This window comes from Cyclobacterium roseum (assembly GCF_010119225.1).
GTDB lineage: Bacteria > Bacteroidota > Bacteroidia > Cytophagales > Cyclobacteriaceae > Cyclobacterium > Cyclobacterium roseum.
The window spans coordinates 57,672-115,342 of sequence record NZ_WNKF01000012.1; the positions used below are offsets into that span (position 1 = coordinate 57,672).

Annotated in this window: 48 protein-coding genes and 1 tRNA gene (2 of these 49 cut by a window edge); 40 read left to right on the plus strand and 9 right to left on the minus strand. The window is 45.7% G+C overall.

The genetic code is table 11. The annotated features are described in order from the left end of the window. From GJQ68_RS16470 to GJQ68_RS16490, 5 genes are all read right to left on the minus strand, one after another. On the minus strand, positions 1-722 hold the 5' end (the start) of the coding sequence (locus tag GJQ68_RS16470; RefSeq protein ID WP_162418402.1) for a peptidylprolyl isomerase. Its footprint begins 1,282 nt before the window's first position; the window shows 722 of its 2,004 coding nt (coding positions 1-722); it begins with the start codon at positions 720-722; its stop codon lies beyond the left edge, outside the window. Positions 723-811: 89 nt separating this feature from the next. Continuing rightward, positions 812-1,228 (minus strand): ATP-binding protein, encoded by a 417-nt coding sequence (locus GJQ68_RS16475; RefSeq protein ID WP_162418403.1) that lies wholly within the window; start codon positions 1,226-1,228, stop codon positions 812-814. Further along, the gene (locus GJQ68_RS16480) at positions 1,218-1,562 is read right to left on the minus strand and encodes an STAS domain-containing protein (protein ID WP_162418404.1); all 345 of its coding nucleotides are present in this window, start codon (positions 1,560-1,562) and stop codon (positions 1,218-1,220) included. The genes GJQ68_RS16475 and GJQ68_RS16480 overlap by 11 nt, the downstream gene beginning before the upstream one ends. 31 nt (positions 1,563-1,593) lie before the next feature. Next, positions 1,594-3,666 carry a GAF domain-containing SpoIIE family protein phosphatase gene (locus GJQ68_RS16485; protein ID WP_162418405.1) on the minus strand — a complete coding sequence of 691 codons (2,073 nt, stop codon included), beginning with the start codon at positions 3,664-3,666 and terminating at the stop codon, positions 1,594-1,596. Between the two features lie 224 nt (positions 3,667-3,890). Then, on the minus strand, positions 3,891-4,685 hold the full coding sequence (locus tag GJQ68_RS16490) for a hypothetical protein (protein ID WP_162418406.1): 795 nt from the start codon (positions 4,683-4,685) through the stop codon (positions 3,891-3,893). 71 nt (positions 4,686-4,756) lie between these two features. Between GJQ68_RS16490 and GJQ68_RS16495 the strand changes: the two genes are divergently transcribed. Next, the gene (locus GJQ68_RS16495; protein ID WP_162418407.1) at positions 4,757-5,425 is read left to right on the plus strand and encodes a YdcF family protein; all 669 of its coding nucleotides are present in this window, start codon (positions 4,757-4,759) and stop codon (positions 5,423-5,425) included. Positions 5,426-5,534: 109 nt separating this feature from the next. On the opposite strand, the gene GJQ68_RS16500 is transcribed toward GJQ68_RS16495, so the two are convergent. Continuing rightward, on the minus strand, positions 5,535-6,836 hold the full coding sequence (locus tag GJQ68_RS16500) for a cryptochrome/photolyase family protein (RefSeq protein WP_162418408.1): 1,302 nt from the start codon (positions 6,834-6,836) through the stop codon (positions 5,535-5,537). A gap of 30 nt (positions 6,837-6,866) precedes the next feature. Further along, the gene (locus GJQ68_RS16505) at positions 6,867-11,441 is read right to left on the minus strand and encodes a translocation/assembly module TamB domain-containing protein (protein ID WP_235941646.1); all 4,575 of its coding nucleotides are present in this window, start codon (positions 11,439-11,441) and stop codon (positions 6,867-6,869) included. Positions 11,442-11,484: 43 nt separating this feature from the next. On the opposite strand from GJQ68_RS16505, the gene tsaD reads away from it, so the two are divergent. The 5 genes from tsaD (at position 11,485) to rpsA (ending at position 16,221) form a co-directional block, all read left to right on the plus strand. Continuing rightward, positions 11,485-12,501 carry a tRNA (adenosine(37)-N6)-threonylcarbamoyltransferase complex transferase subunit TsaD gene (gene tsaD, locus GJQ68_RS16510; RefSeq protein WP_162418410.1) on the plus strand — a complete coding sequence of 339 codons (1,017 nt, stop codon included), beginning with the start codon at positions 11,485-11,487 and terminating at the stop codon, positions 12,499-12,501. Next, positions 12,494-12,958, plus strand: a complete 465-nt coding sequence (smpB, locus tag GJQ68_RS16515) for an SsrA-binding protein SmpB (RefSeq protein ID WP_162341268.1) — start codon at positions 12,494-12,496, stop codon at positions 12,956-12,958. The genes tsaD and smpB overlap by 8 nt, the downstream gene beginning before the upstream one ends. Beyond that, positions 12,924-13,736 carry an NlpC/P60 family protein gene (locus GJQ68_RS16520; protein WP_162418411.1) on the plus strand — a complete coding sequence of 271 codons (813 nt, stop codon included), beginning with the start codon at positions 12,924-12,926 and terminating at the stop codon, positions 13,734-13,736. Before smpB ends, GJQ68_RS16520 begins: the two co-directional genes overlap by 35 nt. Positions 13,737-13,747: 11 nt before the next feature. Next, positions 13,748-14,257 carry an HNH endonuclease gene (locus GJQ68_RS16525; protein ID WP_162418412.1) on the plus strand — a complete coding sequence of 170 codons (510 nt, stop codon included), beginning with the start codon at positions 13,748-13,750 and terminating at the stop codon, positions 14,255-14,257. Between the two features lie 179 nt (positions 14,258-14,436). Then, positions 14,437-16,221: a 30S ribosomal protein S1 gene (gene rpsA, locus GJQ68_RS16530; protein WP_162341272.1), complete on the plus strand. Its 1,785-nt coding sequence runs from the start codon at positions 14,437-14,439 to the stop codon at positions 16,219-16,221. 243 nt (positions 16,222-16,464) lie between these two features. Here rpsA and GJQ68_RS16535 read toward each other — a convergent pair. Next, positions 16,465-16,538: transfer RNA gene (locus GJQ68_RS16535), tRNA-Cys, on the minus strand. Positions 16,539-16,908: 370 nt separating this feature from the next. Here GJQ68_RS16535 and GJQ68_RS16540 point away from each other — a divergent pair. The 23 genes from GJQ68_RS16540 to GJQ68_RS16650 all read left to right on the plus strand — a co-directional run bounded on the left by GJQ68_RS16540 (position 16,909) and on the right by GJQ68_RS16650 (position 45,111). After that, a complete protein-coding gene (locus tag GJQ68_RS16540) occupies positions 16,909-18,177 on the plus strand; it encodes a c-type cytochrome (RefSeq protein WP_162418413.1) in 1,269 nt (422 codons plus the stop codon). A 32-nt stretch (positions 18,178-18,209) separates the two neighbouring features. Further along, positions 18,210-21,314 carry a TAT-variant-translocated molybdopterin oxidoreductase gene (locus GJQ68_RS16545; protein ID WP_162418414.1) on the plus strand — a complete coding sequence of 1,035 codons (3,105 nt, stop codon included), beginning with the start codon at positions 18,210-18,212 and terminating at the stop codon, positions 21,312-21,314. A 19-nt stretch (positions 21,315-21,333) separates the two neighbouring features. Then, positions 21,334-22,698: an NrfD/PsrC family molybdoenzyme membrane anchor subunit gene (gene nrfD / locus GJQ68_RS16550; protein ID WP_162418415.1), complete on the plus strand. Its 1,365-nt coding sequence runs from the start codon at positions 21,334-21,336 to the stop codon at positions 22,696-22,698. 2 nt (positions 22,699-22,700) lie between these two features. After that, the gene (locus GJQ68_RS16555) at positions 22,701-23,231 is read left to right on the plus strand and encodes a DUF3341 domain-containing protein (RefSeq protein ID WP_162341279.1); all 531 of its coding nucleotides are present in this window, start codon (positions 22,701-22,703) and stop codon (positions 23,229-23,231) included. Positions 23,232-23,245: 14 nt separating this feature from the next. After that, on the plus strand, positions 23,246-23,872 hold the full coding sequence (locus GJQ68_RS16560) for a c-type cytochrome (protein ID WP_162418416.1): 627 nt from the start codon (positions 23,246-23,248) through the stop codon (positions 23,870-23,872). After that, positions 23,872-25,152, plus strand: coding sequence for a quinol:cytochrome C oxidoreductase (locus tag GJQ68_RS16565; protein WP_162418417.1), 1,281 nt, complete (start codon positions 23,872-23,874; stop codon positions 25,150-25,152). The genes GJQ68_RS16560 and GJQ68_RS16565 overlap by 1 nt, the downstream gene beginning before the upstream one ends. Before the next feature lie 25 nt (positions 25,153-25,177). Then, positions 25,178-26,209, plus strand: coding sequence for a cytochrome c oxidase subunit II (locus GJQ68_RS16570; RefSeq protein ID WP_162418418.1), 1,032 nt, complete (start codon positions 25,178-25,180; stop codon positions 26,207-26,209). A 25-nt stretch (positions 26,210-26,234) separates the two neighbouring features. Next, entirely contained in the window at positions 26,235-28,124 is a 1,890-nt protein-coding gene (locus GJQ68_RS16575) for a cytochrome c oxidase subunit I (RefSeq protein WP_162418419.1), read from the plus strand. Then, positions 28,105-29,205: a COX15/CtaA family protein gene (locus GJQ68_RS16580; RefSeq protein WP_162418420.1), complete on the plus strand. Its 1,101-nt coding sequence runs from the start codon at positions 28,105-28,107 to the stop codon at positions 29,203-29,205. The genes GJQ68_RS16575 and GJQ68_RS16580 overlap by 20 nt, the downstream gene beginning before the upstream one ends. After that, the gene (gene cyoE / locus GJQ68_RS16585; protein ID WP_162418421.1) at positions 29,202-30,104 is read left to right on the plus strand and encodes a heme o synthase; all 903 of its coding nucleotides are present in this window, start codon (positions 29,202-29,204) and stop codon (positions 30,102-30,104) included. The genes GJQ68_RS16580 and cyoE overlap by 4 nt, the downstream gene beginning before the upstream one ends. 5 nt (positions 30,105-30,109) lie before the next feature. Then, on the plus strand, positions 30,110-30,691 hold the full coding sequence (locus GJQ68_RS16590; RefSeq protein WP_162418422.1) for a cytochrome c oxidase subunit 3: 582 nt from the start codon (positions 30,110-30,112) through the stop codon (positions 30,689-30,691). A 22-nt stretch (positions 30,692-30,713) separates the two neighbouring features. Next, on the plus strand, positions 30,714-31,484 hold the full coding sequence (locus GJQ68_RS16595; RefSeq protein ID WP_162418423.1) for a cytochrome c oxidase subunit 3: 771 nt from the start codon (positions 30,714-30,716) through the stop codon (positions 31,482-31,484). Between the two features lie 23 nt (positions 31,485-31,507). Next, positions 31,508-31,834: a cytochrome C oxidase subunit IV family protein gene (locus GJQ68_RS16600; protein WP_162418424.1), complete on the plus strand. Its 327-nt coding sequence runs from the start codon at positions 31,508-31,510 to the stop codon at positions 31,832-31,834. Between the two features lie 74 nt (positions 31,835-31,908). Beyond that, the gene (locus tag GJQ68_RS16605) at positions 31,909-32,586 is read left to right on the plus strand and encodes an SCO family protein (protein WP_162418425.1); all 678 of its coding nucleotides are present in this window, start codon (positions 31,909-31,911) and stop codon (positions 32,584-32,586) included. Next, the gene (locus GJQ68_RS16610; RefSeq protein ID WP_162418426.1) at positions 32,570-33,121 is read left to right on the plus strand and encodes a DUF420 domain-containing protein; all 552 of its coding nucleotides are present in this window, start codon (positions 32,570-32,572) and stop codon (positions 33,119-33,121) included. The genes GJQ68_RS16605 and GJQ68_RS16610 overlap by 17 nt, the downstream gene beginning before the upstream one ends. A 53-nt stretch (positions 33,122-33,174) precedes the next feature. Then, a complete protein-coding gene (locus GJQ68_RS16615; RefSeq protein ID WP_235941665.1) occupies positions 33,175-33,423 on the plus strand; it encodes a hypothetical protein in 249 nt (82 codons plus the stop codon). Positions 33,424-33,563: 140 nt separating this feature from the next. Then, complete coding sequence (locus GJQ68_RS16620; RefSeq protein ID WP_162418427.1) at positions 33,564-37,274, plus strand: sensor histidine kinase; 3,711 nt, start codon at positions 33,564-33,566, stop codon at positions 37,272-37,274. Between the two features lie 89 nt (positions 37,275-37,363). Next, entirely contained in the window at positions 37,364-40,807 is a 3,444-nt protein-coding gene (locus GJQ68_RS16625; RefSeq protein WP_235941648.1) for a hypothetical protein, read from the plus strand. A 76-nt stretch (positions 40,808-40,883) separates the two neighbouring features. Next, positions 40,884-41,588 (plus strand): SDR family oxidoreductase, encoded by a 705-nt coding sequence (locus GJQ68_RS16630; protein WP_162418429.1) that lies wholly within the window; start codon positions 40,884-40,886, stop codon positions 41,586-41,588. Between the two features lie 2 nt (positions 41,589-41,590). Continuing rightward, the gene (gene ispG, locus GJQ68_RS16635; protein WP_162418430.1) at positions 41,591-43,585 is read left to right on the plus strand and encodes a (E)-4-hydroxy-3-methylbut-2-enyl-diphosphate synthase; all 1,995 of its coding nucleotides are present in this window, start codon (positions 41,591-41,593) and stop codon (positions 43,583-43,585) included. 19 nt (positions 43,586-43,604) lie between these two features. Continuing rightward, positions 43,605-43,796, plus strand: a complete 192-nt coding sequence (locus GJQ68_RS16640; protein WP_394351321.1) for a DUF6728 family protein — start codon at positions 43,605-43,607, stop codon at positions 43,794-43,796. After that, entirely contained in the window at positions 43,796-44,146 is a 351-nt protein-coding gene (locus GJQ68_RS16645; RefSeq protein ID WP_162418431.1) for an MmcQ/YjbR family DNA-binding protein, read from the plus strand. Before GJQ68_RS16640 ends, GJQ68_RS16645 begins: the two co-directional genes overlap by 1 nt. Further along, a complete protein-coding gene (locus GJQ68_RS16650) occupies positions 44,143-45,111 on the plus strand; it encodes an ABC transporter ATP-binding protein (protein WP_162418432.1) in 969 nt (322 codons plus the stop codon). The genes GJQ68_RS16645 and GJQ68_RS16650 overlap by 4 nt, the downstream gene beginning before the upstream one ends. A 1-nt stretch (position 45,112) precedes the next feature. Here the strand turns inward: GJQ68_RS16650 and GJQ68_RS16655 are convergent, their stop codons facing one another. Then, positions 45,113-45,610 carry an FKBP-type peptidyl-prolyl cis-trans isomerase gene (locus GJQ68_RS16655; RefSeq protein WP_162418433.1) on the minus strand — a complete coding sequence of 166 codons (498 nt, stop codon included), beginning with the start codon at positions 45,608-45,610 and terminating at the stop codon, positions 45,113-45,115. Positions 45,611-45,770: 160 nt separating this feature from the next. Here GJQ68_RS16655 and GJQ68_RS16660 point away from each other — a divergent pair, with 160 nt between their 5' ends. From GJQ68_RS16660 to GJQ68_RS16710, 11 genes are all read left to right on the plus strand, one after another. Then, positions 45,771-46,313 (plus strand): RNA polymerase sigma factor, encoded by a 543-nt coding sequence (locus GJQ68_RS16660; RefSeq protein ID WP_235941650.1) that lies wholly within the window; start codon positions 45,771-45,773, stop codon positions 46,311-46,313. Positions 46,314-46,317: 4 nt separating this feature from the next. Beyond that, positions 46,318-47,100, plus strand: a complete 783-nt coding sequence (locus GJQ68_RS16665) for a tetratricopeptide repeat protein (RefSeq protein ID WP_162418435.1) — start codon at positions 46,318-46,320, stop codon at positions 47,098-47,100. Between the two features lie 171 nt (positions 47,101-47,271). Next, positions 47,272-48,294, plus strand: a complete 1,023-nt coding sequence (locus GJQ68_RS16670; protein ID WP_162418436.1) for a PKD domain-containing protein — start codon at positions 47,272-47,274, stop codon at positions 48,292-48,294. 15 nt (positions 48,295-48,309) lie between these two features. Next, positions 48,310-50,832: an ATP-dependent Clp protease ATP-binding subunit gene (locus GJQ68_RS16675; RefSeq protein WP_162418437.1), complete on the plus strand. Its 2,523-nt coding sequence runs from the start codon at positions 48,310-48,312 to the stop codon at positions 50,830-50,832. Between the two features lie 88 nt (positions 50,833-50,920). Next, the gene (locus GJQ68_RS16680) at positions 50,921-51,373 is read left to right on the plus strand and encodes a hypothetical protein (RefSeq protein WP_162418438.1); all 453 of its coding nucleotides are present in this window, start codon (positions 50,921-50,923) and stop codon (positions 51,371-51,373) included. 37 nt (positions 51,374-51,410) lie between these two features. Further along, complete coding sequence (locus tag GJQ68_RS16685; RefSeq protein WP_162418439.1) at positions 51,411-52,769, plus strand: DUF5458 family protein; 1,359 nt, start codon at positions 51,411-51,413, stop codon at positions 52,767-52,769. A 117-nt stretch (positions 52,770-52,886) separates the two neighbouring features. Next, the gene (gene tssD, locus GJQ68_RS16690) at positions 52,887-53,276 is read left to right on the plus strand and encodes a type VI secretion system tube protein TssD (protein ID WP_162418440.1); all 390 of its coding nucleotides are present in this window, start codon (positions 52,887-52,889) and stop codon (positions 53,274-53,276) included. 94 nt (positions 53,277-53,370) lie between these two features. Continuing rightward, entirely contained in the window at positions 53,371-53,760 is a 390-nt protein-coding gene (tssD, locus tag GJQ68_RS16695; RefSeq protein WP_162418441.1) for a type VI secretion system tube protein TssD, read from the plus strand. A 248-nt stretch (positions 53,761-54,008) separates the two neighbouring features. After that, positions 54,009-55,802 (plus strand): type VI secretion system Vgr family protein, encoded by a 1,794-nt coding sequence (locus GJQ68_RS16700; RefSeq protein WP_162418442.1) that lies wholly within the window; start codon positions 54,009-54,011, stop codon positions 55,800-55,802. A gap of 2 nt (positions 55,803-55,804) precedes the next feature. Further along, complete coding sequence (locus GJQ68_RS16705; RefSeq protein WP_162418443.1) at positions 55,805-57,151, plus strand: hypothetical protein; 1,347 nt, start codon at positions 55,805-55,807, stop codon at positions 57,149-57,151. 3 nt (positions 57,152-57,154) lie between these two features. Beyond that, positions 57,155-57,671, plus strand: partial view of a DUF6531 domain-containing protein gene (locus GJQ68_RS16710; RefSeq protein ID WP_162418444.1) — the 5' end (the start) only. 3,566 nt of this gene lie beyond the right edge of the window; only the first 517 of its 4,083 coding nucleotides appear in the window; its start codon is at positions 57,155-57,157; its stop codon lies off the right edge, out of view.

The window sequence follows — 57,671 nt, forward strand, 5'->3', positions numbered from 1 at the left end:
CGCACCTGCCCGGGATTTGGCCGGCGGTCTTCCAGCCGGATAATATGGTAGCCGAAATCGGAAAGGACCGGCTCTGAAATCGCTCCAACGGACAGCGAATAGGCGGCTTCTTCAAAAGGCAGTACCATTTGAAGGGCGGTAAAGTACCCCAGGTTGCCTTTATTGGTTTGGGCGGAAGGGTCTTCTGAATGAAGGGATGCCAGTTCGGCAAAGTCTTCCCCATTCTCCGCCGCTGCCTTGAGTTTCTCTGCCATTCTGAAAACAGCGATGGAGTCTTCGCTGCTGGCATTGGGAGGGAACTGAAGTAAAATATGACTTGCCTTTACCATTTCCTGCATCCGGTGGTAAACCCGTCTTAGTTCACCTTCCTGCAAGTCGTTTTCCAACAGGTAGGGTTTGATGAGTTGTTTCTGAAAGGATTCAAATTCGGTCCGGAACTCCTCCGATTGGTCCAGTCCCAGATCAATGGCATGTTTTACCTTTAGTTTATAGTCAATAAACAGGTCGAAGTTTTCTTCAAATTCCGCTCGACTTAGGGCTCCCTCCTGATTTTGCCGGTTTTTAGTTAGGATATAGACAAACTCCTCCTTGTCAGAGGGAGTATCGGCAATTTTGATCAGATAGTCCGATGAGCCCGGATCATCCCTGAATTTTTCAGGAACCTGGACCGCACTGGCAGATAAAATTCCCCAAAAAAGGAAACATACATGCGTTAAATTCATAGGACAAATGATGCTTTCTAATCCGCAATGTTACGAATTTTACCCCACAATACGGGAGGATGGCAGGGATATGTGAGCGGATTTAACATTTATTTGGATTTCAATTTTTTGATCAACCGACAGGTATTGAATGCGTGGTCGGTTTCAAATTCGATTTTATCCATGATTTTGCGGACCAAAAGCAGCCCGAGCCCCCCTTTTCTTTTCTCCCTGATTACCGCATTGATTTCTGGTGATTTATATTCGATGATGTTGAATGCTTTTCCAGAATCTTTGATTTCAAAAATGATGCGCTCAGGATTTAAATGAATCGTTAGCCAGATATGACTTAGTGGATTGCAATCGTGAGAATGGATAATAAGGTTGGCACAGACCTCTTCTACTGCTAAAATCAATTGATTTTGACTGATGGCGCTGAGTTGGGTAGCCGACAGGGCTTCCGCAATGAAGGAGCGGAGCTCAGCCAACCGGCTCTTTTCGCAATATAGCTTTAGTTCATGCGTCATAAAGCGATTCTTCGGCTTCCTCCTGTGTGTTTTTAATATGGATGAGTTGGTCCAGTCCAAGGATATGAAATACGTTCATCACTTTCTCGTTCAAACCAAAAATGACGAAGGCTACGTTCTTCTCCCGAAAGTCTTCCAGGTAGGACATAAATACCCCTAGCCCCGCAGAGGAGATGTATTCCAGATTTCTGCCATCGACCAGAATTTTCTGGACGCTTCCGGAAAGTGCCTCCTGTATCACCTCATCCAGTTCGACCGAATTACTCGCATCGACCTCCCCATTCAAGGCAATGACCAGGTGTTCCCGGGCAGCCGTCATATTGATTGATAACATACTCGATTATACGCTTTACAAATGATTAAGTTTATGCTTTAAATTTGATCGCCAATAGGGAATAATCATCATCGGGAAGGATTTCCTTGCCCACAAATGCGAAGACAGACTCAATTATTTTCGTTCTGATTTCCCGGGCACTCAAATGGTAATTCCTGTCCAGTATATTTCGCAAATTATCGTACCCGAACTCCTGCCCATTCTCATTTTTGGCCTCCACGATTCCGTCCGTGTACATTACCATGACATCCCCGGGCAGGTAATTCATTTTGCCTTCCTCGATATATTGTTCAAAGCTGAGGTTCCGTACGATGCCCAGGCCCATTCCCTTGATGTCAAGGAAGCGGGAGGCTCCTCGCTCTTCGGAATAAAACAGCGTGGGACAGTGTCCCGCTCGTGCAAAACGGATCTCCTTTTCACGGGTATTGACCGTGTAGTACGTAGTGGTAATGAAATTGTTTTTTTCCAGGCAGCGGCTCAGGGCACTGTTGGCTTTTGTCAGAAAATCTTTAGGGCCCAGGTTTAGTTGTACCAGGCTGTGAAACACGCCCTTCATTTGGGACATGTTGAAGGCGGCAGAAGTTCCTTTTCCGGATACGTCTCCAATAATAAGTGCAAAATGATCCCGGTCAAAGCGATACGTTTCATAATAATCGCCGCCCACCTCGTCCGCAGCGGCAGAAAACCCATCTATTTCAAAGCATTCATTGTGGTGCAGTTCCGAAGGTAAAAGACTCCGCTGAACGCGTTGGGCAATTTCCAGTTCTTCACGGTAACGCTCATTTTTGATGGCCTCGTTCAGGAGGCGGTAATTTTCTATGGAAATCGAGGTTTGGCCCACGAAAGTAGAAATGATATTGATCATTTCTTTGTTGAACCCGTCTTTTACCTCTTTGAGCAAAAACAGGTCACCCAATATCTTTTTGTTTGCCCGGATGGGAATAATCAATACGGATTGAAAGGTTTCGTGAGGTATCTTACCGTAAATATACTCCAACTTGCCTCCTTCCTGCTCGTTTAGATAACTGGCAAAAGGTTCTGTTTTTTTCAATATTGCCATGAGATCTTGTCTTTCGCCATTGCTAATGAACTTTTGATGAAGGATTTTGCCAGGCTGATCTTCCTCCACCTGGGCATGGAGCTCCAGCCAGGCGGCATCTACATAGGCGGCACTCATGCTACTGTCCATCAATATATCCAACACCTGTTCCTCATTTTCTCCGGGCTGGATCGATTGGCTCAATTTCTGAAAACTAATGGCCTCCGTTAGTTTCTGTTCAAAAACGGAGGAGGTGGGTAAGTTGAATAAGGTGACCAGAAAACTGAACACCGCATAAATCAACACAAAAGCAAAGAGGCCGAGAAGAAAGAGGTTTTCGCTTAGATTGACAAAATCAATGTTTTTTTGATTATACGACACCAATTGTACCAGCAGGTAGGCGGTACTGGCTATGATAATGGCAAGAAATAGGATGGACTTCCATTTTTCCCTAAACGTCAGGTAGGGGATCCATTTTAAGTTGACCGATAATATGATGCCGTAGATGATCAGGAATATCAGGCCAAACATAAAGCCATAATCATAGCTTTCCTGATTGATGAGTACGAAAAACATGCTAATAAGCAGGATGACTTCGTATGCCTGCCATTGTTGCACCACGGCCTTGCTTTTTTGGTACAGGATCAGGTGCTTCCAAAGCAGCGCAGAGGAGATCAAAAACAAAGAGGTCAGGGCAAAATTAACGTGGTAGAAAAAATTTCTGAGTAGCGGGTCTTCTGATAAGCGACTTCCATCCAGTAGGTAATAAAAATAAATAATTAAAAAAGAAGTAATGGTAGCCATCAATCCGGTGGAAGCTGCCCTCCAGATCAGGTTTAGGAAATTGCTGTTTTCATTTTTACTAATAGAATCGCCGAAATAGAGGTAGAGGACGATAAAAAAGATTATTTCCAGAATCCAGGTTATTTCGCGCGAAATTCCCCCTTCCATTTGGTTGATTTCACCGAACAATCGCACCAGATCCACAAATAGCAGCGCAAACCATGTCAGGATGGCCAGCATGATATAAATTTTGCCCCGCTGTATGTTGGGTAGTTTCGCCATAGAAAAACATACAATAATATAAATAGAATGTCAAAATTCATTGGTCCCGGCAATAAAAGGTTGTCGGAAGGCAAGGATTAAAACCGAAACGGAAGCCGCCAATAAAATTTTAGGACGTGTAAACTGTCTGGAAGCTGGATTTAAGATCAAAATTAACAAAATTCGGATCATGAATAAACAATGCTTGCCTATCTTGCCGTGGATCCGTGTCTGGTGTTAAAGCATCAGGAGTTCAAATGTATGGCCTGCCGCATAAAGGCAAGCTGCGCATGGATTTCCTTCCAGGAAAAGGGAAGGCTGGGCTGAGAGTGGGCCAGCGCGTCCCGCAGTTTGCCAATGTTCCGGACCATGGCATCGTATTGATCTCTGCTGGCCCCGGGCATCAGGCTTTTGAATCGTTTTTGCTTGGAAAAAATACTCCCCAGGTCCGCCAATTGCAAGCACTGAATCAGGTCAATTTCTTCGTTTCTTCGCAATTTGAGTTGATATAGCGCCTGGGCAGAAGCCAAGCGTTCCTCTGACAGGCTGGCTTGCCATTCCGGGATTGTATGTTTGATAAGCTCCCTGAGAAAGGTTTCCCAGGTACTTATATACCCAAATACCACCAGCCTCATAGGAATTTTGTCCAGATCGCTTTGGGTGACAATATGGGAAATCGTCCCTTCCGTCTCGATAAAGAACCGCCTGTTGGAGAGCAGTTTTTCGAAGGCCCGGACCAGAGGAGTATTGCCATTCATCAGATCAGCCTTGCTGACGGGAGATAGGTCCGAATCTCCGTTGTCAAATTTCTGAAGGCCATCATCGGATTGCACCAGCACGGTTTGAAAATTATTTTTCACCATTGCTTCCCGATAGGTATTGGGCTGAAAAGGAAAGGTCGGCTCGGCAATACTTAGGACCGGAACATAGCGGTCAAAAAGATTGAATAAGGACTGGTGTTGGGCTTGGTTCATGGGCTTGTTTGAACTTCTTTGAGTCTGGAAGGCATGTTTTTCTACTGGGATTTTGAATTTAACCATTCCCGACGGTATATTGAATTTTTAACAAGAAAGGATATACCTTATAAGGTTTACGACAGCCGATAGGAAGAATGTTAACAGATAAGCAACCACCAGTCACCCAGGAAGTAAAGGAATTAGCCAGGCGATTATGGGATTACCATCAGCTTCGCCATACCATTCAGAAAAGCGATGCGATCCTGGTGTTGGGTAGTCATGATCCACGGGTGGCCGAACGAGGCGCCGCACTTTGGCTGGAAGAAATGGCTCCCCTTCTGATTTTTTCGGGGGGGTTGGGTAATTTTACCGCAGGTGTTTGGGAAGATCCGGAAGCGGTTATTTTTGGTCGGATTGCCCGGCGGATGGGCGTGCCGGATGAAGCCATGCTGCTGGAGAGCCGTTCTACCAATTCCGGGGAAAACATCCGGTTTACCCAGGAACTATTGAAAAGCAAGGGATTGGATCCCCACTCCTTTATTATCGTTCAGAAACCGTATATGGAGCGGCGTGCCTATGCCACCTTTAAAAAATACTGGCCCGATAAATCCGTGCTCGTGACCAGTCCGCGCATTTCCCTTGAAGATTATCCCTCCGATTCCATTTCCCTGGAAATAATTATTCAATCCATGGTGGGGGACCTACAGCGCATTAGGGAATACCCGAAAAAAGGCTTTCAAATTCATCAGGACATTCCGGAAGAAGTGTGGACCGCATTTGAGCGATTGGTAGCACTGGGCTTTGACCAGCACCTGATCTCCTGAGGCTCCGGCAGGAAACCCACTACCTTGACTTTAAAATCATATAGGTGTCCAAAATCAAAACGTCGCAGCCAAGTGCGGAATTTTAAATCTTTAAATTGATTTTCCGATCCTATTTATTAAGCGCTTCCTTAAACACTGCCAGTGCGCGCTCCCGGGCTGCTTTGTGATCCACGATAGGCTCCGGGTACTTATCCGTTCCAAATTCAGGCAGCCAGTGTTTGACATATTTCCTGTCCTTATCAAATTTCTCTAATTGCGAAGCGGGATTGAAAATCCGGAAATAGGGCTGAGCATCGGTGCCCGTGCCTGCTGCCCATTGCCAGCCACCGTTGTTGGAGGACAATTCATAATCCAGTAGCTTTTTAGCAAAATAGGCCTCTCCCCAGCGCCAATCTATAAGCAGGTGTTTGGTCAGGAAACTGGCCGTGACCATGCGTACCCGGTTGTGCATGTAGCCCGTAGTATTCAATTCCCGCATGCCCGCATCCACCATGGGGTAACCGGTTTTTCCTTCGCACCAGCTGGAAAATTCTTTTTCATCATTTCTCCAGGGAATGCGGTCGTAGGCAGGTTTAAAAGCCTTTTCCACCACTTCAGGGTTATGGTAAAGAATCATCATGTAAAATTCCCTCCAGATCAATTCGTTAAGGTAGGTTTCGTTTAACGCTGCTGCTTCCAGTGCCAGTTTACGAATGCTGATGGTGCCAAACCGAAGGTGGATGCCCAACCGGCTGGTACCCCCTTTCGCAGGAAAATTCCGGGTTTGGTCGTATTTACGGATCAGGTTTTTGTTTACCTCTGCCGGCGGTATGGTGGTTTCCGAAGCCTCAAAGCCGATGGCTCTCAAACTGGGCAATGACATTGGTTTTGTTTGGTAAAAGGATTTTTTCCTTCCATCCAGACTTACAGGAGTAATTCGGGCCGCTTCGAATTTTTGCAGCCAGCGTTTGCTGTAGGGAGTAAAGACCTTGTAAAAATCACCTTTGTCCGTAGTGATTTCATCCGTTTCAAAAATCACCTGATCTTTAAAATCGTAAAAATCAATGCCTTCTTCCTGCAAAAACGCCGCTACCTCCTTATCCCTTTTTTTAGCATAGGGCTCGTAATCCCTGTTGGTATACACGTTCTGAATCGCGTATTCCCGGGTCAATGAGCGAAAGATATCCAATGGCTTGCCATGACGGACCAGCAGGGAACTTTGATAGGAGGCTAGTTCGTCCCTTAGCCTTTGTACCTGTTCGTGAATGAATTGCACGCGGGCATCTTTTTTCTCCTCCAGTTTGTCCAGTATTTCGGTGTCAAAAATAAAAAGCGGCAAAACCTGCGCTTCGTTTTGATGGGCATAATAGAGTCCCAGATTGTCTTCCAGCCTCAGGTCTCTTCGGAACCAAAACAGTGTTATTTTATCCATAAATTAATAAGTCAGGTATTCGAAAAATGTTTAAGGTTTTTCAGGCAGTTCCTTTTCCAGGATGCGGATTCCTGAGGGATCGATTGGCGGATCAGGTTGAAATAATTCGGGGGCCACTTCGTCCAGATGGATGGTGAAATCGCCGCGCAGGTATTCATCCGAATCGCTGATGGGCAGGTCTCTGTTTCTACTAAAGTTCTGGAATAGCTCTTTTAATGAACTAAAGAGCAGGTTTTGGGATACTGACACGCCGTAGGTGTTGGGTGCCCGGTTATTGATGCCAAGGGCCGTTAGCGTATTGAAATTGTTGCGGTTGTACACCCGTACGCGGTACCTGCCATCTTCGGTGAGCAGGTATTCAGCCTGCCAGTCCCCGGCAATGGTGTTAAAATCGGCATTTCCCTGCAGATCGGTAAAACCACCGTCACGGGTCACCCGCAGGCGGCCATCGAAAAAGGTGTAGGCAACCCGCAGCTGAAACGTTTCCAGTGCCGTTTCGTCCAATCCTACCAGGTCAAAATCAATTTCCAGATTTTCATCTACCTGAGCGATGAGGTTGTTTAGTTGGGAAGAAATTAGCTGGCTGAGGTTGGAAAAGCCAATGCCGGACCCGCTAAACTGCCCCTCGGGCGAAAACCTACGTAGCATTATGAGTGAAAATACCTGGCGGTTTTTTTCCTGCTCATCATTCGCGATGCGGTTTCGGAAAGCCGATATGGTAGTTTGCAATTCGCTATCTTCCGGAAACTCTGAAAAATCAAAATCAAAGCCAATATCCGGGGATAATAAGGGGCCGTCCAGGTCCATGATCACTTTTACCGGAAATCGCCGCTTCAACTGATTGCTTTCAAATTGATTCTGGCTGGCAGTGGTTTGCAGGGAAGTCAGGGAAACATTTTCCTCATAAACCGCAGAAATGTCCATCACCCCTTCATAAGGATCCCCATACCAATTAATGACACCCCCTGGCTCTATTAGGAATTTTTTGTTGATGACGTTATACAGCGAAAAATTATACAAAGCATCTACGATTTCGAAATTTCCTACCATGTTGAAATTCCCCTGGGTATCGATATTCAGATTCAAGACTCCCCTTCCTCTGCCTTGTATGTTTTCATCTGTTTTGGGGTCAATTTGAATTTCCACATAGGCATCGGGGGTAAGGTCCAGGTTGAGGTTCATGCGAAGGTTATTGATGGTCAGCTTGTCTACGCTTTCCTCAAAACTAACCGATTGCGTGGTATCCCGAACATTGATGATATTGATGAAGTCTTCCTGAGATTGTCCGTTGGTGTCCCCTATGGGAATGTACACCCTGGTATTGGGCTGGGAAGTAGCATTTGCGGTCAGGTCCAGGTTATTGGCAGCTCCGAAGACATTAATGTCTCCCGTAGCGTAGGCCACTCCGAAAAACAGGTCGTTATCGGCTGCACTGGTATTCATTACCTGAAAATTGGTGATGGAGGCGTCCAGATCCAGAATGAAATTGTCAAAGTTATCGTGCGTGATCCCGCCTCTCAGCCGGGCGGTATTATTATTGATGTCCTTTAGCTCCAGCCCCCTGAAGCTAATGTCATTGGGCTCGAAAATTACATTTCCGTCTATCAGATAGGTAGTATTCAGGTAATTGAACCGAAACGTAGCTCCTTCGAGTCTTCCCAAACCCTCGACGATCGGCCGGGTGATGCTGCCGCTTACCGATAGGTTTCCGCTAAGGTTACCATCGATCTGGCTAATATAATCGGAAATGAAGGGCTCGATAACCGATAAATTCGCATTTTCAAACGCAGCATTCAGGGCCATTTCCTGTGTATCAGAACCCAGGTTGCCGGAAAGTTCGATTACTTTCTTTCCTTCCCGGTAGTTTTGAAGTGATAAGTTGACCGCTTGATCAGCGAAGAGGGCTTCCGCTTCAATTTCGCCAACCAGGAAATCATTGATCCGGATGCCTATTACCGACAGGCTGCCCTGCATGCCTTCTTTATTCCAGCCTTCGGCAAGGCTGACCCGGCCATTTGCGGTACCCTCGTAATCCCGCATACCGAATGAATTCAGGAAATTCAAGTTCAATTCGTTTACGGTTATTTCCATCTGATCCCCGGGATCCAAATTGATTTTCCCTTCGGCAGAAATGTATTGGTTTTCGTGAAAGATCTTGAGATTTTGGAAATGGGTTTCTGCCGCACCGATGGTAATGCTGTTGCCGGGTTCAAATTGCCAGAAATCTTCCAGAAGCTTGATTTCCGACGGGGCGAATTCTATCCGGGTCTGGTCCCGGGAAAGGTTTACCCCTGCCGAAATATTCGCATAGCTTTCCGTCTCCAATTGGTCCAGGTAAAAAGAGAGGTTTAGTTGGGACTGATCCCAGATTGTTTCCATGGAAAGATTGTGAAAGTTAAACCCGGAATTTAGCTGAATCTCCTTGGAAAGCACGTAGAACGAAGCCAATACTTCGTCACTGTCCTTGTATTTAGAGGTGTTGAGGTCAATGTCAGTATTTATAAAATAGTTGTTATTGTAATAAATGGTATCGATACCTGTATAAAAGTTGAATACTGTATTGCGCTCCGTTTTGTAAAAAGCCCCTTCCATTTGGGTGTTGCTGGAGATAAACAATCTGGGATCGATCAGGTTCAAGATGGGATTCGGATCTTGCAGGTCCAGGGTCAGGTCAATGTGGTAGGGGTCTCCGTTCAGGGCTTGTTTCCTGGCGGCTGGATTATAATCATTCGTGAGAATGTCATAATAATCCTCCCAGAGTCGTTGGATGTCCTGCCCTAGTTGTTGTACTTTAAAATCCCCGCTGATTCCCGCAACCAATAAGTCCGAATTGAGAGAAATGACACGGGAATCTTCGGTAAACAAGGATTGAAATAAAAAATAGTCGAGAAAAAGATCCCTGCCATCGTAGCTGATCAGCACATCTCTGAATCGGGTGACTCCTTCTATGGTATCCCAATGTATCCCTTTCGTATCCAGTTCGAAATTCCCGCTCAGGAAAATATCCTTTTCGGTTAGGCGAATGCGGTTGAGAAATGCAGTGTCCAGCCGTAGCATCAGGTTTGCGGAGTCTTTGTTGTTTCGTAAATCCAGCGTGCCGTCCACGCTCATCACCAGATTGGAATCATTAACACTCAATGTTCCCTGAAACAAGTCCTTTCCGTAGGTGGCCTTGGTTTCTATCTGGGTAAAATCGTATTGGTTTATGCCGATTTTGCTAATGCTTGCATCCAGTTCGATGAGTGCTGTGTTTACCGTGAGTCCGGTACCTTTTACATCACCTTTAAAACTGACTTTCTGAAAATTTTCCGGCTCCTCGGTCAGTACACCCAGGTCGAATTCCACCGCTTCCAATTGGCCTTCATAGGTCGGAGGGCCTCCATTATCACGGTAATTCACTTGGCCTTTTAGCAGACCAATTTCCGTTCTGAAATCACCCTTGGCAGTAAAATCGCGCAGGTATCCTTCAAAGTCGGAATCAAAGCGTACCGTCCCAAACTTATCCAGTTCCCTTCGGGCCTCATTACTGACGTAGGGATACAAATCTTCCGGTAGCATCACGGAATTTGTCAGGGAGAGGCTAAAAAAGGTGTTATCGACCTGCGGAAGTCCTTCAATATTGAATTTTCCGAAAAGCGCACTTCTTTCCCCAAAACGCAACAGCAATTCTTCCGAAAAAATAGAATTTATCTTACCGATTATTTCTCCACTGAGGGAAATTCGATCGTTTATAGGAGGAATATTGTCCGAAAAATACCTCAGATCCCGAATATCGAGTACCGTTTCATCCAGTTGGGCGATCAGGTCTACCTTCCGGTTAAAATCTCGTAAATCGGCCACCGTTTCATAATCCATCCGGAGGTAGTTCTTGATCACTGTTTCGTTGGATTTCAGGTACAGGTATTTAAATTCCATCCCGGTACCGGAGTAGGTGAAATCGGTTCGCAATTGCTGGAATACCATGCCCGAATTAGACTCGACACCTTTCATGTAGCGCAGATTAAAAGCCACGGTATCTCTACGCACGTAAAAGTTTTCCGCCCTGGCCACCAGGTCCCGAAATAGCAAATTGGCATAGTCGAATTTAATGTCCATCTCCGGCTGGGTGTAGTCAATGATGTCCAACGAAGTTTGGTCAAAGGAAATGGAAGCAATCCCAAAAGTAGGGGCAGGCGCTTTTTGTTTGTTGGGAGACACAAAAAATGTCTCCCGCAGTCTTTCCAGGAAAACGGAAATATTGAGTCCCTCCCCACCAGGGTGGGTCAGTAGTCTGACATTTCCGTTTCGCAGGTTTACCTCGTCCAGGCCTGGCCGATCCTTGTCCAGGAGGCCACGAACTGAAAAATCGATATAGACCTCATCCAAGTCGGCCATCAGGCTGTCCTGAAGATCGTAGACCCGGACCTCGCGAAGACTTACAGCATCCCACCAGCGGATGTTTACCCGGCCAATATCGGTGAGGTAACCGGTACCTGTGGAGATGCGGTTGGTAATAAACCCGGCCAGGTAGGTCTGAATGGAGGGGATTTGCAACAATATGGTCAGGAATATAAGAAAGAACAGCAGGTACCGCAGGAACAGAAATACTCTCCTGAGGGCTTTCATCAAAATTTCCTTAACTTTCGGTTTATTTTCCAACAGACGCTAAATGAGTTGTACTATATTGGCTATCGAATCCTCCTGTGATGAAACGTCGGCAGCGGTGATTTCTGATGGCAAAATACTTAATAATATTGTCGCGACGCAATCTGTCCACGAGAAATATGGTGGTGTGGTGCCGGAGCTGGCTTCAAGAGCCCACCAGCAACACCTGATTCCAGTGGTAGCGGAAGCACTCCGAACCTCGGGGATTTCCAAAAAAGACCTGACAGCAGTGGCTTTTACCCGGGGACCCGGGTTGATGGGAGCCCTGTTGGTAGGCGGGTCGTTTGCCAAGGCATTTGCCTATGCGCTGAATATTCCTTTGATCGAAGTGAACCATATGGAAGCGCATGTGCTGGCACATTTTATCGAAAAACCATCGCCGAATTTTCCTTTTATATGTCTGACCGTTAGTGGGGGACATACCCAATTGGTCCTGGTAAAGAGTCACCTGGACATGGAGGTGCTTGGTGAAACCTCCGACGATGCGGTGGGAGAAGCATTTGACAAAATCGCCAAAATCCTGGGTCTACCCTATCCGGGAGGCCCTCACCTGGACAGACTGGCCAGCAAGGGCAATCCAAAGGCTTATTCTTTTCCCGTATCGGATATGAAAGGATTGGCTTTTTCCTTTAGTGGAATTAAGACCGCTGTTTTGTATTTCCTGAAAGAGAACATCAAAAACGAACCGGACTTTATTGCGACTCATCTGGAAGATATTTGTGCCTCGGTGCAATATACCCTTGTAAAAATGTTGATGCAAAAGCTCGTGAAGGCAAGCCGGGAGCAACAAATCCGAGAGGTGGCCATTGCAGGAGGGGTGTCGGCAAACTCCGGACTGCGGAATGCGTTAAAAGAAGCAGCCCTCGAAAACGACTGGCAAATTTACCTTCCCAAACTTGAATATTGTACCGATAATGCCGCTATGGTGGCAATGGCAGCACACTACAAGTATCGGGCGGGAATATTTTGCGACCTGGACATCAGTCCGTTGGCAAGAATGAAAATTGGAAACCATGGCTAAAAAAAATACATTTGATAAGATTATCAATATTAAAAACAAAAAGGCAAGTTTTGAATTTGAATTTTTAGATAAATTCAAGGCAGGCTTGGTTTTACGAGGTTCCGAAATCAAATCCATCCGGGAAGGAAGGGTTTCCCTCACGGAGGCCTACTGTTATTTCAAAGGGGAAGAATTGTTTATCAAGCAAATGCACATCGCTCCCTACACCCTGGCCACCCATTATAACCACGATCCTGTAAGGGAGCGCAAACTATTGCTACAGAAACAAGAGCTCCGAAAACTTCAAAATAAGTTTTCGGAAAAGGGGCTTTCCATCGTTCCGGTTCGTATATTTATCAACGACAGGGGCCTCGCCAAAATGGAAATAGCACTGGCAAAAGGCAAAAAAATCCACGATAAACGGCAATCTATAAAAGAAAAAGATGCAAAACGGGACCTCCAACGAATGGCTTTCTGAGCGTGCCTATGGAATTTGCCGGGTAACGCTCCTACCCATGTACCGGGAACCGGTGCCTGGCTCCGGGATGAGTTCACAGTTGCTTTTTGGGGAGCTGTACCAGATCTCCCGCCGGACGAAAGACGGCGATTGGCTCTTTGCCGAAGGCGAAAACCAGGCCGGATCCGGATGGATACTCACCTCCCAACACCAGCAGTTGGAAGAAAGAGAGTTTGTATTTTTTGGCCAGGCAGCGTTCCACGTTACCACCAGTACCATTGGCAAACTTATCTGGGACAAAACCCCCGTTTATTTACTTCCCGGAAGCCAACTACATGCCGACCAAAATGAGCTTTTCGATTGGGCAGCATCCTTTTCATTCGACGGAGAGAGCCGACCTTTTTCTGAAAAAGTAACCCGACAACAGCTCGTCTCTATTGCAACCGGCTTCCTCAATGCCCCCTACCTGTCGGGAGGGAGAAGTATTTTTGGCCTGTTCGGAGGGAGTTGGCTACAGCTGGTTTTCAAAATCGGGGGCTATCGGGTTCCAAATTACCTTTCTGCCTTTTTAACGGCAGGAGAGGAGGTGGGTTTAGCTGGAATGCAGGCAGCGGACATGCTGATTTTCGGCAATGAACACGGAATTCCCTCCGGAGTCGGCCTGTATATGGGAGAAGGGCAACTACTCCTGGTAGACGGGAAGGTCCGAATCCTGAAATTTGATCCGGAAAATTGGTCGGCATCCAAAAACAAATCCCACAATGCTCAGGTTCTTCATGTTAAAAATCTTTTAAAATAATGAAGGAGCGGATGGAAAAAAAGGTACTGGTGCTGAATTTGGATCATACACCCATCGGCATTGTCAACGCTCAAAAGGCGTTTGTACTGACTTTTCTGGAAAAAGCGACTCCTTTGGTCCATTTCGATTACCTGGAAATCCGAACCGTAGATCGGGTATTTCCCTACCCCGCCGTAATCCGGCTTTACGAATATAAAAACATCCCCTATAAGGGGGTGATGCTAAACCGGAACAATCTTTTTAAGCGGGATCAACACAGCTGCCAGTATTGTGGAGGGGAAAAAAGCCTGACGCTGGATCACGTAATTCCCCGCTCTAAGGGAGGAAAGAGCAGTTGGAAGAACCTGGTCACGGCCTGCCACCGCTGTAACACGCTCAAAGGTGACAAAACACCCGAGCAGGCAGGCATGCAGCTACGTAGCTTGCCCTTTCGTCCTACCCTGTCTTATTTCCTGGCTGAATATGCCGAACGGCATGCAGCGGAGTGGTTGCCCTTTCTGGAGGTCAAGCCGGTGGGATAGTTACGATGCCGGAATGGAAAGAACTTGATTTTTTGTGGGTTACCCATTTCTATTGGCAAAAATATTCGTAAATTTGCAATCCGTTCGGGTGAACGGTTCACTCTAAGGAGGGAAATCCGAAATAAAACCTCAGCCAGATGACCCTAAGGCTGTTGAAAATCAGGGTTGTACTATATTATATGTCAAATCAAGAAGATTTTAACTGGGAAAAATTCGAAACCAAGGGATTTGGAGAAGGCTATACCAAGGCTGAAAGGGCCGAGATGGAAAAGCTGTACGACAAGACCCTTACCGAGATCACTGAAAAGGAAGTTATTACCGGCACCGTAGTCGGCATTAACGACAAGGACGTGATCATCAATATTGGTTTCAAATCAGACGGGCTGGTGCCTTTGAACGAATTCCGTGACCTTGAAGACCTTAAAATCGGAGACGAGGTGGAGTTGTTTATTGAGGAGCAGGAAAATTCATTGGGACAACTGGTCCTTTCCCGCAAGAAAGCGAAAATGGTGAAAGCCTGGCAGACCATCGAGGAAGCATTGGAAGAAGACAATGTGATCGAAGGACTGGTAAAGCGCAGAACAAAAGGCGGATTAATCGTGGATATTTACGGAGTAGAGGCCTTCCTGCCGGGATCCCAAATTGACGTGAAGCCTATCCGGGATTTTGATATCTACGTGGGCAAAAAGATGGAAGTGAAAGTGGTGAAAATCAACCATGCCAACGACAACGTGGTGGTTTCACACAAAGTGTTGATAGAAAAAGATCTGGAGAAGCAAAAAGCCGAGATCCTGAACAACCTGGAAAAAGGCCAGGTACTCGAAGGGGTAATCAAAAACATGACCAATTTCGGTGTATTCATCGATTTGGGAGGTGTCGACGGATTATTGCACATCACCGATATTTCCTGGGGCCGAATCAACCATCCCGAAGAAGTACTTAATCTGGACGACAAAGTACAGATCGTGGTACTGGACTTCGATGATGATAAAAAGAGAATCTCCCTGGGCATGAAGCAACTGACCCCACATCCATGGGATTCCCTTTCAGCCAGTCTGGAAGTTGGTTCCAAGGTCAAGGGCAAAATTGTTAATGTGGCCGATTATGGTGCCTTCCTGGAACTGGCACCTGGCGTAGAGGGGCTAATTCACGTTTCGGAAATGTCCTGGTCACAGCACCTGAGAAATCCAGCCGACTTTGTAAAGGTGGGTGACGAAATCGATGCGGTTGTATTGACCATGGATAAGGACGAGCGAAAAATGTCTTTGGGCATTAAGCAGCTTACCGAGGATCCATGGACCAAAGCAGAGATGGGTGAGAAATACGCCATCGGCACCAAACACAAAGGGATTGTTCGTAACCTGACCAATTTTGGATTGTTCCTCGAATTGGAAGAGGGAATCGACGGCCTGGTACACGTTTCCGACCTGTCCTGGACCAAAAAAATCAAGCACCCTTCCGAGTTTGTGAAAGTAGGAGACGAATTGGACGTAATTGTGCTCGAGTTGGATCTGGACAGCAGAAGACTGGCATTGGGTCACAAGCAACTCGAAGAGAATCCCTGGGATACCTTTGAGAGTGTGTTCCCGATCGGTTCTTCTCACAAATGCTCTATCATCTCCAAGAATGACAAAGGAGCCGTGTTGGAGCTTCCTTATGGACTGGAAGGTTTTGCGACAGCCAAAAATCTGGAGAAAGAAGACGGAACGCAGGCAGAAGCTGGCGAAAGTCTGGACTTCCGGGTAACGGAATTCTCTAAAGATGATAAGCGTATCGTGCTTTCGCATACGGCTACCTTTAAAGAAGAGGCCATGCCTAAAGCGAGTGCTAAGAAACCGACTACAGGAGCCAAGAAAAAGGCTACCGGCGGGACCGACAGCGGTGCTGGAGGAGAAAAATCCACCTTGGGAGATTTGGACGCACTGTCTGCTTTGAAGGAAAAAATGGATCAGACGAAAAAATAAGATTGTTAATTAAATTTAAAAAGCGCTTTCCGGTTACGGTTGGCGCTTTTTTTATGTTCTTGAGGGTTTTATTTCACCACTGATGTCCACGGATTTATTTTTAAGGGTTAATCTGAGAAACCTGTGATGCATCCGTTTGGATTACCACAGAAACGTTTCTGAACGATGCTCAGTTAGCTACGCCGATACCTACTGGAAGTTTCTGAAGGGGGAACAAAAAAAGCATCCCCAGGGGATGCTTTTTGGAGGTCGAGAGCGGATTCGAACCGCTGTACAAGGTTTTGCAGACCTCTGCCTAGCCACTCGGCCACTCGACCTTTTGCTTAATTGAAGCGCAAATTTAGGAATTAAAAGCTACCCATTCAAATCAACTGGGCAAAAAATATTATTTTCATACCTGGCCTGGATTTTTAACTAAAATTTCACACCCATCCAATATGACCGCCCGGCCGGGTAATTTTATTTCGTAAATTATAAAGAAACGGAGTTATTTATAACGGTTCTAAATTAATTAAAATGCAAACACTTGTTTTATAATACTTTGGAATACAAAAGGTTACAATCATTTTACAATTTTTAACCAATCAGATACCCACCTCTTCTGCAAGTTTGAAAAATAGAACTTGGGTAGTACATTTGTGGGGAATTTGAATTGCACTGAGATAATCTGAAAAAGTATATATAACTATGTCGATCAAACGCTCATTATTAGGGGTTTCCTTTCGCGTTATCCACCTGATGGTCCTGTTTTTCCTCGTTTTGGGGTTTCAGGCGTATGCGGTGGACCCTGAAGTACCGGATAGCGAAGATGCTATCTCCGCGGGTCAGTCTATTTTCAACGCCAACTGTAAAACCTGTCACCGGCTGGACCAGAAATTAATTGGACCTGCCCTGCGAGGTGTTACCGAGCGTAGGGAGCTGGAATGGACCAAACAATTCATTCTCAATTCTCAGGTCTTAATTCAAAGCGGGGATCCCATTGCCGTGGAGTTGTTTGCAGAATACAACAACACCGTCATGCCGCCGATGGACTTTTTAGGCGATGGTGAACTGATGAACCTATTGGCCTACATTGAATACGGCGACAAGGCAGAACCTGAAGCGGCTGCTTCTGCTGCCGATGCGGGTGCGGAATCAGGTGGAGGATCCGGAGGAGGCATTCCCAGCGAATACCTGACCATTATTCTGGTAGTGTTGGTAATCGTTTTGATTTTGGTGCTGGTGGTTTTGGGGTTGATCGTATCGGTCCTGACCAAGTACATGAACAACAGCGATAAGCTGGATGCAGACGATAAAGAATTTATCAACCAGAAGACCGACTACCTGTCCATCTTGAAAAGTGATGGCTTTATAGTGATTGTAACCACCATTGTGTTGGCCTTTGTAGTCAAGACGGCCGTTGATGGCTTATACACCATTGGTGTTCAGGAAGGATATGCGCCTTCGCAACCGATCGCTTATTCGCATGAGCTTCACGCCGGGGAGTACGAAATCCCTTGTCAGTATTGCCATACGGGCGTCGAGATCGGAAAGTCAGCCAATATTCCTTCCGCTAATATTTGTATGAATTGCCACATGCACATACAAAATGTAGGCGGCCAGGAGGGCATTTCTCCGGAAATTGCTAAAATATATGCCGCCGTGGACAACGATCAGCCCATAGAATGGGTTCGGGTGCACAACCTGCCAGACCTGGCGTATTTTAATCATTCCCAGCACGTAGCGGTAGGAGGTGTGGAATGTCAGACCTGCCACGGACCGATCGAAGAAATGGAAGTGGTATACCAACACAGTTCACTGACCATGGGCTGGTGTATTGATTGTCACCGTAATACGGAGATCACCACCCGGGGCAATGAATATTACGATAAACTCGTGCAGTTGCATTCTGAATCCAAAGATGCCTTGAAGGTCAAGGACATTGGAGGTCTGGAATGTGCAAAATGTCACTATTAAATCTTTACGAACATTCTTTTCTTTAATATACAATGAAAGAAAATAAAAAGACATATTGGAAAGGCATAGAGCAGTTGACAAACGATCCCGAGTTTGTAAAACACGCCGATCAGGAATTTCCGGGTTTTACCTCAAAGAAAAATCAATCGGAAGACGGTGGATCCTCCCGAAGGGATTTTCTGAAAATGATGGGGTTCAGTGTGGCGGCCGCCTCCCTGGCAGCTTGCGAAGCACCGGTGAGAAAGGCCATCCCCTACGTAAACAAGCCCGTAGATATCAACCCTTCCGTTCCTAATTATTATGCTTCTACCTTCGCCAGCGGTGGTGATTATGCGTCTATCGTGGTGAAAACAAGGGAAGGTCGTCCGATCAAGATCGACGGAAATTCCCTTTCTCCCATCACACAGGGTGGCACCAACGCCATCGTAGAAGCGTCGGTGCTTTCCCTGTACGACAAGGCGAGGCTGACCGGCCCTCAGATAAATGGACAGCCTGCCGAATGGCCTGCATTGGATGCAGAGTTGGGAAGCAAGTTGGCTGCTGCCGGGTCCATTAAGATTGTCTCCAACACCATTTTGTCTCCAAGTACCGATCGGGCTATCCGGCAGTTCGCAGAACGCTATGGAGATGTAGAATTGGTTACCTACGATCCCATTTCCAATTATGGCATTACACGGGCGAGTGAAACCTATTACGGCTCCAGGACGCTTCCATCTTATCATTTTGATAAGGCAAAGGTAATTGCAAGTTTTGCGGCAGATTTTCTGGGAAGCTGGATTTCCCCTATAGAATTTGCACGGCAGTATAGCAAAGGCAGGAAAATTTCCAAAGAAAGTCCGGAAATGTCCCGGCATTTCCAGTTTGAATCCAATCTGTCTCTGACAGGTGCAAATGCCGATTACCGAACGCCCCTTGCCCCGTCACAGAGTGGTTTGGCGGTATTGTCGCTTTATAATATGATTGCCGGAAAGGCAGGTGCTGGCAGTGCCGGGGGAGCTAACCTGGATGTACTTCACCTGTCCAGGGCAGCGGATGAATTGTGGGCCAACAGAGGAAACAGCCTCGTGGTATCCGGTTCGAATGACCCGAATGTTCAGGTAATCATCCATGCCATCAACGAACTATTAGGGAATACGGGCTCCACGGTAGATTTTCAAAATCCGGTTTATTTCCGAAAGGGAGACGATCAGCGCATGAACCAATTGGTTAGCGAATTGAATAGTGGAAGTGTAGGGGCCGTTATTTTTTACAATTGCAACCCGGTATACGATTTTGGTGGCGGGCAGGCACTGGCAGACGGCATTGCCAAAGCCAAGGTATCCGTAGCCACCTCCGAGGTGAAGAACGAAACTGCTTCGCTCGTACAATACCTGGCACCGGATCATCATTACCTTGAATCCTGGAATGATTTCAGGCCCAAGAAGGGTCTATACAGCCTGGCTCAACCTACCATTACTCCATTATTTAATACGCGTCAGGCGCAGGAAAGCTTTTTAAAATGGGCTGGCAATTCGACTTCTTATTACGACTTTATCAGAGAAGATTGGCAGGCCCTGCACGAAGGGCTTGGAGAGGGCAGTGATTTTCAGTCCTTTTGGGATAATTGTCTGCATGACGGCGTATATCAGGCTTCGGAAGCCGAAGGAATGGAAGGGGAAGAAGAAACCGTTTCTGCAGCAGGAGATATTTCAGCGGCGGTTGCTGCGATCGGAAAGACGTATCAGGCACAAGGTTCAGGATCCGAGTTGGCAATTTATGCCAAAGTAGGTATTGGTTCCGGTACGTTTGCCAACAACCCCTGGTTGCATGAAATGCCCGATCCGATTTCGAAAGCTACCTGGGATAATTACCTTACCGTTTCCCAAAAATGGGCCAACGATAACGGATTGCAAATGAAAGAAGGAGCCACCCAAATGGCCAATGTTTCGGCCAATGGCGTTTCTTTTACAGTCCCCATTCTGGTGCAGCCAGGACAGGCGGAAGGCACTTTTGGTCTGGCACTGGGGTACGGACGTACAGCCGCCGGTAGGGTGGCCGATGGGTTGGGCGTAAATGCTTACGCACTGCTGAACAGTAGTAATGGTTACGTTAGTTACGATGTAACGGAAGGTGTAAGCGTTAGTCTCAGCGGAGAGTCCTACCGTATTGCGCAGACCCAAACCCATCAAACGTACATGGGAAGGGATTTCGTCATTCAGGAAGCGACCTTGGGCGAGTACAAAGAGGATGCTAGTGCCGGAAGGTACCATCCGGAAATTTACAAAGACGGAGAATTCGTAAAGCCCAGTAAAATATCCCTATGGTCCGGGCACAAATACAGCATGCACCACTGGGGACTGGCCATTGATATGAATTCTTGTATTGGCTGCGCCGCCTGTACGGTGGCCTGTCAGGTGGAAAATAACGTGGCCGTGGTCGGCAAAGAAGAAGTTCTGAATCGCCGGGAAATGGCCTGGATCCGAATAGATCGGTACTACAGTTCACCGGAAACGGCCGATTCGTATAAAGAGTTAGAGGAGGCTGCCGACAATCCGGAAGTGACGTTCCAGCCGATGATGTGTCAGCATTGTAATAATGCTCCTTGTGAGACGGTGTGTCCGGTGGTAGCCACTACGCATAGTTCCGAGGGGCTGAACCAGATGACCTATAATCGCTGTATCGGTACCCGTTATTGTGCCAATAACTGTCCTTATAAAGTTCGAAGGTTTAACTGGTTTAAGTACCACGACAATAAAGATTTTGCGGGTGTGAATACCGCCCAAAATGATGATTTGGGTAAAATGGTTTTGAATCCGGATGTAACGGTAAGAGCCAGAGGGGTGATGGAAAAGTGTTCCATGTGTGTGCAACGTATCCAGGCCGGTAAACTTACTGCTAAGCGTGAAAAGAGAGAAGTAAAGGATGGAGACATAAACGTAGCCTGTGCCGTGGCTTGTCCCACCGAAGCCCTCGTATTTGGCGACATGAACGATTCCAATTCCAAGGTATCCAAAATGCTTAAGATTGAGGAAAATTCAATGGAAGCGATCAAGGAGGTCAATGAGGAAAGGGCCTACCATGTGCTGGAGGAAATTAATGTTAGCCCCAATGTTTGGTATTTTACCAAGATCAGAAATAAGGACAAAAACGAAGCTTAAAAAAATAAATCGATAAAATATGCAGGTTACTTCACCCGTACGCGATCCGCTGGTCACCGGCGGTAAGACATACAAGGACGTTACCAATGATATCGCCAGGCACGTAGAAGGAAAGCCCACCGTAGGGTGGCTGCTTGGGTTGGCGGTCTCCTTAGGTGCACTTTTGATAGGCAGTTTGGCCCTGGTAGCTACGCTTTGGGAAGGCATTGGCATGTGGGGCCTGAACAAAACCGTAGGCTGGGCCTGGGATATCACCAATTTTGTTTGGTGGGTGGGTATTGGTCACGCCGGCACCCTTATTTCGGCGGTACTATTGTTGTTCAGGCAAAAATGGAGAACATCCATTAACCGCGCCGCCGAAGCCATGACCATTTTTGCGGTTATTTGTGCGGCCCTTTTTCCGTTGATCCACATGGGGAGACCCTGGGTTGGAGCGATTTGGGCCCTGCCTTTACCCAATACGTATGGGTCGTTATGGGTGAATTTTAATTCTCCGCTGCTTTGGGACGTGTTTGCGATATCTACCTATTTTTCCGTTTCCCTGGTCTTTTGGTATATCGGATTGATTCCTGATTTTGCCACCATTCGTGATCGAGCAACCGGTTTGCGTAAAACCATCTACGGGGCACTAAGCTTTGGCTGGGATGGCGCTGCGAAAACCTGGATGCACTATGAGAGCGTTTCCCTGATATTGGCCGGTTTGGCCACCCCTTTGGTACTTTCCGTGCACACGATTGTATCCTTTGACTTTGCCACTTCGGTAATACCGGGATGGCATACCACCATCTTTCCGCCCTATTTTGTGGCCGGTGCGATTTTCTCCGGTTTTGCGATGGTGCTCACCCTGATGATCGTTACCCGTAAGGTGTTCAAACTAGAGGATTATATTACCATAGGGCACATCGAATTGATGAATATCGTGATAATCATTACAGGTTCTATTGTAGGAATTGCCTACATCACCGAGTTTTTTATGGCTTGGTATTCAGGAGTAGCTGCTGAGCAGTATGCTTTTGTGAACCGGATGTTTGGTCCTTATTGGTGGGCGTATTGGTCCATGATGACTTGTAACGTGATTTCTCCACAACTATTCTGGTTCAAGAAAATCCGAACCTCTATTGCCGCTACGTTTATCCTTTCACTGGTAGTGAATATTGGGATGTGGTTTGAGCGGTTCGTGATTATCGTGACCTCCCTGCATCGGGACTTTCTACCATCTTCATGGGTGATGTTCTATCCTACGATCACCGATGTGGGCGTCTATCTCTTTACATTTGGCTTCTTTTTCACCGCCTTCCTATTGTTTGCCAAATTTTTCCCGGTGATCAACATGGCGGAAGTAAAGGCAGTTTTGAAATCCTCATCTGAAAAAAAAATTAACTAATCATGGAAAGAGACAAGCATTTTATCCTGGGGATCTTTGATGATGAAGACATTCTGCTGAATGCCGTTAAAGAGGTACGTGCGACCGGGATTCGAATCCACGAAGTGTTCTCTCCCTATCCGGTTCACGGATTGGATGAAGAGTTAGGATACAAGAGAAGTAGCTTACCCATTGCGGCCTTTTTGTTTGGCGTACTGGGAACGACTTTGGCCCTTACCATGCAGTTTTACATGATGAAATTTGACTGGCCCATGATCATTGGAGGCAAAGACCACGCTGCTTTTCCGGACTTCATTCCCGTGACGTTTGAATTGACGGTACTTTTGGCAGCATTTGGAATGGTAGGTGTATTTATGATCAGTAGCAATCTTAAGCCCTGGGGACAACCAAGGATCTATGATTTGAGGAGTACCGATGATAAACACGTCATGGCCATAGATATCGCAACGAACGCTTCCGTGGATTTGGAAAAAATCAAGGACGCATTAAAGACATCCGGAGCCACGGAAGTGAATAGTAAAAGTTTTGACTAAGTAATCGCTATCAAATGAAAATAGTAACATCCATATATAGCCTCGCAGTGGTTGGGATTTCACTTGGAATGGCTTCCTGTGCTGCAGAAGGAGATTATCCCGGGACTGAGTACGCCCCACAGATGTATCATTCGATACCCTATGAGCCATTGAGCCAGATTCCGAACGAAGAAGAAGGCATGTGGCTTTCGAACCGGGAAGATGGCAAGGGAGAGTTTTACAATAGCAACCCCAACAATCAACACAAGATGAACATGCGTATGCCTGTTCCCAACACCGTGCCCAGAGATCCACGGGGCATATTGCCCTATCGGCTCAGGGTAGCGGATTTAGAAGGGGCTGCTCTTGTAGAGAACCCCATCGAACTGGATGACCAGGTGCTTGACGAAGGAGAGGAACTCTATATCCAATATTGTGCTTCCTGCCATGGTAACGGAGGGGAAGGCGATGGCAAGGTAGGAATGGTGATTGGTGGTGTTGCCAATTTAAAAGGAGGAGCCTATATTGACTTACCTGAAGGCCATATTTTTCATGTCATTACCCATGGTAAAGGTAGAATGGGTGCCCATGGTTCCCAGATTACGGCTGACAGAAGGTGGAAAATTGTACACTATGTTAAACAAGAAATTCAGACGCAATAATGGCACAGGTAAAAAATTATAATTTGGATCAAAAATTTGATTTTACCGATGCGGTAAAAAAAGTGATTTTCATTCTGGGTGGCATTGGCGCATTACTCTTAGTTCTGGGGATACTGGCAGCCGCACTGGGTGGGGATCACGCAGAAGAAGGAGGGCATGCTTTCCACTGGACCCAGCGATTATTTGCCAATCTATGGATCAATAATGTGTATTTCACAGGAATAGCCATCATCGGTGTTTTCTTCTTTGCTATTCAATACGCCTCACAGGCGGGCTGGTCTACTGCCCTGTTACGGATCATGCTTTCTTTTGGTTACTGGCTCCCCATAGCAGCTGTTTTGATGTTGGTGACCTTTTTCATTGCCAACCATGACCTTTTCCACTGGACGCATAGCTACGTGTTTGACAAGACCAACGCAGAATATGATCGAATTATTGACGGAAAAGGCAGCTTTTTCTACTGGCCGATGGAGAAAGGGACCTTTCCCATCTTCTACATCGTGCGAATGGTGCTGTTTTTTGGTTTTTGGGTTTTCTTTTTCAATAAGTTGAAATCCCTGTCTTACGAAGAAGATTTACAAGGAGGAACCTCCTACTGGTATACGATAAGAAAATGGTCAGCCATCTTCCTGGTTTTCTTTGCCGTTTCCTCCTCCATCAGCGCATGGGATTGGGTGATGTCCATTGACACGCACTGGTTTTCCACCTTATTTGGCTGGTATGTATTTGCTTCCTGGTTTGTAGCCGGACTATCAGCCATTACGCTGGTGACCGTGTTTCTTAAGGACCAGGGTTACCTCGAGATGGTTAATCAGAACCACATTCATGATTTGGGAAAATTTGTTTTTGCGTTTTCCATTTTCTGGACCTACATCTGGTTTTCCCAGTTCCTGTTGATTTATTATGCCAATATTCCGGAGGAGTCAGTATACTTTATCGAAAGGCTTTCTAGTGACGTGTATGGACCGTACATATTTGTAAACATTGGGCTAAACTTTGTTTTACCCTTTCTTGTTCTTATGACAAGAGATGCAAAAAGGCACAATATCTTCCTAAAATTGGTTTGTACGCTCATTATTTTGGGACATTGGATCGATTTCTTTCTGATGGTACAGCCGGGAACACTCGGGCATAATGGCGGAGTTGGATTGATGGAATTGGGGATGTTGCTCGTTTACGGATCTGCATTTGCTTTCGTGGCTTTGAGTAATCTCTCGAAACATAATCTGATTGCCAAAAACCATCCCATGTTGGAAGAAAGCTATCATCATCACATTTAATTACATTCCGAAACAGTTATAAATTATGTACGGACTACTCATTTCAATTGGTGTAATACTCCTGATTCTGGTAATCTGGATGGTTTACCGGATTCAGACCCTGATTTCGGTTGCCAAAGGCTCTGATAAAAAGATAGCCACTACCAGCAATAAAGTCAACGCCATTTTATTCATGGTTTTTCTTATCGGAGCAGGTGGGTTGATGTTTTGGTATTCATTCAAAGAATTTGATAATTACCAATTGCCTATTGCCTCTGAACACGGTGTTGTTACCGATCGGCTATTCTGGATTACTACGGCCGTTACCGGTTTTATCTTTATTCTTACCCATATTTTGCTGTTTTGGTTCAGTTATCATTACCAGTACAAGGAGAATAAAAGAGCTGCCTATTACCCCGATAATAACAAATTGGAGGTAATATGGACACTGGTTCCAGCCGTCGTATTGACCGTATTGGTTGTGTCGGGATGGAAAGCATGGTCTGATATTACCAGTCCTGCACCTGAGGATGCGCATGTGGTGGAACTTATGGGGTATCAATTTGCCTGGGATATTCGATATCCTGGTCCCGATAACCAGTTGGGTGATTATGATTACCGATTAACAACGGCCACTAATTCCAGGGGTATCGATTTTACTGACAAAAATTCATTTGATGACTTCGCAGCTCAGAAAGTTGTGATACCAAAAGGAGAGCCGGTTTTGTTCAAAATAAGGGCGAGAGATGTATTGCATTCGGTTTTTGCACCTCATATGCGATTGAAAATGGATGCGGTACCAGGCATGCCGACGCGCTTTTGGTTTGTTCCTAATAAGACTACTGCCGAAATGAGGCAGGAGTTGGGAGACGAAGAATTTGAATTCGAAATCGCTTGTACCGAGGTTTGTGGAAATGGCCACTTTTCCATGAGAAGAGTGATTGAAGTAGTAGAGCCGGATGAGTATCGGAAATGGGTAGCCGAACAGGAGCCATTTATTAAAAGGAATCCTGAATTGGTTGCTGACTTGCCTGCTGAATTAAAAGAATTGGCAGACATCTACATAAACGAAGAATAAAACTAATTGATAAATTACATATAACATGGCAGTAGCAAACGTTTCAGCACATGATGTTTCGAATCACGATCATCATGACCATGAGCACAAAGATAACTTCATAACGAAGTATATATTTTCCACTGACCATAAGATGATTGCCAAACAATACCTGATTTCCGGGATGTTTTGGGCTTTTATTGGAGGGTTGTTATCAGTGCTATTCAGACTGCAGCTTGGTTTTCCAGAAATGGACTTGTCGTTCCTCAGGCCTATTTTGGGAGGTTGGATTGATGCCACTGGTAAATTGGATCCCAATTTCTACCTGGCACTGGTAACCATGCACGGCACCATCATGGTATTCTTTGTCTTGACGGCGGGATTGAGTGGAACGTTCTCCAACTTTCTGATTCCGCTGCAGATTGGTGCCAGAGATATGGCCTCCGGGTTTATGAACATGTTGTCTTACTGGTTCTTCTTTATTTCAGGAGTGATCATGTTTGCTTCCTTGTTTCTTGAAAAAGGACCTGCTGCCGGTGGTTGGGTAGTGTACCCTCCTCTGTCGGCGTTAGAACAGGCTATTCCAGGTTCCGGACTGGGAATGACTTTGTGGCTAATTGCCATGACCTTTTTTATTGCCTCATCGTTAATGGGGGGGATCAACTACATTACGACTGTCATTAACCTCAGGACGAAAGGCATGTCCTTTTCCAGACTGCCCTTAACTATCTGGGCATTCTTCCTGACCGCAGTAATTGGGTTGTTATCGTTCCCGGTTTTATTCTCTGCTGCCTTGCTGTTGGTGTTTGACCGAAGTTTCGGTACGAGCTTTTACCTTTCCGATATTTACATTGGAGGGGAGGCACTTCCCAATACAGGTGGTAGTGCTGTATTGTACCAGCATTTGTTTTGGTTTTTGGGGCACCCTGAAGTGTATATTGTGTTATTGCCAGCCTTGGGTATTACTTCTGAGGTGATTGCTACTAATTCCAGAAAGCCAATTTTTGGGTACAAGGCCATGATTATCTCCATGTTGGGGATTACCATTCTTTCCTTTGTGGTATGGGCGCACCACATGTTTGTGTCCGGAATGAACCCGTTCCTGGGTTCCATATTTATGTTCCTGACGCTTATTATTGCGGTTCCTTCCGCTGTAAAGGTGTTTAACTACCTGACTACTCTCTGGAGAGGCAACCTTCGCTTTACGCCCGGGATGCTCTTTTCGATTGGATTGGTGTCCTTCTTTATATCGGGAGGATTGACGGGTATCTTCTTGGGTAACTCGGCTATTGACATCCAATTGCACGATACTTACTTTGTCGTGGCACATTTTCACCTGGTGATGGGAGCCGCTTCTTTCTTTGGAATGATGGCGGGTGTTTATCACTGGTTTCCGAAGATGTTCGGTAGAATGATGGACGAGAAGTTGGGGCATGTACACTTTTGGTTAACTTTTGTAGGGGTGTACATGGTTTTCTTCCCCATGCACTATATTGGTATTGCAGGATTCCCACGTAGGTATTACAGCTGGACTAATTTCTCCTTTACCGACATGTATACTGATTTGAACATGTTTGTTTCGGTGGCTTCCATTATCACCTTTGTGGCCCAATTCATATTTATTTTTAATTTCTTCTACAGCATGTACAAGGGACGAAAAGCGTCGCTGAATCCATGGCAATCTAATACGCTGGAATGGACCACGCCGCTTCATCCGAAACATGGAAACTGGCCGGGAGAAATTCCTTCCGTATACCGATGGCCATACGATTACAGTAAGCCGGGTGCAAAAGAAGATTTTATCCCGCAGACAGTTCCTTTATCTGCTACTCCGGAATCAAATTTACCTCACGAAAATAAATTGGTACAATTAGAGAAAGAGATAATGGCGGAAGAAGGAGAGGTGCTGGTAGCGAATGAAACAAAAGAATCTTAAAGAAGAGGTACACCGCTTCCGTAGGATCAGTTATATTACTACGGTGGCGGTGTTCTTTCTTATCCTTGTAGGTGGCATTGTCCGAAGTACCGGAGCGGGAATGGGCTGTCCCGACTGGCCAAAATGCTTCGGAAGCTGGATCCCGCCCACTTCGGTAGATCAGCTCCCCGAAAATTATGCGGAAATCTACCTTGAGAAAAGGGCAGACAAAAATGAACGCTTTGTTTCTTTATTGAATGTTCTGGGTTTTCCGACACTGGCGCGACAGATAGAAGAAGATGAGTCTATTTTATCCCACGAACCTTTCAATGCCACCAAAACATGGATAGAGTATGTAAACAGGTTAATTGGTGTCGCGATAGGACTTCTGATCATACTGACATTCGTTCAATCCATCCGCTTGCGTAAATTGGATTATAAGATTACGCTTTTGTCGCTACTTGCATTGATTGCGGTGGTGTTTCAGGGATGGTTAGGCTCTATTGTGGTATCTACCAACCTGTTGCAATGGATGATCAGTCTGCACATGATCGTAGCGTTATTGCTAGTCTGCCTCCTATTATATATTTATTTCCGGTCGGGAACGTTGGTTTCGGCTTCTAAAGGAGAAAACCCGGTGATTTCCTTGGGGGAACGAAAATGGATTAGAGCTTGGTTGGGAATCGGGATGCTGCTTATGTTTGTGCAGATTGTCTTGGGTACGCAGGTACGGGAACATATAGATGTCATTGCTGCTGAGTTTGGATACCAAAACAGGGGCTTGTGGATTTCCAAATTGGGGACCACCTTCTATATTCATCGATCCTTTTCTTTGATATTGATAGGCTTACATATTTACTTGTTTTACAGGATGAGCTTGTCAGAATTGGGGAAGGGGGGCTTGATGAATCGATTTAAATGGCTGATAGGGCTGATGATTACGGTGGTTATATCAGGGGTTGTGATGGCATATTTGAGCATTCCGGCTTTTGTTCAGCCGCTGCATTTATTGCTTGGTTCCTTGATAATTGGATTTCAATATTATATTTGGTTGGAATTGGGAGTAGCAAAATATCACTCCGAAGAGAACGTTTTGGTATGAGTACAATTGATATATCTGAGAAATTGATTTTAGAGGCCTGGAGAATTCGCTTCCGGGCTTATATGGAATTGCTGAAAGTCAGGCTTTCGGCATTGGTGACTTTCTCGGCCGTTTTTGGTTTTATATTGGGGCATTCCGGGCAGGTCTTTTCCTGGATTACATTTTTTGGATTGATTGCGGGAGGTTTTCTGGTCAGCGGGGCTTCGGGTGCTGCTAATGAGATAATGGAAAGAGAGTATGATAAGCTCATGAAAAGGACTCAGAACCGCCCGCTTCCCTTGCATTTGATTTCGGTAAGAGAGGCGTATTGGTTTACCATCGTCGCTGCTTTGTTAGGGATACTTTTACTGGCTTTTTTCACCAATTGGCTTACTACCGGACTGGGTGTATTAAGCATGATTCTGTATGTGTTTGTGTACACACCGTTAAAAAGAGTTGGGCCGATCGCCGTACTGGTAGGGGCCATTCCCGGAGCCATGCCTCCGCTACTAGGGTGGACGGCAGCTACAGGGGGGATTTCTTATGAAGCCCTGATCATATTTGGAATCCAGTTTGTCTGGCAGTTTCCACACTTCTGGGCGATCGCTTGGGTGAGTGACGAGGATTACAAAAAAGCCGGGTTCAAATTATTACCCTCGGGAGGACAGAAGGATTTGAATACGGCCATTCAAATCATGATTTACACCTTGTTTTTATTGCCTTTGGGATTGTTGCCCACCTATTTTGGTTTTACCGGCCTGAATTCGGGGATCGTTGCGACGATTTGCGGGGTATTGTTTCTGGCGCAGACATTTTCGCTAATGAGGGATTGTTCCCGGAAGTCTGCGTTAAAGATTATGTTCGGTTCATTTCTGTATCTGCCAATCGTACAAATAGCTTATTTATTGGATAAAATTTAGTAGGAATGGAAGAGAGATTAGCATTTGTAGAAGGAGCGGAACAGCCCTTATCCATGCACCCCAAAAAATTTGCCTTGTGGCTTTTTATTGTAAGTGTGGTAATGGTATTTGCGGGCATGACCAGTGCCTATATTGTTCGTCAGTCCGAAGGCAATTGGTTGGAATTTGATTTACCAAATGTATTTTGGTACACGTCCGGGATCATTGTGCTGAGTAGTTTGAGTATGCATTGGTCTTATGTGGCTGCAAAGAAGGATGATTTTAATACGCTTAAATTGGGATTGCTTATTACGACGCTGTTAGGTATTGCCTTTTTGATAGGGCAATGGTACAGCTGGGAGGCGTTGGTGGGGCAAGATGTTTATTTTGTAGGTAATCCGGCAGGGTCTTTTATGTATGTTTTTACAGGATTACATGCATTCCATCTCATCAGCGGTGTGATTTTTCTAATTATTGTATTAATTTCGTCGCTAAGAAATAAAATTCATTCCCAAAATCTGCCCCAGTTGGAAATGTGTGTTACCTATTGGCATTTTCTGGGAGGCCTTTGGTTGTATTTGTTCATGTTTTTGCTATTAAATCATTAATATTTAAGTTAACTTATCGATTATGTCTTCGACTGCTATTGAAATCCAATCCAAAAGAGGCGTCTGGGGTGGAGGAAACGAACCACTGAAAGCTAGCTACGGCAAGCTGATGATGTGGTTTTTCCTGTTATCCGATATTTTTACGTTTACCGCCTTTTTGATTACTTATGGGGCGATTCGGGTGAGCTATCCTGCCTATGGTGGTGAAGTGGCTGATTTTGTCAGCTCTAATGAGTACTGGCCCATTCCGGAAATGATCTTTGATGCCATCCCATTCGTTCATGGAGGTCATTTTCCATTGGTATTCGTAGGCTTGATGACTTTCATTTTGATATTGAGCTCCGTCACCATGGTATTAGCGGTAGAAGCCGGTCACCGGAATGATAGAAAAGACGTGGTCAAGTGGATGCTTTGGACGCTACTGGGTGGAATTACATTTCTTAGCTGCCAGGCTTGGGAATGGTCCCACTTTATCCATGGTACTGATGAAGGGTCTATGCTAACGTATGTGAATTCAGTGGGTAATGTCGTCAGCGAAACTGTCTACGGAGCTAATCTTTTGGTAAATGAATACGGCCCGGCCCCTTTTGCGCAATTGTTTTTCTTTATCACCGGGTTTCATGGCTTCCACGTAACCATTGGAGTTTTTCTCCTGTTTCTTGCCTTCTATCAGGCAGCTGTAGGAGTTTATGAGGGAAGAGGGCATTATGAAATGATTGAAAAGATTGGTTTATACTGGCACTTCGTTGATTTGGTTTGGGTGTTTGTATTTACCTTTTTCTACCTGATATAGAACAATAATCGCATCGTTGAATTATGGCACAAGAAAATAAAAACGGGTTAGAAGTAATTCCCAGAGACTCGGCAAAAATTAAAAAAATCTGGATGACAGCATTGATTTTACTGGTGGTGACCGCCGTAGAATTCCTGCTTGCATTTACGATGGAAAGAGGGATGTTATTGTACATCATTTTCATCGTATTGACGATTGTCAAAGCTAAATACATCATGATGGAATTCATGCACCTTGGTGACGAAGTGAAACCATTGTTTTATTCCATTATTGTCCCATTAATTTTTCTTATTTGGCTTATTATTGCCCTTTTCAGAGAAGGAGCAGATATCTTTTTGATGCGTTGGTAGCCATGGAACAAAAATTGTACATCAATGAATGGTTGGAGTGGAATCTTCAACCATTTTTTTTGTTATGAGATAGTATGAAAATGTTACGCTTTCTTCAGATCATGGTTTTGATCTGTGTGTTAATGATCCCGGTGTTGATTATTCTGTTTTTAAGAGGTTTTACTACTAACGAATATACCATTCCCATTCTCTATGAGCAGGGGGTGGAAGACCCTTATCAGCAATGTGATTACGAAGGCAATTCGGGGCAGCATTATATTCCTGACTTTTCCCTGACCGACCAGTTGAACCGGGAGGTTCAGCGGGAGGATATGCGTGGGAAAGTTACCATCGTGGATTTCTTTTTTACCAGTTGCCCCAGTATTTGCCCGGTAATGTCCTCGGAGATGGAGCGGGTTCAGGATGCGTTTCGGAATGAAGACAAGGTACAGATATTTTCGATCAGTATTGATCCCACTTACGATACGCCCGAGGTCCTCGCTGAATATGCAGAACGGCACCGGGCCGAAAGGGACAAATGGTTTTATCTCACGGGAAATAAAGAGCATATCTATGACCTGGCCAGGTGCGGGTTTGTTTTGCCGACCATAGACGGCGAATCCGAACCGGAAGACTTCATTCACAGTGATAAATTTGTACTGGTGGACGAGATGGGTAGGATCAGGGGGTATTATAGCGGAACTGAAAGGGAGAGTGTGGATTTACTGGTATTGGAAACTAAAATATTATTGCACGATGGAGACAAAAATTGACGGGAACCGAAGTGATGGTTCCATGTTTCGTTGGATTACCTTTATTTCCGTATTGGTGCCTGTACTGGTAGCCATACTGCTATTCATGCCGTCCAAAATTGATACTGGGCAAGATTGGGTTTATTTTTTGCCTCATCTGAATGCCGTTATCAATTCGGCGGCGACCATTGCCTTGCTACTTGGGGTGTATTTTATCAAACAAGGAAAGAGGGGCTTGCACAAAGTATCCATGACCACTGCTTTCGTGTTGGGTGCCATGTTTCTGGTTAGCTATGTGCTGTACCATGCGTCCGCGGAGAGCACTTCTTTTGGCGGTGAGGGGTGGATCAGAGGGTTGTATTATTTCCTTTTGATTACGCATATTATATTAGCTGCAGTGGCATTGTTTCCCATCTTGTGGGCCTATTATTACGGATATACTGGAAAGTATGACAAGCACCGTGCCGTGGTAAAATATGCCTTTCCTATTTGGCTCTATGTGACCGTCAGTGGGGTGATTGTTTACTTGATGATCAGCCCTTATTATTCGCACTGATATTTTACCTTTGGGGTAAGAACTTTGTGAGTAAAAATACCGTTACTTAAATGATGAAAACTGGTGTGAAATATCTGATAGCCTCTGTACTGATGTTGGTTTTGACCCTGCCGCAGGTCGTGGCGCAATGTGCCATGTGTAGGGCGACCATTGAAAATAATGTTAGCAATGGTGATACTACGGTAGGAGCCGGATTGAATTTGGGTATTCTTTATTTATTCCTTGCCCCCTACCTTCTTTTATCAGTTATTGCCTTTTTTTGGTATAAGAAAGCGAAAAGGAAGAAAAAGCTAACCTTTTGACGCAGAAATCGCATCCAGCCATTGTTAGATTCGTTCTAATCCCTAGTGTATTGATTTTTTCCTCTATTGGGTTATTTTTTTACTAAAGTAGAACAGATTTTGCTTGTTAGCACCTAGCCCTACTGAATGCCCAAATCGCAATGCTAAAAAAAAGAAGGATACTATTAGCCGTTTTTATTCTCATGTTGGGGATCGTTTTGTCCTTGAATTTTTTTCTGGGGAGCGACAAAGATCAGGATATGGCCTTTTATACCTCCCAGCTGGAAGAGCGAATGGCCGAAGTAATCCAACAATTTGATGAAGACTATATTCAACTCGTAACGGCCAATCCGTCGACTAGTGAGTTAACCTTTTCTTCCCTTACTTTTTCTCATCACTATCCCTATTATATTTTTACAAAAGAAGGAGATCTTCAGTACTGGTCGGACATTGAAATGGTGCCGCAGTTTGACAACCTGAATTTATCCAAAAAGTACCAGCTGATAGAGAATGAAAGGGGAATTTACTTTGCAAAACTCTGGCACTTAAATCGAAATGGCACCGAATACCGGCTACTCCATGTATATCCGCTGCTGCATAAATTGACCATTGATAATGAATACCTTCCTGACGGATTTGACCGGCAAACCTTCGGTAATGACCGGTTTGTTCTCTCTAACCAGCCTAAAGAGGGATACCAGGAAGTTTATTTCGAAGAAGATTACCTGTTCTCTATTTTCTTTAGGGTAGGATTCGATACAGCTGGCAAGGCTACTAATCACACCTTGCTGGTTTTTTTCTTCTCCCTTTTGGGGCTTGTGTTGATTATTGGCGGTGACTTTGTTTACACGCTCTGGACAAAGGGGCAAAAGGGTATTGCTACTTTTTATACTTTTTTAATTTTAGGTTGCATCCGAATATTGATGCTTGCTTTCAGTTTTCCGAATGATTTTTTCCAAACAGGCATTTTTGACCCTAGCCTTTATGCCTCGTCCAAACTGAACCCCAGCCTGGGGGATTTGCTGCTAAATGTAATTTGCTACCTGGTAGTTTTGAGTATGGTCATAGCAATCTTGGGTAGTAAACGCTTGCTTTTTAATTTTATTCAGTTCCGAAAGAAGTATGCCTATAGCATTCAATTGTTGGCGGCATACCTGCTTTCTACCTTTCTAATGTTTCTGTTTTTCTTTCTTTATGTAAACATTGTTGAAAATGCGCAGTGGAATCTGAATATTGCCTCTATTCCGACATTTGACTACCTAAAGGCAATCAGCCTATTCGTCATTTTCCTGGGAGGAGCCGCTTACCTCCTTTTCTCCATTATCGGGTTGAATATGGTATTGTACAAACGTTCGGACCCCGTTTTTTTCCCCTTAAGAGTATTGATGCTTTTTGCTCTTCCACTGATTGTGGTGCTGTTTTTTGTGGATTTTATTTGGTTGATTTCTTTTTTGGCACATTTAATTTTGTTAATAGCGATTGTCACTTTTCGATTGTATAACAAAATCTTTAAGCTGGAATTCAACACCTTCCTGACCTTCTTTTTCGCCTGTTTGATTGGGGCGATTATTTCGAGTACCGCATCTTACCAGCACTTTCGAAATGATCAAATTAGATCCAAACAAAAATTCGCTACCACGATTATGCTCGATCGGGATGTGATGGGGGAATTTTTGTTGGAGGAAATCATGAACCGCATTGAGGAGGACTTGTTTATCAAGACCAGAATCTCCGACCCGTTACTTTCCAAGGATCCCATTGAAAGGAAATTACAAAAGATCTACCTCTCCGGCTATTTTGACCAGTATAATCAAAAAATATCGGTCTTCAATCAAGCCGGGCAATCTATTCTGGATGGTGCGGAAAGCCCGAGTCTGGACGAGTACAAAAACAAGTACATGAATAGTGATTATGCGACACAGGTACACAACCTTTATTATGTAAAAACCACCGAGACCAACACTGGAAACCGACTGGTCGCATTTATTAAAATTCACCGGGAGGATTATTTCCTGGGCACCATTGTCATTGAATTGAATCAACAGCGGCTGGAGTCGGGGAAGGCATTCCCTAAATTATTAATGGACAATAAATACGCCTCCAATTATATAGAAACGAATTTTGACTTTGCCATTTTTGATAAAGGAGTGTTAGATTACAGTTCAGGGGTCTATAGCTACCGAAGCTCAGCGATGGATGAGATGTTGGCGGATTCCGACCTGTTCACCGAAGGTATAATCGAAAACGAATACCATCACTATGGAGTGGAATACAATGAAAAAGTCATCGTCATCTCCTCTCCTCAATATCCTGGGAATTACATTTTGGGGGACATGGCTTTCTTTTTCGTCAGCTACCTGATTTTGACCTTGGTTTCTATATGCGTCTTCCTGGCCGTGGCAGGAGTTAATACCATACGTTTTAACTATGCTACCAAACTACAGTTGTACCTGAATTTCGCTTTTTTCTTCCCCATGCTAATCATCAGCGTTATTGCCGTTGGGTTTTTGAGCCACTCGTATACCCAGGATTTACACCGGCAGTACTTTCAAAAAGCAGGGATCATTCGGGATAATTTAAATAGAAACCTGGGAGGCGACCAATTTTCCGGCCTGAATCGGGATGAAATCAGCGATGAATTATTTTCTCTCGCAAATGCTACGGATGCCGATATCAATTTGTATATGCCAAATGGGCTGCTTATGAGCAGTAACCAACCCGCTATTTTTGATAAGAAAATTCTGACACGTTACCTGCATCCCGGTGCCTATGTGGCCATTATTGAAAATCAGGAAAACAGGCTGCTGCAAACCGAAAAGGTGGGCACCATGCAGTTCAAGACGGTCTACCTGGCATTGAAGAATGGTGAAAACCAACAGTTGCAAGCCATCATTGCCATCCCTTTCTTTGAAGCTGAAGAGGAATTAAATGCGATGATCACAGAAGTGTTTAGTAATATTTTGGTGATTTTTGTGCTGATGTTTTTGGTTTTCCTGATCATCTCCTACTTCGTGTCGCGGCACCTGACGCATCCGTTTAAATTGCTGACGCAAAAACTGAAAGACACCGACCTGGAAAATAATGAATACATGGTTTGGCCCGCGAAGGACGAAATCGGACTGTTGGTCAACGAATACAATAACATGTTGTTTAAGCTGGAAGCCAGTAAAAAAGTATTGGCCTCCAATGAAAAGGAGTCGGCCTGGCGGGAAATGGCGAAGCAGGTGGCCCATGAAATAAAAAATCCCCTTACTCCGATGAAATTGACCTTGCAGCACTTATTACGGCTGAAAGCGGAAAATAAACTGGATCAGGAAGATGCCTTGGAAAAACCGATTTTATCCATCATCCATCAGGTAGATACATTGAGTGAAATCGCCAGCTCTTTTTCTACTTTTGCCAAGATGCCGCTTCCTCAAAATCAGGAACTGGAATTTAGGGCCGTCGTTAGCGAATGCGTTTCCTTGTTTAGTTCCCGGGAGGATCTGCAACTGGAATTTGAGGATGCCGTTCCTGAGGGCAGTTCTTCCAAAATAATGGGGGACGAAAAACTCTACGGACGCGTGATATCCAATTTAATCATCAACGGGATCCAAGCCGTACCGGATGGTCAAAAGCCAATAATTCAAGTTTGTCTTACCTACGAGGAGAAGGGGATGATCCAGTTGGCTATCAAAGATAACGGAAAGGGTATAGACGATGCGTTAAAAGAGAAAGTGTTTCTTCCGAATTTTAGCACCAAAACAGATGGATCCGGTCTGGGCCTGGCCATTGCCAAACGTGGTGTGGAGACGGCCGGAGGAAAAATTTGGTTCAGTACCTCAAAGGACTCAGGGACTGTATTTTACCTACTTTTCCCGCTTATCGGGTAAGCGCTCAATTATTCCATCGGAATTTATTACTTTAGTGGCCGGTAATCGTCAGTGCTATGGGGTTGGTGAAGTTTTTTTTAACTTTTTTAATGGTGTTTTTTGGGGTGGCCGTGATGGCCCAATCGCTCCAGGAAACGTGCACCTGGATCAAACCAAACTCGAATTCCGCCGAGTTCCTATTGGATTCCATGAGCGTTCGTCCCAGGACCATCCGTGTGGCTGATCCAGCTGGAAATCCCCTACCCCATGAATATCAAATCCAGACCGGTAAAATAAGGGTAGGAAATGGAGACAATCCGCTGCCCGATTCCCTGCAGGTTTGTTACGATCCCCTGCCATTTGCTTTTCACAAAACGTATCGAAAGCGCTCGCTGGCCGAAGATTACGATTCTCTGGCCTATTTCAAAGACAGCCCTCCGGATAAAAAACCGATTATGGACTTTAAAGAGGAAGTGTTTTCCTCCAATAAGCTCAACCAATCGGGAAGTCTTACGCGGGGAATATCCTTTGGAAACACCCAAAACGTCTTTGTCAATTCAGCCCTGAACCTTCAAATGGACGGGGAATTGACAGACAATTTGCAGATCCGGGCCAGTATCACCGATCAGAACGTCCCTTTTCAGCCGGAGGGAAACACCCAGCAGATTCAGGATTTTGACAATGTGTTGATCGAACTGTACAACGAGCAATTCAACCTCGCTGGGGGGGATGTCGTTTTGCAGCAGCGGAAGTCGGAATTTCTTCGTTATTATAAAAATGTGCAGGGACTTCAGTTTAGCTCCGATTATAGTCTCGGATCCAACTGGAAGGCATCCACGCAAACCGGGGCTGCAATAGCGAAAGGTAAATTTGCCTCAGTACTACTCGATGTGTTGGAAGGTGTCTCCGGCCCTTATCGCGTAAGAGGTCCTGGTAATGAGCGGTTTGTTATCATCATGGCCAATTCTGAAAAGGTGTTTTTGGATGGTAAGCAGCTAAGCAGGGGATTCAACAATGATTACACCATTGATTACAATCAGGGGGAAATAACCTTTACTCCGGATGTATTGATCACGCAATATTCCCGGGTCCGGGTGGACTTTGAATATTCGGAAAGAAACTTTTCCAGGTCCATCTTGACCGCCAGTCATCAGCAGCAAAATGAAAATGTATTGGTATATTTTAATTATTACCGGGAAAAAGATGATCGCAACCAGCCACTGTTTATGGAGTTTTCTGATGCTGACAAAAATTTGTTGGCAGCAGTGGGGGATGATCTCTCGGCTGCCACCATTCCACGCATAGATAGTATCCCCTTTGACCCAAACCGGATTTTGTATAAAAAAGTGACCGAGGTAAATGAGCAGGGCGATCCCCTCAGCTACTATGCTTACAGTACTGACCCGGACGAGGCTTTTTATGCCATTGGATTTTCTGAAACCGGAGTGGGAATGGGACATTACCGAAGGGGTAAGCAACTGGCGAATGGGATCGTTTATGAATTTGTGCCCCCGGTGGATGGGGTCCCCCAAGGCAATTATTCGATTCGTACTCCTTTGCCTGCTCCGAATAAAAAACAGATGGTAACGGCCGGAACCGAAATCCGGTTGGGCGCATACGAAAAAGTGTTTTCAGAAGTAGCCCTGTCAGACCAAGATGAAAACCTCTTTTCTCCGCTGGATAAGGATGATAATGCTGGGTTTGGCATCAAAGCAGGGTTGATTTCAGAAGGCAGATCGGTTTCTTCTCTGAAAGGCTACCGGTTCAACGGACAGTCGACGGTGGAATACAATTCCACTCATTTTTCTTTTATCGATCGGTTGCGGTACATTGAGTTTGATAGAGACTGGGGGCTGCAGCCTGAGGAAAACCAAACGAATGCGGCCGAAAAACTTTTTCAGGCAAAAGTAGAGCTGGCAAAAGATGCGAACAATCGGATCGCCTACAGCCTTGATCTCCGGGAGCGGAGGGGCGTATTGGCAGGAATGCAGCAAAAAGCAGCATTTTACCATCATTTCAAAAACAGGTGGTTCTTAACCAATGACTTTTTTCGTCTGAGCAGTGATGTTCAAACCTTAAACTCGGATTGGTTGCGTTATGAAGGCGAGTTGAAATACCGGTCCCGTTTTTTGGTGCCGGGCTACCGGTTCCAGGTAGATCGAAACGTCGTTTCCAATCCTCAAAAGGAACAGGTAATCCGAACGGCCATGAACTTTAATGAACATCAGGTTTCCCTGCATACCAATGATACCTTAAAATTCCATGCCTATGCCACAGCCAGCCTACGGGAAGATAGAGCCGTTAGCGATGGTGAGCTGATTCCGGATACCCGGGCTTTTGTGAATACCTATGGGTTGAGAGGAACCTTTGGTTTGCATACGCTCAAAGGCTCATTTACGTATCGGGAGTTGTCGTTTCTGAGCCGGGAGCAGGCCGAGGAAACGACTGTCATGGGAAAACTGGATTACCGGAGTTTTCTCTTTGACCAAAACCTGAACAATGAATTTACCTATGCCCTGGGAAATGGGAGGGAATTGAGGAGGGAATTTGTATTTCTTCCCGTGCCTACCGGCGAAGGAACCCACACCTGGCGGGATGATAATGAAGATGGGGTGCAGCAACTAAACGAATTTTACCTGGCCATCAATCCGGAAGAAAAAAACTACATCAAACTATTCGTGCCCACGGATGAATACGTGCAGGCTTATACCACCTTGTTTAATTACCGGCTGAATGCGAAATTCCCTTCCGAATGGAAAGAAGAGGGAGGACTAAAAAAATGGCTTTCCCGGTTTTCCAATCAGACCAACTGGAATGTGGAAAAGAAGATTACTTCCAGGGATATATTCCAACGCATCAGCCCGCTACTTGCCAATGCAAGCGACACTTCTTTGTTATCGCTACGTCAGACGTTTCGTTCTTCCCTGTTTTTTAATCGGGCCTCAGCTGTGTACGGTATGGACGTATCCTTCTACAATTCCCATCAGAAACAGTTGCTTACCGGGGGATTTGAAGATTTTTCCCGGGATGATTGGCGGGTAAATGCCCGGTATTCGTTAAACTCCCAATGGAATCTGATGATGTACTGGAACCAGGGGGTTCGAAATTCGGCCTCGGATTTTCTGGATAACCGCGATTTCACCATTTACCAGCAGACCATGGGGCCGGAAATAAACCTGCAGCCATCGCCAGCCTTCAGGGCATCGTTGAAATACCGGATGACAAGTAAGGAAAACCTGGCCAATGAAGCGTTTGAAGAAAGAGCAAGGATTCATGAAGCTACCTTTAATGTCCGGGTAGCCAGGGCCATTCAAACCACCCTTAACGCGCAGCTGGCCTACACCTTCATCGACTACAACGGCAAGGTAAACAGCCCGACCGGTTACGAAATGCTACAGGCCCTTACACCGGGAAATAATACCGTTTGGAGCGTTAATTGGCTTCAAAAGATTGGGGAGGGGCTGCAGTTAACCATGATTTATGAAGGAAGGAATTCTCAGGGACTCGAGCGATTGGTGCATACCGGCCGCATGCAGGTTTCCGCCTTATTCTAATTAGGCATAGCGCTGGAAAAAATGTAACTTTGTACCGATTATTTGGTTGTCATACTAATAATTAAAACACAAACTAATGTCAAAAAGTATATTGGTCACCGGAGGCACCAAGGGGATTGGGAAGGCCATTATCCATCGATTTGCAATGGAAGGCTTTACCATTTTTACCTGCAGCAGGAACAGCGGCGAACTGAACGCCCTCAAGGAGCAGGTCGAAGGCCTTTATCCGGAAGCCTCCGTGAAGGTGATGGAAGCCGATTTATCCCAAAAGGATGAGGCCAAGGCATTTGCCGCCTTTGTAAAAAAATCGACGGTTCCTGATGTTTTAGTGAATAATACCGGTATTTTTATTCCCGGGAGCCTTCACGAGGAACCGGAAGAGAACTTCGAGAAAACGATGCATACGAATTTATTCAGCACTTACTATCTTACCCGAGCCTTTACGGACGAGTTTATTAATAGAAAAAGCGGCCATATTTTTTCCATCGGAAGCATTGCAGGCCTCACCGCCTATGCCAATGGCGGAAGCTATGCGGTATCCAAATGGGCCATGCTGGGATTTACCAAATGCCTGCGTCAGGAGCTCCTGCCTCATGGAATTCGGGTAACTTCCGTTTTGCCCGGGGCTACGTACACTGCGAGCTGGGAAGGAGTGGATTTGCCAGAGGATCGGTTTATAAAAGCGAGTGATGTGGCGGAGGCAGTTTGGTCTGCCTATAACCTTTCACCCCGTTCTGTTGTTGAAGAGATAGTGATCCGGCCACAATTAGGTGATATATAATTATGGAACTGAAAACCATCGAAGAGAAGACAAGCTATTGCAATAGCCTCACTGACTATTCCCGAAGGAAAACCATCCCTGTAAAAGTGGGTGATTTAATTATAGGAGGGGATAATCCCATTGTAGTTCAATCCATGACCACAGTGGATACCATGGATACGAATGGATCCATTGAGCAATCCATTCGCATGATCGAAAGTGGCTGCCAACTGGTAAGAATTACGGCACCTAGTATCAAAGAGGCTGAAAATTTACGAAAGATTAAAGAAGGATTGAGAAAGCGGGGTTATACCACGCCCTTGGTCGCAGATATTCATTTTACGCCAAATGCAGCCGAAGTTGCCGCCCAAATCGTAGAAAAAGTACGGGTAAATCCAGGAAATTACGCCGACAAAAAGAAATTTGAAACGCTGGAATATACCGATATCACTTATCAGGCCGAATTGGAACGGATTCGGGAGCGATTTTTGCCTTTAGTAAAAATCTGCAAGGCGAATGGTACCGCCATGCGTATCGGAACCAATCACGGTTCCCTTTCGGATCGGATCATGAGCCGGTACGGTGACACACCGCTGGGTATGGTGGAGTCAGCCCTTGAGTTTTTACGAATTTGTGAGGATGAAAATTACCATGACATCGTCATTTCCATGAAGTCCTCCAATACCCAGGTAATGGTCCAGGCGTATCGCCTGTTGGTGCAGAAGCTGGATGAGGGAGGGTTTAAGCCTTACCCGCTTCATTTGGGAGTTACCGAGGCAGGAGATGGTGAAGACGGAAGGGTAAAGTCTGCCGTAGGTATTGGTGCCTTGTTGGAAGACGGGCTTGGAGATACCGTTCGGGTCTCCCTTACGGAAGATCCGGAGTTTGAATCCCCCGTGGTCAAAACCCTCATCGACCGCTACGCCCAGCGTCCCGAAAAATCAGGCATTCCTCGGCTGGATTCCTATCCCCTGGATCCATTTATCTACACCAAAAGAAAAACGGTAGAGGTGGGAAATTTTGGAGGTGGAAATGTGCCCAGGGTGATTACCGATATTTCTAAGTTGAACCTATTGGAGCCCAAGGAGCTAAAAGGCACCGGTCACTTTTACCTGCCGGAACCGGATAAGTGGAAAATGAACGACCAGGGTTGCGACTACCTGTATTCGGGTACGACCCCTGTCCCCTTTATGCTTCCCAACGGAGTAAAAGAAATTATTGATCACGCTGCCTGGAAATTGCATGCGGACCGGAAAAATAGTTGCCCGGCCATCTCCCTTGAGACGCTGAAATCCAGTCAGGAGCTACACCCCGAAGTTAATTTCCTCTTTTTACCCTGTGAGCAGGTGGAGGAGGCAATACCCCTGCTATCCGATGAGATGCCGGTAGTGATTGTTTTGGCTACGAATAAAATCCATCAAATGCAGGCGTTGAGACGGGCTTTTGTATCGCTGATACAGGCCGGTATTCAATTACCCGTGGTGCCCAAGGTGAGTTACCCGGACGAAGACACTGAAAAAACGATGCTTTTTGCCGCCACGGATGTGGGAGGCTTGCTTATCGACGGGCTGGGTGATGGCATCATGATCGGGCTGGATCGATTGAACTTAGATCAGCGGCAAGTCTTGCTGAACCAAATCAAATTACACAACTCTGTTAGTTTTGGTGTTCTTCAGGCAGCCAGGACCCGAATGTCCAAGACCGAATACATTTCTTGTCCCTCTTGCGGGCGCACCTTGTTTGACCTGCAAGAAACGACGGCAATGATCCGGAAAAGGACCGACCATTTAAAAGGTGTCAAAATTGGAATAATGGGCTGTATTGTGAATGGTCCCGGAGAGATGGCAGATGCAGACTATGGCTACGTGGGTTCTGGAAAAGGCAAGATCACCTTGTATAAGGGGAAAGAGGTCGTCAAGCGCTCCGTACCCTCTGAAAGGGCGGTGGATGAGCTAATAGAGATCATCCGGCAGGATGGGCAGTGGATAGAGCCGGAAACCAACGATTCCCATCATTAAAACTAAAATCAATAATATCATGTCCAATAAATTAAAGGAGTTCTTTGAGGTAGGCGAGGTAGGAAACTATTTCATCCGGGTTTTTAAAAAGCCGGATCCCAACAAGAAAAGCAATTTCAATCTGCGCATGATGCATGGCATCAACAAAATATCCATTGTGGTATTTCTTGCGGCACTTATTTTCTGGATTTTCAAACGAATCATGTATTAATGAAAATTGATTTTTTCAGAAGTTATTGTCTGAAGAAAACAGGCACTACTGAATCCACCCCTTTTGATGAGAACACCCTCTGTTTTCAGGTGGGAGGTAAAATTTTTGCGATCATTGATATTGAGTTGTTTGAAAGTGTAAATCTGAAATGCGATCCGGAAAGAGCAGTGCTACTTCGGGAGCAATACGAAGGGATTCAACCCGGCTACCATATGAATAAAAAACACTGGAATACAGTGTCTTTTGATGGGTCCATCGCTGATTCCCTGATTTTGGAATTGGTCGATCATTCGTACGAACTGGTCTATGCGGGGCTTCCCAAAAATGTAAAAGAGCAACTTTCCCAATGACCTTTTTGAGCATCAAGGGCTTGGGTAAAACCTACCCCGGAGAAGTGCATGCCTTACAGGACGTAAGTCTTGAAATAGGGAAGGGGGAGCGCTGGGCAGTAATTGGCTCCAGCGGTAGTGGAAAAAGCACCCTGCTGAGACTCATCGCCGGCTTGGAAGTTCAGGATACGGGCGAGGTGCATCTAAACGGTGAAAGGATATTGAACTCCGAGGAAAAGCTGGTAGCTGGCTACGATGCCCTACAATTGGTCAGGCAGGACAATGGGCTCTTCCCCCATTCCACCGTTGCTGAAAATATCACACGTCCTCTATTACAATACGATAAAGATTACGCCAGGGAGCGATTGGAAAATTTGTTGAAGCTGTTCGGCCTTGAGAGCAAACGGCAGGCATACCCCCGGCAATTGTCAGGAGGAGAACAACAAAAAGTGGCTATTGCACGGGCCATGAGTCTGGAACCGGAGGTGCTGTTGCTGGACGAGCCGTTCAATTCCCTGGATAGCATGCAGAAAAGAGACTTGCTGGATGAACTCAACCTGATCTTTCAGGAATTGGAGCTTACCTTGCTGATGGTCACTCATGACATTCAGGATGCCTTATTGCTCACGGAAAAGCTCTGTGTGTTTTCCAGCGGAGGAAAGCTGGTCAGCAAGGGTAAAATCAAGGATATCCATCAGGATCCACCGTCCGCATACGTGGCCGGATTTTTTGGGCCACTGAATGCCCTACCTGGAAAAGAAAACCAATTCCTGCGCCCTACACACATTCAGGTGAAAAAAAGGGATGGGAAATTAACTGGTGAAGTACTGATGAACCGGTACTTTCCGGAGTTTGATTTATTGACCATCAAGGTAGATGGTGCCGAACAAACCTGGCAGGTGGCCTTTCCGGAGCGGGGTCTTTCGAAGGGAGATACTGTTCAGTTGACCTGGGAGGAAGCCCGGGAGCTTCATTTACCTGAATAATTTAGATCATAAAGCCCTCATCCCGTTCCTTGTCCGTCGCTTCCCGTACTTCAAAGACTTCACCTTCAAAATGCAGGTTCATGCCGGTTAGCGGGTGATTAAAATCCAACAACAACTCTTCCCCCAGGTCTTTTACAATTTTTGCCTGCATGGGATAACCATCTTCGTCTACCAGCGGTAGGAAGTTGCCCTCCTGGAGCATCTCCTCTTGAAATCCTCTTTCGGTATTGAACTGGGCTTTGGGAACCGACACGATCAATTCATCATCCGGTTTTCCATAGGCTTCGGCTACTTCCAGTACAAATTGAAAGGCATCTCCGATGGTTTTTTCTTTTAATTTTTTTTCAAAAGCTTCGGGCAGGCCACTGTTGCCAAAAAGAAAATAAAACGGATCCGATTCATCTCTTACCTCCACGCTAAAGGGAGGATCCTCAGAAGCTTCATTGGTCACTTTTAACTCATAGGTAAGCCCTACGACGGTATTTTCGTTGATTTTCATATGCTTAAAATATGGGGCAAAGGTAAGATAAAATAGGGAGTAGTGAAATGATGGTATCTTCGAATGTGTACAATTGATTTTAAGGAATTAATTTTTTTCCATCGTAAAAAAAAATTATATTCAGCCGATGCCACACCCTGACCAGAAATATATCGATGCATTGAGAAATAACAATCAAAAATTGTTGGATGAACTTTATGCGAAGTATTCCGGTAAAATCAAATGGATGGTTCTAAAAAATAATGGGAGCGAAGACGATGCTGCTGACATTTTCCAGGAGGCACTTATTACCATTTATCATAAGGCAAAAAGAGACGATTTTGAATTAACCTGTCCATTAGACGCTTTTTTGTATCTTATATGTAAGAAAAAGTGGCTTAATATTTTAAGCAAAAGAAAGGTGATTGGCAAGGTAACAATAACAGAAGAAGACCGATCTATTCCAGGAGAGGATAGCTTTCTCCTGGCAGAAGAGAGTCTGTTATTAGAAGAAAGAATGACTTTATTGAAGGAAAAAATAAATGAAATCGGTACATCTTGCAGGGAACTCCTTCAGCTTAGCTGGTCAGGAAAATCGATGGAAGAAGTAGCAAATTTACTGGATTTCTCCTATGGATATGCCCGGAAAAAGAAATCAGAATGTATGGCAAAACTGATCGAGTTGGTAAAAAAGTCTGATAAGTACAAGTCTTTAAAATGGTAAGGGAATGAATGAAATCTGGATAGAGAAGTTTGAAGACTACCTGCAGAATAAAATGACGGCGGGAGAAAAACAGGATTTTGAGTCTCAAATGGCTTCAGATCAGGAAATGGAGGAGGCCTTTAAGTTATTTTTATCCATAGAAACAGATATGCGGTATCTGGCATCTTCGGAAAAGGAGGCAGCAGATTTAAAGGCTACATTGGAAGATCTCACTGAGAAACACTTCAAACAGGAAGAGAAAAAGTCAGTAAAAACAATTTCTATTTTTGGTAAAAAAGGAGGGTATTTTTATGCGGGAATTGCAGCAGCTTTGGCGCTGATAATTGTATCCTATGTGGTATTTCTCGGACCAGGTCCTGCCAATTTAAATCAACAAGCCTCAGACTATTTTGCCTTAAATTTCCAGCAATTGGGTCAAACCATGGGTGATGGTCAGGACAGTCTGCAGGTGGCGATCGCTGCCTACAACGAAAAAAATTATGACCTTGCCCAGACCTATTTTAACGAATTGCTCGAGAGGAAGCCTTCCAATGCCGAGGCATTGAAAAATCTTGGATTGACCCATTTGGCAAAAGAGGAGTATGGGCAAGCATTGGTCCATTTTGAGCAGCTGGCTCAGAGGAGTGATTTGTTGAATAATCCCGGGCTTTTCCTTCAGGCATTAACCCTGTTGATTCGAGATGATGATGGAGACCGGCAACAGGCCAAATACAAATTGGAGCAGGTTGTAGCAGCCCAATCTGAAGGAAGCCAAAAAGCCGCTGAATGGCTTGAAGAACTGGAATAGGGTCTTTTTTTACTCGCCCCTTGATTATTATTGGAATTTTACCGGTCCATCCTTTCCTATAAGTTTTTTCCTTAATTAACATTTAAGGACTTTTTTTCCATTTTTCAAAGAAGAGGGGTAACATTTTTACAGGATGCCTGATCTGACTACATAGAAAAAAGTCGGAACACCATGAAAGCACCCACTACATTTAATAGCATTATTGACCCCAGCGTATTTCTTACACTGGGTATTGCCGCATTCACATCCCTACTTGTTTTGGTATATAGGGTCTACCATTTTGAACCTTGTCAGGAGATAGAAATTTCTGTTAAGCAGGGGCTATTACATGTCGGGGAGATCATCCAATTCAAAGCAATAAGCAATTCAGGAGGAGGAAGGATGGAGTGGCATTTTGGATCAGATGAGGATGCCAATAAAACCGGCTCCGTGGTTAACCATACGTTTAAGGAACCCGGTAGGTACGAAGTGGTTTTAACGACAAACAACACCTGTAAAAGGTATAGAACGATCTATGTTCGAGAAGCTCCGGTGCTGGTAGACGAAAACCTGGTAGCCAAATTTTCCGGACCGGAATTGGCAGAGGTCGGTACACCGGTCACGTTTAAAGACTCTACAGCAGGTGCCACCCAATGGGAATGGTGGTTTGGGGAAAATAACTTTGTGGATGCGACTGATCGAATAGCCCGTTACACCTACGAAACCCCAGGCACAAAAAAAGTCAGGCTCCTGGTAAATGGTCATAAGGTGGGTGAAAAAATGATCGAAGTCATTATTCCCAAAGCTCAACAGTCAGGTGCACGCACCAGACCTTCACCCAAAAGACAGCCGACCATTGTCATTCCCAAAAGGCCTGTTCAAGAACCACTTCAAAACCCATTGGAAGCCAACACCAAGGAAGAAAAGATGTTCCCTGAAATCAACCGTCAGGGCTTGGAAGCCATCTTAAAAAGCATAGTAGAAGGAGAGGGCACTGTGGCAGGATTTTACCCTTATTTATGTTCCGATGAAAGCATGCAGGTTACATATAATGGTACAACGATAAATCTTTCTGATTTGAATATGGAATTAAGGGATGTAAAGAAAATAAAGAAGATAAAAAGTCTGGACATACAATTCAGCAAAAATCCAACTACCAATTGCATTTTCTCGATGAGCATCGTCTTGGAGAAAAAAGGATTTCCGTTTTTTTAACCAAAATGCCATACCATGACTTCTATTGTTGAAGATTTGCATTTATCAGAAGACCTGAAAAATGCCATAAAAATTGCCCAGGCCATAGCCAGGGAAAACCTTCATTCGAAATTTGAACCGGCTCACTTGCTGAAAGCTTTGCTTCACAAAGATGGAGGCCTTCACCAGCTCCTGGCATCTTTGGAACAAGATATTTATTACCTGGAGGAATGGGCAGAAGTAAGAATGGAAAGCCAACCCAAGACCCCGGGGTTTCAGGATGCGATTACTGCCGATTGTAAGGTCGGAGAGGTAATGAATGAAGCAGAAAGCATCCGACTGATCCTTTCCAAAGACAGCCTGGAACCTGTTCATGTTTTGGCTGCGATCAGCACCCCCGGTGTGGCCTATACTTACGAGCAACTGAAGTCCTTTCCACTAAAAAGGGAGGACCTGATTTCCCGCAAAGCCCAGGAGGAGGAGCTTTTATCCACCCTGGGACCGGCAATTGGAGATTTATCTCAGGAGTCCAAAACAAAAGGGGTAAAACATGCCTTGCTCAAGTATTGCAGGGAAAAGACCTTAATGGCCAGGGAAGGGAAATTAGACGCCATCGTGGGAAGGGAGAATGAAATCCGCATCATGGCGGAAATTTTATGCCGGCGCACAAAACCCAACGTCCTGCTCATTGGGGAACCCGGAGTAGGCAAATCGGCCCTGGCAGATGGATTTGCTTTGGCCATTATCCAGGAAAAAGTACCCCAATCCCTTTATGATGTGCCTTTTTTTGAACTGGATACCGGTTCCCTGGTAGCGGGAGCCTCCTATAAAGGGGAGGTGGAGGAAAGGCTGAAAAGTATTATCTCAGAAATCAAGCAGTTTGACAGGGCCATTTTATTTATAGATGAAATCCATGGCCTTTTGGACAGGCAGGGTGCGGCAGCTGGCAGTGCGAACCTCCTGAAACCCGAACTGGCCAGGGGAGCGATCACGGTGATCGGTGCGACCACCTTGGACGAATACCGAAAATTTATAGAGCCGGATGAGGCATTCAGCCGAAGGTTTGAGCTGCTCAAGGTGGAGGAACCCTCCCCCCAGAATTGCTTTCACATGCTGAAGGCGGTACTCCCTTACTATGAGCAACACCATCAGCTAACAGTTCCAGATGAAACCGTTCACGAGGCCATCCAACTGGCCAAAAGATACATCAAAGAGCGTAAACTCCCGGATGCCGGGCTGGACCTTATGGACAGGACCATGGCGGCGTTACGCCTGGTCAATGACAATGGTGCCAAGACCATTGCAGGTATCGAGAAACAATTTCAGGCTTGGTGCGAAGTGGAGAAAAGTGATAACCGGCATTCATTGGAAGATTGGAAATGGTTTTACCAACAGGTAAGTCAGGATATCAGTCCTATACTTTGGGAGAGCGTCGCATCGGAAGAAAATCCCGAATCGTTCCACCAGGTGTGCCAAATCCAGGAACATTTTCAAAATTCCCTGGAAAAAATGGCTACGGCTGCTTCCATAAAGCATACTACCGTGGAGAAGCGTGATATCGCCGCCATTGTCTCACAAAAAACAGGCATCCCGATAGGAAAGGTGCAGTCCCAGGAGCGGGACAGGCTTTTACAGATGGAAAGTACACTTCGTCAAAGGGTGGTGGGTCAGGACCATGCCATCTGTTCCATAGCAGATGCGGTGTTGGAGTCGCGATCGGGATTGGGCAAAGCCGGGCAGCCGGTGGGCTCGTTCTTTTTTCTGGGTCCTACCGGCACTGGAAAAACCGAACTGGCCAAATCGCTGGCAGGATTCCTTTTCGAGGACGAAACCTCCATGATCCGCTTCGATATGTCGGAATTTAAGGAAGAACATGCCGCAGCATTGCTCTATGGAGCCCCTCCTGGTTATGTTGGTTACGAAGAGGGAGGGCTTTTGGTCAACAAAATCAGACAAAAACCCTATTCCGTGGTCCTTTTTGATGAAATTGAGAAGGCCCACGCCTCGGTATTTGACGTATTTCTCCAAATTTTGGATGAAGGAAAGCTGCATGATAAACTCGGTAAAGAAGGGGATTTTTCCAACGCCCTTATTCTTTTTACTTCCAATATCGGAAGTGAGTTTATTACCCAAAAATTCCAGAAAGGAGAAATGCCTTCTCCGCAGGATCTTTTGGAAAAAATGAGTAATCATTTCCGTCCGGAGTTCCTGGGCAGGATTACCGAGATCATTCCCTTTGCCCCCATAAATGAATCCATGGCGGCTAAAATCCTAAACATCCAATTGAAAAGTCTTTACAGCGCTTTGGAGAAGCAATCCATCCAACTGGATATTTCAGAGGCAGCGCTCAAAGTGCTTGCCCATAGGGGTTATCACCCCCGCTTTGGTGCCAGGCCCCTGTCCGGCCTTATCAGAAAGGAACTGAGGAGACCCTTATCGAAGAAACTCATCGGTGGAGAACTGAAAGCCGGAGATACGATCCAGCTATTCCTGGACCATGATCAAAACCTGCAATGGAACATGCCTGCCCAGCGCCTGTTGAAAGCACCTGAAAAATAAATAGAAAATTTACTGGGTTTTAGGGTAACAAACTAATGATCAGTGGATATAGCATAAGAAAGTAAACCATCACGAAAAGGAAATTATCATGGCAGTCGAAAAATACAGTATAGGCGGAACGGTTTTGGAAAACGAGGCTTTTGAAGCCTTTGCCGATATTCCCCAAAACAGGGTGCTGCTGGCAGAAAAACTTTCAGCCGACACCCCCATTAAACCGGAAATAGTGAGCGGGCTGACCAATATCGGCCAGGTGTTCGACCATTTCAAGCCCAAGGTGGAATTGGAAATGGAAACGGAGGAAGGGACCCAGCAAAAGGAAACCATGCATTTCAGAAACCTGGGAGATTTTGGCATTCGGGGGATCACCCCTCAAAGTAAGCTGCTCAATGACCTGACCCTGAAAAGGGAACAATACCTGAAAATCGTCAAACAACTCAAGACCAACAAGCTGCTGAAGCAGGTGCTGGCTGACAAAGACCATAAGGATAATCTGATCGCCGCTTTAAATGCACTGGTGGCAGAGTTGGAATCCGCTGGATAACCCAACTATAACAAGCTTCACTTAAACCAATCAAACCATGGATACTTCAACTTCTTCCTCATCAGCCCCACAAGCCGACTTGCGCCAGCAGGAGCAAGCCCTTCAGACGGCCACCCATAACCTGGAAAAATTCGGCGGTTTCGACCTGCTGGAAACCATGATCGATGGGGTGCAAAATGTAAACCCAGACCGAAAAGCAAGAAAAAATATTTTCGTTTCGGAGCCCTCCAAACGTAATGAAAGGATTGAGCTAAAGAAAAAATTGGAATGGTGGGTACAGGTGCTGGGGAGTTCAGACGAAATCTCCGACATGATCCAGGCTTGTGAAGAAGCCGCTGAAAAATCAGAGGCCCTTTTAAAGAAAAACATGAAAAATGCCATCGTGCAGACCAAGGAGCTGGAAAGGTCCTATCGGTCAGTGGCACTGTTTTATAAAAATACGGAAAGTACCAAAGTCAAAAATATTTCGCTGATCAATGCAGAACCAGACCAGTTGAAGGACCTTGACAATACCCGTTTCATCGATGCCATTCACAACGAACTGGTGGAGAATTACGATCGGCTGGACCTACGAAACAACTACAGTTTGTTGATTCTTCCAGGCTATTTAGGTTCCAATATGGTCGTGGAAAAGTGGGCCAAGCTGGCCTATGAAAACAAGGTCTTAATGGTTACGGATTTTGAGAACCTGGACCAGCCGGATGATGTGATGGAGCTCTTTGAAATTGCCAACCTGACAGGAGGGGATAATTTTCGCTCCAATACCATCATGACCTGCAACTGGCTGGTAGGCCGGGGCAGGTTCAGCGAGGTAGGTGAAGAAGATGACCTGCTGGTGCCACCAGCGGCCGCCCTGGGAGGGAAAATTTACAATACCCTGATGTCTCAGGTCACTGCCGGTAAGAAATTCGGCGGTATCAATGAGGTGGATGGGGTGAAATTTGACCTGAAAAAAAGTGAGATCGCCAAGCTTGAGAAATTGGGTCTGGTGCCCATGGTCAAGGAATATGGTAAGGTCATGGCCTTTTCGGCAAAGACCCTCTTCAATGGGGACAACCTGGGGCTTCAGACTTATTCTGTGGTGAGGGTTTTCGATTATGTGTCCAAGGTTATGATGGATTTCCTCAACCGCAGGGCATTTGAAAATTTTACCGCCAGCACCAGAAAAGAATTGATGGGACAGATCGTCAAGTTCCTGGACAGCATCACAGGCCCCACCAAACTGATAGAAAACTTCTCCATCAAGCGCTTCGAACAGGACCCGGTCCAGAAGGACCGAATTTACCTGGACATTCATATGAAGCCCTATTTTCCGGCTAAGTCCTTTTTGATCAAGTTGGACGGGCAAAAAGGCGATGATGGCACCGACTGGGACTCCGAATATGCCCAGCAATAATTGGTATGGCCGCCATGAGTTTCAATTCTTTTAAAAGGAACCAGTTGGGGATTTACAGGCCAATCACCTGTAGGGCCCAGGTTATATGTAATCTTTTATCCATTAAAATCAAAAAACATGTCATTTAAAGCCAGATTAAAAGTGGCAGGTGCAGACCTGCCCGTATTGGACACTCATTATGAGTTAAAAAGGAATACCGATGCCACGGGTCGTCCCTCTGAGGATGTTCGGGGTGGTAAAATCACCATCACCGTAGAATCTACCGGGGAGACCCCATTTTTCGAATGGATGTGCAACAGCTTCGAAAGAAAGGATGGAACCATCACTTTCACCAAGCGGGACACGGATGCGACCATGAAAGAACTTACCTTCTCTGAGGCCTATATGGTTTCTTATTCGGAAAGTTTTGACAGCGAGAGTTCCAGGCCCGTCAGGGAAACGTTCACCATCAGTGCCAAAAGCATAAAATTGGGGAACGGCGAACACAAAAACGAATGGCCGGTATAAGCAGCAGGTAAGGGGGAAGGCAGCTTCCTTCCCCCTTTTTAAGTATTTGATTCAACCCTATCATCAAGTAAACTTATATTCAACCTCCCCAATCATGTCATTCCGAGCCATACTAAAAATAGACGGAGAAGAGTCCAAGGTGCTCCATTGCGCCTACGCTTTCCGTAAAATCACCGATGCCACGGGAAAACCCACCTCCATTCCACAGGGAGGCATGGTTTCCATCAAAATTGAAAGCAATGGCAAAACCAATTTTTACGATTGGATGATCAGTTCCACCCAGGTGAAAAGCGGTGACATCACCTTTTTCCGCAGGGACGAAATGAGCAAGCTTAAAACCCTGGAATTTATTGATGCCCATTGTATCCGATACCGGGAAACCTTTGATCATGAAGGGGAGAATCCGATGTTGGTCGAATTAAAACTCAGTGCCAGGGAATTGAAACTTAACGATTCCATATTCCAGAACAACTGGCCGGAATAATAGGCTCCAAACCCTTGAGGTCTTTGAGACCTCGAGGGTTTAAACCTCTTTTGAATTAGACCTTCGAGGTTTTCTGAAGCTTCAAAGGATGGTCTGGGACGATAAAGACCTTCGAGGTTTTTTGAAACCTCAAAGGTCAGGGTCTTCAAACCTTTGGGGTCTTTGAGACCCCGAAGGTTTTCATCATCAAGTTAAATAAGGCTCCAAGGTTTTTTGAAACCTCAAAGGTCAGAACTTAAAACTTTATCATGGCACAATTTGTAATCACCAGCATCGAAATCGATGGAAAGCCGCTGAAGCAGTTTTCTTCACTGAGCCTTAGCCAGGAGATTTCTGCGCACCATGCCTTTTCCCTGGTCTGTCCATCCGAAGCGGTGGATGGGGCCAAAGGGGCCGTCTTTGAAAAATCAAAGAATTGGGTGGGGGCTTCCATTTTGATCCAGGTGAAAGCAATTGGCCTTGCCGGCAGCCTGGAATTTGCCGGGTTGGTGACCCAGGTGGAGGCTTCCCGGTTTGCAGGCCATGCAGGAGACCTTATCATCAGTGGTTTTGGCCCTACCATTCTTATGGACAATGGCCCCCATTGTCAGACCTGGGAAAAAAAGGGCATCAAAGACATTGTAGGAGAGGTGCTCCAACCGTTTCCGCAGAACTTACTGAAAACCCAGCTGGACCCAGCCTTTTCGGATAAGCTGTCTTACACAGTGCAATACCGGGAAACCGCCTGGCAATTTTTAAGGCGCCTCAGTGCCGACCATGGCGAATGGCTGTATTATGAGGGCACCAAATTGGTGCTGGGCCTGGAAAAGAAAGACAGCATCAGCCTGGTCTATGGCAACAGCCTGAACAGCTTCAACATGACCATGCAGGTAAAACCTGCCGGCTTTAAGATGATGGCCTATGATTATATCAACCATGAGGTGTACAACGGCTCCCCCAGTGGCACGGCCGACAAAGCAGGCTTGAGTGATCTTGGGAAACATGCCTTGCAGAAAAGTGAAGCATTTTACACCGACCAGCCCAAACAATGGCACAACCATTTTCTGACCAGCAAAAAACAACTGGACGATCGGATTGCCACTCGGGCAGCCACCCAGAGCAGCAATATGGTGCGCATCAACGGCAACAGCAACCATCCGGGTGTGCAGGTGGGCGCCACCATCAAGGTGGGCGGAAAGAACGTCTTCAGCCTGGCCGATGAATCTTTTGGGGAATACACCATCATCTCCGTGAATCACCACTGTGACGGGCAGGGAAATTATTCCAACGATTTTACCGCCATCCCTGCAACGGTAAAAATGCCGCCGGAAACAGCCTGTCCCGAACCCTACTGTGAAACCCAAAGTGCCCTGGTGACCGACAACCACGATGAGAAAGGCCTGGGCAGGGTAAGGGTAAAGTTCCACTGGATGGAAGGCAATGAAAAAAGCCCCTGGCTCCGCGTCACCAGCCCCCATGCCGGTGAAGGCAAAGGGATTTTTTTGATGCCCGAGGTAGGAGAGGAGGTAATTGTCGGCTTCGAGGGCGACAGCCCCACCAAGCCCTATGTGATCGGCAGTGTCTACCACGGCAAAGCCAAGTGCACCTTCAGCAACGGCGGCAACGATGTCAAGGCCTTTCAGAGCAAAAGTGGGAATAAACTGGTGCTGAATGATAAGGACAAAAGCGTAATGGTGGAGGATGCAGAGGGAAATAAGGTGATGATTGATGGAAAGGGAAATATCAGTATTTCTTCCTCAGAGAGTATCAAACTCAGTTGTGGAGACGCTATTTTGGAAATGAAGAAGGATGGGACGATATCCATCACCGGCAAGAAGGCAGTGGAGATCAAATCGGATTCCCTCATTAAGGCAGAGGCAAAGACGGTAGAGGCGAAAGCGGATCAGGAACTAAAAGTAAATGGGGGAGCCAAAATCTCCATGAATAGCTCTGAAATAGAACAAACAGCGGACGTCGCTTTCAAAGTATCCGGTAAAATGGTAACTGTCGAAGGTGCGATGATGACGGATATAAAAGGTGGTATGGTTCAATTAAACTGTTAATCATGAACGAACACAATCCCATAGCCCATTTAGTTACCAAACTTCAACAAACCTGGATAAAGGAGGTTTCCTCCAACGAAGAACTGGCCTTGGTAAGATGGATGATTTCACCAGAAGAGGCCAGGCTTTACGAAGGATTTGTTCATTTGGAGTCCACTCCCCAGGGTGCCATTCCCGAAGTGTTTATTGTTTTGATGTGTCCTTTTGTTTCTAAGGGCAGCTTTACCCGGGATTTGATCCAAACCTGGGTGGAAATGGCTGAAAAGGACCAGAAAACCAAAGAAGCCCTGAATGCCCATGGAAACCCGTTTAATTGGGATACGACACCATTCAATATAGAAAAAACCGTAAAGGAAGAGGAAGCCAAATCGCTATTTTTCGAACTAATCGACTCCTTTAGAAAGGCGAGTGGTATAGAAGACACTTTGCTGAACGTGGTTTTGATGCCCTATCAGATTGCAGATATCCAGGCGTATGGTAAATGGTTGGAAGCCCTGTATTCAGCTGAGTTTCCAACTTATCTAAGATGCTGCATTTTTGACTTAAAAGAGGAACGATTTTTTGATCCGTTGATGAAGCAATTGGATCCTACCTATGTCAAGACGCTCGACCCGGACCTGGATTATCAGGGTGCTGTGCAGCAGGTCATGCGGTCTGGTAATCCCAGTCAGCCCGGAGTCAAATTACAGCGCTACATCTATCAAATGTCACAGGCCACTGCCGCAAAAAACCTGGACAAATTAAACCAGCTGGGAACCTCCTGCCTGAAGGAAATGCGCAAGTCCCGGGAAAAAGTATTGTTGGCCACTGCCCATATCGCCTATGCGGGCATGTTGTTTCATTTCAAAGCCCACCTGCAGATTCAGGACCTGTTAAGGCAGGGGCTGAGCATCACCCAAAACGGAGCAAGAGAGGGGGATGTTACCTGTCAGGCCTTGGTGTTACAGTACTATAATTTTCTTGGTTCCAGTCAGCAATTGTCCAAAAAGTACCTTCCTGCCATTAATAGTTACCGAAAAGGGGCAGAAGCCGCTATTGAGGCAGGGCAGTATATGCAGGCAGTAAACAGTTTTCGATTGGCCATAGATTTGGCGAAGAAATACCAAGCCGAAGCTGTTCCTGAATTTTTGGAAAAAGCCTTTTCATTGAAGGACCACTTGAATGAAGACGAAATCAAATTGAGTGGATTTTTGATGCTGGCCAAGACCTATTGTGATTGGCATAAATACAAAGGTGAGCCGCAAAAAGCGGTTGAAGCGGACAACAACATGACATCACTTTTTGGTTCGTCCTGGAGAAGTATGGCAGAAGAACCGGTTCCTGAGGAATTCCAACCCAACTATGCCTAGGCCATGTTACTCGCAAGCACCCATCAGGACATCATTATAGGGCTGGACATACATATTGTCATGGTTCCCAGCCCGGCAGGGCCTATACCCACCCCTTTGCCGCACCCCTTTATCGGTTTTGTGTTTGATCCGGCAGACTTGATTCCCATGTTGGGCGCCACGGTTTCTGTAAATTATAAATGCAGGGGTTGTAGCTTTACTACAGGCATGTTGGGAACAATGAAGCATTTTCCCATGCCTCCCGGCGCTGCCTTTACCCCTAAGCCCATCGGTCATGATGCCTATAAGTTTTTTGGAAGCCTGCGGGTCAAGGCGGAGGGAAATCTTATTGGGGTATCTCCTTTTATGGTGATGTCATGCAGCGATGTGGGCATGCCGATGAGCATTACCCCTGGGAAAAACTTTAAACCCGTACCCACCACTTATTTACCTACCTCCGCCTGTGTTCCCATACCTACCGGCAAACCGGTCATGGTAGGGGGACCCTATGTTCCGGACCTACAGGGATTGTTGATGGCCA

Excerpts from the sequence above, each read along its gene's own strand:
- cyoE (WP_162418421.1), top strand. The coding sequence starts at position 29,202 with ATGAGTACAATTGATATATCTGAGAAATTGATTTTAGAGGCCTGGAGA.
- GJQ68_RS16580 (WP_162418420.1), top strand. The coding sequence starts at position 28,105 with ATGAAACAAAAGAATCTTAAAGAAGAGGTACACCGCTTCCGTAGGATC.
- GJQ68_RS16570 (WP_162418418.1), top strand. The coding sequence starts at position 25,178 with ATGTACGGACTACTCATTTCAATTGGTGTAATACTCCTGATTCTGGTA.
- GJQ68_RS16705 (WP_162418443.1), top strand. The coding sequence starts at position 55,805 with ATGAACGAACACAATCCCATAGCCCATTTAGTTACCAAACTTCAACAA.
- GJQ68_RS16655 (WP_162418433.1), bottom strand. The coding sequence starts at position 45,610 with ATGAAAATCAACGAAAATACCGTCGTAGGGCTTACCTATGAGTTAAAA.
- GJQ68_RS16700 (WP_162418442.1), top strand. The coding sequence starts at position 54,009 with ATGGCACAATTTGTAATCACCAGCATCGAAATCGATGGAAAGCCGCTG.
- GJQ68_RS16520 (WP_162418411.1), top strand. The coding sequence starts at position 12,924 with ATGCAAAACGGGACCTCCAACGAATGGCTTTCTGAGCGTGCCTATGGA.
- GJQ68_RS16605 (WP_162418425.1), top strand. The coding sequence starts at position 31,909 with ATGAAAATGTTACGCTTTCTTCAGATCATGGTTTTGATCTGTGTGTTA.
- GJQ68_RS16500 (WP_162418408.1), bottom strand. The coding sequence starts at position 6,836 with ATGGATAAAATAACACTGTTTTGGTTCCGAAGAGACCTGAGGCTGGAA.
- GJQ68_RS16670 (WP_162418436.1), top strand. The coding sequence starts at position 47,272 with ATGAAAGCACCCACTACATTTAATAGCATTATTGACCCCAGCGTATTT.
- GJQ68_RS16545 (WP_162418414.1), top strand. The coding sequence starts at position 18,210 with ATGAAAGAAAATAAAAAGACATATTGGAAAGGCATAGAGCAGTTGACA.
- smpB (WP_162341268.1), top strand. The coding sequence starts at position 12,494 with ATGGCTAAAAAAAATACATTTGATAAGATTATCAATATTAAAAACAAA.
- tssD (WP_162418441.1), top strand. The coding sequence starts at position 53,371 with ATGTCATTCCGAGCCATACTAAAAATAGACGGAGAAGAGTCCAAGGTG.
- GJQ68_RS16490 (WP_162418406.1), bottom strand. The coding sequence starts at position 4,685 with ATGGTTAAATTCAAAATCCCAGTAGAAAAACATGCCTTCCAGACTCAA.
- GJQ68_RS16480 (WP_162418404.1), bottom strand. The coding sequence starts at position 1,562 with ATGTTATCAATCAATATGACGGCTGCCCGGGAACACCTGGTCATTGCC.
- nrfD (WP_162418415.1), top strand. The coding sequence starts at position 21,334 with ATGCAGGTTACTTCACCCGTACGCGATCCGCTGGTCACCGGCGGTAAG.
- GJQ68_RS16495 (WP_162418407.1), top strand. The coding sequence starts at position 4,757 with ATGTTAACAGATAAGCAACCACCAGTCACCCAGGAAGTAAAGGAATTA.
- rpsA (WP_162341272.1), top strand. The coding sequence starts at position 14,437 with ATGTCAAATCAAGAAGATTTTAACTGGGAAAAATTCGAAACCAAGGGA.
- ispG (WP_162418430.1), top strand. The coding sequence starts at position 41,591 with ATGGAACTGAAAACCATCGAAGAGAAGACAAGCTATTGCAATAGCCTC.
- GJQ68_RS16630 (WP_162418429.1), top strand. The coding sequence starts at position 40,884 with ATGTCAAAAAGTATATTGGTCACCGGAGGCACCAAGGGGATTGGGAAG.
- GJQ68_RS16485 (WP_162418405.1), bottom strand. The coding sequence starts at position 3,666 with ATGGCGAAACTACCCAACATACAGCGGGGCAAAATTTATATCATGCTG.
- GJQ68_RS16600 (WP_162418424.1), top strand. The coding sequence starts at position 31,508 with ATGGCACAAGAAAATAAAAACGGGTTAGAAGTAATTCCCAGAGACTCG.
- GJQ68_RS16685 (WP_162418439.1), top strand. The coding sequence starts at position 51,411 with ATGGATACTTCAACTTCTTCCTCATCAGCCCCACAAGCCGACTTGCGC.
- GJQ68_RS16680 (WP_162418438.1), top strand. The coding sequence starts at position 50,921 with ATGGCAGTCGAAAAATACAGTATAGGCGGAACGGTTTTGGAAAACGAG.
- GJQ68_RS16575 (WP_162418419.1), top strand. The coding sequence starts at position 26,235 with ATGGCAGTAGCAAACGTTTCAGCACATGATGTTTCGAATCACGATCAT.
- GJQ68_RS16650 (WP_162418432.1), top strand. The coding sequence starts at position 44,143 with ATGACCTTTTTGAGCATCAAGGGCTTGGGTAAAACCTACCCCGGAGAA.
- GJQ68_RS16640 (WP_394351321.1), top strand. The coding sequence starts at position 43,605 with ATGTCCAATAAATTAAAGGAGTTCTTTGAGGTAGGCGAGGTAGGAAAC.
- GJQ68_RS16595 (WP_162418423.1), top strand. The coding sequence starts at position 30,714 with ATGTCTTCGACTGCTATTGAAATCCAATCCAAAAGAGGCGTCTGGGGT.
- GJQ68_RS16615 (WP_235941665.1), top strand. The coding sequence starts at position 33,175 with ATGAAAACTGGTGTGAAATATCTGATAGCCTCTGTACTGATGTTGGTT.
- GJQ68_RS16675 (WP_162418437.1), top strand. The coding sequence starts at position 48,310 with ATGACTTCTATTGTTGAAGATTTGCATTTATCAGAAGACCTGAAAAAT.
- GJQ68_RS16590 (WP_162418422.1), top strand. The coding sequence starts at position 30,110 with ATGGAAGAGAGATTAGCATTTGTAGAAGGAGCGGAACAGCCCTTATCC.
- GJQ68_RS16560 (WP_162418416.1), top strand. The coding sequence starts at position 23,246 with ATGAAAATAGTAACATCCATATATAGCCTCGCAGTGGTTGGGATTTCA.
- GJQ68_RS16610 (WP_162418426.1), top strand. The coding sequence starts at position 32,570 with ATGGAGACAAAAATTGACGGGAACCGAAGTGATGGTTCCATGTTTCGT.
- GJQ68_RS16505 (WP_235941646.1), bottom strand. The coding sequence starts at position 11,441 with ATGAAAGCCCTCAGGAGAGTATTTCTGTTCCTGCGGTACCTGCTGTTC.
- GJQ68_RS16555 (WP_162341279.1), top strand. The coding sequence starts at position 22,701 with ATGGAAAGAGACAAGCATTTTATCCTGGGGATCTTTGATGATGAAGAC.
- GJQ68_RS16525 (WP_162418412.1), top strand. The coding sequence starts at position 13,748 with ATGGAAAAAAAGGTACTGGTGCTGAATTTGGATCATACACCCATCGGC.
- GJQ68_RS16620 (WP_162418427.1), top strand. The coding sequence starts at position 33,564 with ATGCTAAAAAAAAGAAGGATACTATTAGCCGTTTTTATTCTCATGTTG.
- GJQ68_RS16475 (WP_162418403.1), bottom strand. The coding sequence starts at position 1,228 with ATGACGCATGAACTAAAGCTATATTGCGAAAAGAGCCGGTTGGCTGAG.
- GJQ68_RS16665 (WP_162418435.1), top strand. The coding sequence starts at position 46,318 with ATGAATGAAATCTGGATAGAGAAGTTTGAAGACTACCTGCAGAATAAA.
- GJQ68_RS16625 (WP_235941648.1), top strand. The coding sequence starts at position 37,364 with ATGGTGTTTTTTGGGGTGGCCGTGATGGCCCAATCGCTCCAGGAAACG.
- GJQ68_RS16565 (WP_162418417.1), top strand. The coding sequence starts at position 23,872 with ATGGCACAGGTAAAAAATTATAATTTGGATCAAAAATTTGATTTTACC.
- tssD (WP_162418440.1), top strand. The coding sequence starts at position 52,887 with ATGTCATTTAAAGCCAGATTAAAAGTGGCAGGTGCAGACCTGCCCGTA.
- tsaD (WP_162418410.1), top strand. The coding sequence starts at position 11,485 with ATGAGTTGTACTATATTGGCTATCGAATCCTCCTGTGATGAAACGTCG.
- GJQ68_RS16645 (WP_162418431.1), top strand. The coding sequence starts at position 43,796 with ATGAAAATTGATTTTTTCAGAAGTTATTGTCTGAAGAAAACAGGCACT.
- GJQ68_RS16540 (WP_162418413.1), top strand. The coding sequence starts at position 16,909 with ATGTCGATCAAACGCTCATTATTAGGGGTTTCCTTTCGCGTTATCCAC.